Origin of the sequence: Jiella sp. M17.18 (genome assembly GCF_041027365.1) — a bacterium.
GTDB lineage: Bacteria > Pseudomonadota > Alphaproteobacteria > Rhizobiales > Rhizobiaceae > VKMB-3413.
In genome coordinates, this window is sequence record NZ_JBFTEH010000001.1 from 112,029 (window position 1) to 155,499 (window position 43,471).

The window sequence follows — 43,471 nt, forward strand, 5'->3', positions numbered from 1 at the left end:
CCGATCTCCTGCCGCTGGAGACGCTGGGTCGGCCGCGCATCGACGTCCTGGTGACGCTCTCCGGCATCTTCCGGGACCTGTTGCCGCTGCAGTCGAAGCTGCTGGCGGAAGCGGCCTTCCTCGCGGCCTCGGCCGAGGAGCCGGAGGACAGGAACTTCGTCAGGAAGCATGCCCGCGCCTATGCCGCCGAGACCGGCTGCGACCTGGAGACTGCGGCACTCCGCGTCTTCTCCAATGCCGACGGCGCCTACGGCTCCAACGTCAACATGCTGGTCGATTCCGGCGCCTGGGAGGTCGAGGGCGAACTCGCCGCGGCCTATACCCGCCGCAAGTGCTTCGCCGTCGACCGCAAGGGCCGGACCGCCGAGCAGGCGGCGCTGCTCAAGGCGAGCTTCGCCAAGGTCGAGATGACCTATCAGAACCTCGAATCCGTCGAACTCGGCGTCACCACGATCGACCACTATTTCGACACACTCGGCGGGATCAGCCGTGCCGCCTCCGAGGCGCGGGGCGAGAAAGTGCCGGTCTATATCGGCGACCAGACGAGAGGCGAGGGCAAGGTGCGCACCCTCGAAGAGCAGGTCGCGCTGGAAACCCGCACCCGCATGCTCAATCCGAAATGGATCGAGGCGATGCTCGCCCACGGCTACGAGGGCGTGCGCCAGATCGAGAGCCACGTGACCAACACGCTCGGCTGGTCGGCGACGACCGGCCAGGTCAGCCCCTGGGTCTACAAGCGCCTCGCCGAGACCTTCGTGCTCGACCCCGAAATGCGCGAACGCCTCGCCAGCCTCAATCCCACCGCCTCCGCCCGCATGGCCGACCGGCTGATCGAGGCCGAGGAGCGCCACTACTGGACATCCGACGAAGCCGACCGGGAGGCGCTGCGCGAGGCGGGCGCCGATCTCGAAGACCGGCTCGAAGGCATCAAACCCATGGAGGTTGCGGCCGCATGACCGGGCTCAAGACCACGCTCCCGCTGCCGGGCACCGTCTATCGCCGCGAGGACGGCGAAGGATCGGTGCAGGTGAAGATGAACACCGGGCCGAAGATCGACGGCGCCAAGGTCTTCGCGATCTACGGCAAGGGCGGCATCGGCAAGTCGACGACCTCGTCGAACCTGTCGGTCGCCTTCTCCAAGCTCGGCAAGCGTGTCCTGCAGATCGGCTGCGACCCGAAGCACGATTCGACCTTCACGCTGACCAAGCGGCTGCAGCCGACGGTGATCGACGTCCTGGAGACGGTCGACTTCCACGCCGAGGAGCTGCAGCCGGAGGACTTCGTCTTCGAGGGCTACAACGGCGTCATGTGCGTCGAGGCGGGTGGGCCGCCGGCGGGCACGGGGTGCGGCGGCTATGTCGTCGGCCAGACGGTGAAGCTCCTGAAGGAGCATCATCTGCTGGAGGACACCGACGTCGTCATCTTCGACGTCCTCGGCGACGTCGTCTGCGGCGGCTTCGCGGCGCCGCTCCAGCATGCCGACCGGGCGCTGGTCGTCACCGCCAACGACTTCGATTCGATCTTCGCCATGAACCGCATCGTCGCGGCGATCCAGGCCAAGGCGAAGAACTACGACGTGCGCCTCGGCGGCGTCATCGCCAACCGCTCGGCGGGCACCGACGAGATCGACCGCTTCAACGCTGCGACGGGCCTCGAGCGGGTCGCGCACTTCCCGGATCTCGACGCCATCCGCAAGAGCCGGCTGAAGAAGGCGACGCTGTTCGAGATGGGCGACGCGCCGGAGGTCAAGGCGGTGCAGGACGAGTATCTGCAGCTCGCCGCCAAGCTCTATGCCGGCGTCGCGCCGATGGACGGCAAGTCCATGAAGGACCGCGACATCTTCGATTTCCTCGGGTTCGAGTGAGGCAGGCGATGAGCGAGATTGCCACCTACGAGATCCGGCGCTCCGAGATCGAGACCTATTTCGACCGGACGGCTTCGGACGCCTGGAAGAAGCTCACCTCCGACGCGCCGCTCGGCCGCATCAGGGCGAGCGTCCGGGCGGGCCGCGATGCGATGCGCGCGAGCCTCCTCGCCATGCTGCCGGAGGACCTGTCCGGCCGCCGCGTGCTCGACGCCGGCTGCGGCACCGGGGCGCTGGCGGTGGCGCTCGCCAAGCGCGGCGCCGAGGTCGTCGCCGTCGACCTCTCGCCGACGCTGATCGTGCATGCCCGCGATCTCGCGGCGGGCGAGGGCCTGTCGGCTCCCATCCGCTTCGAGAGCGGCGACATGCTCGCCGCCGCCCACGGCCGCTTCGACCATGTCGTGCTGATGGATTCGCTGATCCATTACGAGCCGGACGACGCCGCCGCGGCGCTCGCGAGTCTCGCGGCGCGCACGAACGGCTCGATCGCCTTCACCCTGGCGCCGAAGACGCCGCTCCTCGCCCTCATGCATCGCGCGGGCCGCCTCTTCCCGCGCGGCGACCGGGCGCCGGCGATCGTGCCCGTCGCGATCGACTGCTTCCGCGATCGGCTGGAAGCCCATCCGAGCCTCTCGGGCTGGAGCCTCGGCGCCGAGCGCCGCGTCGCCAGCGGCTTCTACAAGTCGCACGGGATGGAGTTCGTCCGCTCATGAGCTCGATCGGCCGCAGGATCGTCAGCTTCGATCTCCTTGCACGCACCTTCGTGCCCTTCGCCGATGCCGGCACGACGGAGCTGCCGCTGGGGCGGCTGTTCCGGCTGTCGCTGTTCCAGATCTCGGTCGGCATCACCATGGTGCTGCTCGGCGGCACGCTGAACCGGGTGATGGCCGTGGAACTCGGCATCCCCGTCTCGGTCATCGCCGTCGCCCTGGCGCTGCCGCTGGTGGCGGCGCCGGCGCGCACGCTGATCGGCTTCAAGTCGGATACGCACCGCTCCTATCTCGGCTGGCGCCGGGTGCCCTTCATGTGGTTCGGCTCGCTGGTCCAGTTCGGCGGCCTCTCGGTCATGCCGTTCTCGCTGCTCCTCCTCTCCGACGGCCCGCCGGGTACGACGCTCTACGGCGAGGCCGGCATGACGCTCGCCTTCCTGATGGTCGGCTTCGGCCTGCACACGACCCAGACCGCGGGGCTGGCGCTGGCGACGGATCTCGCGCCCGAGGAAAAGCGGCCCCGCGTCGTCGCCATGCTCTACACCATGCTCCTCGTCGGCATGGTCGGCGGGGCGATCGTCATCGGCCGGTTGCTCCAGGACTTCTCGACGCTGCGGCTGATCCAGGTGCTGCAGGGCTCGGCGCTCGTCACCATCGCTCTCACCGGCATTGCCATGTGGAAGCAGGAGCCGCGCCGCCGCGACATCGCGCCTTCGGGCGAGGCGCGTCCACGCTTTCGCGAAGCCTTCGCCGCGTTTCGCCGGCAGCAGGACCTGACGCGGCTGCTTTCGGCGCTCGCCGTCGGCAGCGCCGCCTTCGGCATGCAGGACATCCTGCTCGAACCCTATGGCGGCTCGGTCCTTCACATGCGGGTCGGCTCGACGACGCTGCTGACCGCGCTGTTCTCGGCCGGCAGCCTGCTCGGCTACGTCTTCGCCGCGCGCGTCCTCGGCAAGGGCGGCAATCCCCGCGTCATTGCGGCGATCGGCCTGCTCGTCGGCATTCCCGGCTTCATGGCGGTGATCCTCTCCTCGCCCTTCCAGTCGGTCGCCGTCTTCTGCATCGGAACCGCGACGATCGGCATCGGCAGCGGGCTCTTCGCCGTCTCCATGCTGATCTCGGCGATGGGCCTCGTCACCGAAGGCAGCGGCGGCCTGGCGCTCGGCGCCTGGAGCGCGGTGCAGGCGATGGCGATCGGCCTCGCGGTCGCCATCGGCGGCTTCATCCGCGACGGTGTCGGCGGCCTCGTCCATTCCGGCTGGCTCGGCCCCGCCTTCGGCACGCCGGCGGCCGGCTACTGCGTCGTCTACGGGGTCGAGATCGCTCTGGTCTTTGCCGCGCTCGCCGTCCTCGGGCCGCTGATCCGGCCGCAGAAGATCCAGCCACGCCCGGCTCCGGCGCGCCATTTCGGCCTCGCCGACCTGCCGAACTAGTCCGATAGGGAAGGAACGAACCTCATGCCCGGCTATGGCTTCACGGAGCAGTTCGATATTCCGCTGCTGCTCGTCTACCTGTTCTTCTTCTTCTTCCTCGGGCTGGTCTTCCACCTGCGGCAGGAGGACAAGCGCGAGGGCTATCCGCTGGAGAGCGACCGGACTGACCGCACCGGCGGGCGGGTCCAGGTCGTCGGTTTCCCGCCGCTGCCCAAGCCCAAGGTGTTCAAGCTGATGCATGGCGGCGAGACGATCGTGCCGCGCCCGCATCGCGACCGCGAGCTGAACGCCTTTCCGGCCTACGAATTCCCCGGCGCGCCGATCATGCCGGCGGGCGACCCGCTGGTCGACGGCATCGGGCCGGCGTCCTATGCGCTGAAGGCTGACACGCCGGACCTCACCGTCGACGGGTCGCTGAAGCTCGTGCCGATGCGCAACCAGCCGCACTACTACATCGAGGAGACCGATCCGAACCCGATCGGCATGACCGTGGTCTCGCGCGACGGCCTCGTCGTCGGCACCGTCGCGGACCTGTGGCTCAACTCGCACGAATATCATGTGCGCTATCTCGAGGTTGAGCTGAACGCCGAGACCGGCGGCCGGCGCGCCATGGCGCCGCTCGCCTTCGCCGCGATCAAAGGCTGGCGCGGCGAGGTGCACTTCTCCTCGCTCACCCGCGCGCAGTTCTCCCGCATCCCGCCGCTCGCCAGCGAGAACCAGATCACCATGCGCGAGGAAGACCGCATCAACGGCTATTTCGCCGGCGGCGCCTTCTTCGACGGCGCGACGATCAAGGACGCCCTGTCATGACCGAAGAGCTCGACGAATTCGACCACTTCAAGCCCGTCGTGGCCGAGGGCGAACTGCCCGCCGGCGAGCGCATCCTCTGGCAGGCGCGCCCGGACTGGTGGCGCCTGGCGCTCGGGGCCTTCCGGCTCAGGGCGATCGTCGCCTACTTCCTGGTCTTCGCGCTCTGGCGCCTCGGCGTGACGCATCACGACACCGGCTCCTGGGCGACGGGGCTGGCGGATGCGGCGCCGATGCTGCCGACGCTCGGGGTGGCGATCGGCCTCGTCATGCTGCTCTCCTTCCTCATCGCGCGCGCGACCAGCTTCACCCTCACCGAGCGGCGCCTGGTGCTGCGCTTCGGCGTGGCGCTGCCGGCGCAGCTGAACATCCCGCTGAAGGACGTCGATCACGCCGCCGTCCGGCTCTATGCCGATGGCAGCGGCGACATCCCGCTGACGCTGCCGAAGAAGGGGCGCCCGTCGTACTTCCAGCTCTGGCCCTACGCCCGGCCGTGGCGGTTCTTTTCCGCCGAGCCGATGCTGCGCGCGGTCCCCGACTGCGCCGAGGCGGTGCGGCTGATCGCCGGCGCCCTGGCGGCGACGCAGGGCGGCCAGCGCGTCGCCGTGCCTGTGCCGCGGGAGCGGTCCGAGCGGCTGCCGAGCGGCCATCCGGCAGCAGTCTGAACGCAGGTCGCGAGACGGAGGCGAGACGATGAAAGCTCTAGCGGCGGCGATGCGCAGCGGCGCCTTCAAGATGTATCCGACGCCGGAGCGGCCGATCCCGCGCTGGATCCTCGCCGGCGCCGGGGCGCTCGCGGTGACCGCGCTCGTCTCCATCGGCTTCGGCCGGGTCACCGGGATCGGGCTCGCCGACACCCCGCAGCTGAAGTCGCTCGCGCATCGCGACATCGCGCTCAGCGAGCATCCGGACGGCAGCGTTGCCGTGATCGACGCCGACAGCCGTCAGGCGCTGATCAGCGTGCCGGCCGGCGGCGGCGCCTTTGCCGTCGAGGTGCTGCGCAACCTTCAGCGCAACCGCGCGCGCAAGGGCGCCCGGGAGGGAGATCCGTTCGTCCTCGCGCTGAAGTCGGACGGCCGGCTGGTGATCGAGGATCCGGACACCCCGCAGCAGGTGGATCTTCGCGCCTTCGGCGAGAACCAGGCGATGGCCTTCGCCAATCTTCTGAATCCCGAGCGGGAGGAGGGACAATGATCGATCGACTTTTCAGTGGCCGGCAGGAAGACGTTTCCTGCACGGTGGAAGTCTCGAATACCTTCGACAGCCTGCACGCCCATGTCCGCTTCGACGGGGGCGTGACCGTCGAGCCCGGCGACGAGGTGCTCGTCCACGGCGCGCCGGTCGCCGTGCCCTATGGCGAGACCGCCTCCTTCCGCCGCACCGCGACGATCCGCCGGGCCGGATGGCTGGAGCGGACATGGACGCGGCTGACCGGCGATCTCGAATTCATGGAACTGTGCGAATTCTCCTTTTCCGAAAGGGCAGCCCTATGAACGCGCATGCAAGAGTCGCCGGCGCCGCGCCGCTCGGCGGGACAGCGCCGAACGAGACCACCCGCAAGGCGCAGGAAGACACGCTGCTGACGCCGCGCTTCTACACCACCGACTTCGACAAGCTGGACAAGGTCGACGTCTCCGGCGTGCGGCGCGAATGGGACGCGCTGATCGCCGAGATGAAGTCCGACCCGAACCGCGGGCATTTCCGGCGCGACGAGAACTGGAACACGGTCTCGCTCGACGACCTGCCGGAGGGCCTGCGCAAGGAGTTCGTCGATTTCCTCGTCTCCTCTCTCACGGCGGAGTTCTCCGGCTGCGTGCTCTATAAGGAGATGAAGCGGCGCGGGACGAACCCCGACATCTGCGAGCTGTTCTCCTATATGAGCCGCGACGAGGCCCGCCATGCCGGCTTCATCAACGATGCGCTCAAGGAGTTCGGGATCGGCGTCAATCTCGGCTTCCTGACCAAGGCGAAGAAGTACACCTTCTTCCAGCCGAAGTTCATCTTCTACGCGACCTACCTGTCCGAGAAGATCGGCTACGCCCGCTACATCACCATCTTCCGGCATCTGGAGAAGCATCCGGAGAACCGGTTCCACCCGATCTTCAAGTGGTTCGAGAAGTGGTGCAACGACGAGTTCCGCCATGGCGAGGCCTTCTCGCTGCTGATGCGGGCGGAGAAGAAGACGCTGGAGGGGCGCAACAAGCTCTGGATCCGCTTCTTCCTGCTCGCCGTCTTCGCGACGATGTATGTGCGCGACCACGCCCGGCCGGAGTTCCACAAGGCGCTCGGCATCGACCCCTCGGACTACGGCTTCAAGGTCTTTCGGATCACCTCCGAGATCTCGCGCCAGGTCTTCCCGGTGATGCTCGACATCGACGATCCGCGCTTCCGGGCGGGCCTCGACCGGCTGCTGACGATCAACGACGACATCGCAGTGGCTGCGGCGCGCGGCGGCATCGCCGGCAGGATCGGCACCTGGACCGGCAAGGCGCGGGCGGCGGCGACCTTCGCGCGGCTCTTCATGCTGCCGGTGAAGCGCAATGCCATCCCACGGGACAGCAAGCTGGTCCCGGTCTGGTGAGCACTCTTCGGGCGCCGCCCTTCCGGCGCGCGCCCGTCTCTTCTCCCGCCGCGGGGCCGACATGGCCGCGCCTCGGCTCATCTGGAGACGCGACATGACCGCCTATCTCTATCCCGCTCTGTTCGCCCTGTTCGTCTGGTGGGCGTCGACTGTCCTGATCATCTATCTCGACGGGCTGAAGCGCTGGACCTTCAAGTATTCCATGGTCGGGGCGACCATCGTCTTCGCGGTCTCGCTAATCGGTCTCTACACCTCGGCGCGCGACGCCTCGGTCACCGGCGCCTACCTCGCCTTCACCTTCGGCCTTCTGGCCTGGGGCTGGCAGGAGATGAGCTTCTACATGGGCTACGTCACCGGGCCGCGCAAAGCGCCGTGCCCGGAGAACTGCCGCGGGCTGAAGCATTTCGGCCATGCCGTGCAGACCAGCCTCTACCATGAGCTGGCGATCATCGTCGCGGCCGGAGCGGTCGTCGGGCTGACCTGGGGGGCGCCGAACCATATCGGCCTGTGGACCTTCATGGTGCTGTGGTGGATGCACCAGAGCGCCAAGCTCAACGTGTTCTTCGGCGTGCGCAACCTCAACGAGGAGTTCCTGCCGGAGCATCTGGAGTTCCTGAAGGGCTTCCTCAACAAGCGCTCGATGAACCTGCTCTTCCCGTTCTCCGTCACCATCTCGACGGTGATCACGGCGCTGCTCGTCGTCGCGGCGACGTCGGCGGACGCCTCGATGTTCGAGCGGGCGGGCTACACCTTCCTCGCCGTCCTGATGGCGCTGGCGATCCTCGAGCACTGGATGCTGGTCCTGCCGATGCCGGCGGGCGCGATCTGGTCGCCGGCGCTGAAGTCGCGCGGCGAGCGCACACCCTTCGAGGCCGAGATCGTCGTCGGCTTCCTCGGCGCCGGCAAGACGACGACGCTGCGCCGGATGCTGGCCGAGGCCGATCCGGACGTGAAGACCGTCGTTCTCGTCAACGACTTCGGCGAGCTCGGCATCGACGGGTCGCTGCTCGAAGGGCAGGGCGCCGACGTCGTGGAACTGTCCAACGGCTGCATTTGCTGCTCGCTGCGCAAGGACCTCTCGGCGCAGCTGCGCGAGGTGGTCGCGAAGATGAAGCCGCAGCGCGTGCTGATCGAGCCGTCGGGCGTTGCCGACGTCGCCTCGCTGCTGCGCGTCCTGCACGAGCCGGAGATCCGCGCGCTGACCAGAGCGCTCCGGCTGTACACGGTCATCGACGCCGGCGCGTTCCTGCGCGATTTCGCCCGCATGCCGGACTATTTCCGCATCCAGGCCAAGCTCGCGCCGGTCTTCATCCTCAACAAGACGGACCTCGTCTCGGCCGGCGAGGTGGAGACGATCCGCGAGACGCTGACCGGACTGAATCCCGCCGCGACCATCCTCACCGCGCGCTACGGCGTCGTCGACGGCGCGCTCGATCCGGCGACGGCGCTCGCCCGGTGGAGCGAGGCCTCGGACGAGGAGGCGATGGACGCGCCGCGCCGGGCGGTTCGCCATGCCGAAGCGCAGCCGGCGGCGGCGCTCGCGCCCCGCGAGCCTGCAGGGACAAGAAATGGACATGCGCCGCACGCGGCCGATGCCGCCGGCCACGCCGAAGCGCACGATCATGATCATGCCCATTCCCCTGGCCATGGACCGGTGCACGGCGATCATCATCCGGCTGGCCATCATCATGGCGCCGCTGCGGCCGACCGGCACGATCACGCGATCCATTCGCACGATCATCACGACCACCATGACCATGATCACCACGATCACGACCATGCGCACCACGGCCACCACCACGACGAGCCCGGTATGGGAATGACGTCCTGGAGCCGGCACCTGTCGCAGGACCTCGACGGGGACCGCCTGCGCGCGACCTTGGCCGAGGTCGTGGCCGGCCGGGCCGGGACCGTCGACCGGATGAAGGGCATCGCCCGGACGGAAACCGGCTGGCTGCGCTTCGACGTCGCCGGCGGCCGCGCCTCGATCGCCGCGCATGTGCCGCAGCGGGACGAGAAGCCCCGGGCTCTGGCGATCGGCAGCGAACTCGACCTCGCCTGGCTCGACCGCGCCTTCGCGGTCTCCGATGGTGCGGCAGTCGGTGAGGACCTGGCCGAGCGGCTGCCGGTTCAGCCGACCATCGACACCCCGGCGGCGAACGTCCTGCCGGCGGAGTGACGCGGCCCGGCTGAGGGCGCCGCGCCGGCGCCCGGCGGTGCGCTGCAATCGGAATGACGGAGACGACGGACCGCCGGCCGTCGTCTTTTTCGTTGCAGACCTCTCAGAGCGCCATCTCGTTGTCGTCGTCTTCGAGGCCGTCGCGATGGCTGCCCGAGGCGGCGATGGCGAAGCTGAGGACGCCGACGCGGCCGGCAATCATCAGGACGACCATCGTCAGCTTGCCGAGCGTCGAGAGGTGATGCGTGAGGCCGAGGCTGGTGCCGACCGTGCTGAGGGCCGAGATCGCCTCGAACAGGACCGCGTCGAAGGGGGCGTCGGGCTCGGTCAGGAAAAGCACCAGCAGCCCGGCGAGGAGCAGCAGAAGGTAGGACGTCAGCGTGGCGGTCGCGATCTGCAGCTGCGCCGTCGGGATCGAGCGACCGAACAGCCGCGCGCTGGCCCGGCCCTTCTGCACCGAGCGCACCAGAGCGAGGAGGGCGGCGAAGGTCGTGGTCTTGATGCCGCCGCCGGTGCCGGCCGGCGAGGCGCCGACGACCATCAGGAACATCAGGACGAGCAGGCTCGCCTTCGACAGCGTCCCCAGCGGCACGGTGTCGAACCCGCCGGTGGTGGAGTTCACCACCACCTGAAAGAACGCCGTCATCAGCCGCTCGGCCGGCGGCAGGACGGCGAGGGCGGGATCGATGACGAAGAGCAGGAGGGTGCCGCCGGCGATCAGCGCCAGCGTCACCCGGACGATGACGGTGCTCGCGAGGCCCGGCTCCCGCTCGCGTCCGGCGAGGCGCTTCGTGGCGTCGACGACGACGATGAAGCCCATCGCGCCGAGGAGGCAGAGGACGGCGATGACGAGATTCACGCCGACAGCGCCGCGGAAGGCCTCGAGACTGTTCGCCTGCAGGCTGAGCCCCGCCGTGCAGAAGGCCGAGATCGCATGGAAGATCGCGCTCCAGGCCGGCGCTGAGACCTTGGCCGCGGCGAGGAAGGGATAGAGCGCGATCGCGCCCACCGCCTCGCAGGCGAGGGTGAACAGGATGACGGAGCGGATGAAGGCCTTCGGCTCGATCGAATCCGGCAGCGCGAAGGCCGTGCGCGCCGCGTCCTCGCGCGTGCGGCTCATGCGGTTGCGGATGGCGAGGAGCGTGAACGAGCCGGCCGTCATGTAGCCGATGCCGCCGAGCTGCATCATCAGCGCGATGACGATCTGGCCGAAGAGGGTGTAGCTGCCTGCGATGTCGATCGTGGACAGCCCCGCCGTCGAGACCGCCGAGACGGCGATGAAGAGATCGTCCGCGGCTCCGACGGGCGTTTTATGCGCGAAGGGCAGCGACAGGAGGATCCAGCCGGCCAGCATGTAGGCGAGGTAGCCGAAGAGCAGCCAGCGTGCCGGCTTCGAGGAGCGGCGCGGGATCTTCGCGGGGGCTGCCCGCCCGCCGCCGAAGAACCGCAGGCTCAAAAGCTTCCGGGCGAGCTTCGTCACGCGCCTTCGCGCCTCGCCGGAACCGGGCAGAACGCGGGGGCGAAGAGCGTCCCCGCTGCCACGACCGCGCCGCAGCCCATCTCGACCTCACCCAAGCTCGACCATCCCCGCCTGTCCCGCCGCCGGCTCCCGGGGCGTGCCGGCGGATATAGCGGCGAGGGATGCGCCGAGGAGGGACGGAGGACGGCCACCGTGCAGTCCGCTCGTCGCATAGAAAAGGCGGGCGCCCTGCGACGCCCGCCCTGGTCGTTCAACGTTTGCAGCGCCGCTACTGGTAGCGGGTGGTGGTGCCCTGGGCCGGGCCCTTGCCGGGAGCGCTGCCGCCGGCCGGTGCCTGGCCGTCCGGCTTGGGAACGGCGACGCCCGGAGCCGGCGCGGCGCTGTTTCCTTGCGAACCGCCTGTGCCGGCGCCGGTTGCCGACGGCGCTGTGCCGTTCGCCTGCGGCGCGGGATTGGCCCCGGCCGGCTCGACCCGCGTCTTCGCCAGGGGTTCCGCCGCCGGATTGTTCGCGCCGCTCGGCGCCTGCGGATGCAGCGGCGCGGCCTCGGGCGACTTCTCCTGTTCCTCCGGCGTCTTCTTGCCCTGCGTCTTGTCGGCCGGCAGCTGCGTGCTCGGCGGCAGGCCCGTATCCGGTGCGTTGGCCGTGCCCATCTCCTGCTTCGGCTCCATCGGCGTGCCGGGGGCGAGATATTGCGGTTTCGAGTTCATCGGGGCTTGTGTCCCGGTCGGCTCGGGTGCCGGCGGCGAGACGTTCTTCTCCTGCGGCACCGGGGTCACGGTGCCGCCGAGATTGGGACTGCCGATGGTCTGCGGCGGGTTCGCCTGCGACTTGTAGTCGGCGCCGCTCTGGCCGCTCTGGCCGCCGCCCGGAACGGCGACGCCCGGCGGTGTCTTGGCGCCCTGGCTGCTGCCGGCAGGCGCGACCGACTGCTCGATCGCCTTCTTCGAGACCGGAGCGGGCATCGGCGCCGGCTGGGGCTTCTGATCGCTGCCCGAGACGGCCACCGGGATCGCCTTGCCGAGCAGGATCGCCTGCTTCGGCGCGGGATCCGGCGCCTTGCCGTCCTCGGTGAGGCCGGCGAGGTAGTGGTCGAGCAGGCGGTAACCGCCGAGCGGCTTGTTGTTGCCCTCGTGGCAGGTGCCGCAGGCGATCTTGGCGGGGTCGCCGAGCGGGCCCTTGCGCTTGGCCGGGAAAACGGTCTTCAGCGGCTCGATGTAGTTGGTGTTGAGGTCGCGGGCCATGCGGATGCCCCAGAAGGCGATCCAGCGATAGGGCGTCGACTGCGACCAGTCGAAGAAGGCCCGCGAGCTGTGGCAAAAGGTGCAGTTCACGCCCATCGACTGGGCCATCTGCATCATCAGGAGGTAGAGGTCCTCGGCGTCCTGCTCCTTGGCGACCTCGGCCTTGCCGCGGAACGAGACCAGCGGATCTTCCGACTGGATCTGCGCGCTCTTGTGGTCCTCCATCAGATATTCGTTGTACGGCACGTCCGGGAAGAACTGCCGGATGGTCTTCGCCTCGAGATGCCAGGGCCGCGGCTTGCCGAGGAAATGGTCGCCGGACGGCTTCTTCTGCTCGTACCAGGTCCAGGGCGGCACGTTCTGGCCGCGATGGCAGGTGTAGCAGGTGACGCCGGAGGGGGCGACGTGCTGGGCCCAGTGCGAATTGATGTAGCGCACCATCTGCAGCATGCGACGCGCCACCTTCTTAGTGTAAAGGCTGTCGTCGGCGAAGCCCGCGTCCGAGTTGAGGTTGTGGCAGTATTCGCAGCCCTGCTTGGGCGCGACCCAGGAGGTCATCGCCAGCATCAGCCGGGTGAACTCGGCGTCGGTCAGATCGCCGAGCACCTGGACGTTCTGGTAGACGGTGCTCGCCTTCGGGCTGCCGGTGTTGTCGGCCGGCTCCAGCGGCTCCGGCTTCTCCGAATAGGGCAGCGGCCGGCTGTCCTTGAACTGCACCATTTCGAGCGCTGCCGGGCCGGTCTCGATCGACTGGATCGGCGGGATGACCCAGGGCGGCACCATCACGCCGACGCAGAACAGGGCGAGGGCGATGATGCCGACGACGATGGGGGCGGATCTCAGCCTGGCCGGTCTCATTGCACCACACTCCGCGTCACGTCATGCGGGATCGGGAAGGCCGGGTAGACCGACGGGTAGCTGGGCGCGATGCCGTGCTTGACGCCCCACAGATACCAGTTGTCGACGACCGTGCCGGTGAGCAGGACGCCGATCGCCCCGCAGAACGTCGTCAGCACCGCGAACCACCAGGCCCAGCGATGGATCGATTCAAACGTCGCGTTGAAGCCCATTGTCCAGCGCCAGAACAATGCGCCGCGCTCGGCCGCCGTGCCGCGGTCGACGATCTCCTCGGCCTCCCGCTCGCCGCCGAAGCGCGAGACTGCGAGGATCGTCGCGCCATGCATGGCGAACAGCATGGTCGAGCCGTAGAGGAAGACGATCGAGAGCATGTGGAACGGGTTGTAGTACCAGTTGCCGTAGAGCACCGAGACCGAGGCCGTCCAGTTGAGGTGGGTGATGATGCCGAAGGGCACCGCCTCCGACCATGACCCCATCAGGATCGGCCGGAAGAAGCCGAGCGAGAGGTAGAGGAAGATCGCGGAGGCGAACGCCCAGGAGGTGTGGGTGCCCATGCCGATCGCCCGGGCCCTGATGTAGCTGCGCGCCCACCAGAGCAGGATCGACATGGTCAGGAAGAAGCCGGCGAGCAGCCACCAGCCGCCGTCGCCGAGGGGGATCAGGATGTTGAGGCCGTACTTCGCCGGCGGGGGATCCAGCGACAGGAACGGCAGGTTGCGCACGAAGGCGTAGGGATCCCAGTCCACCGAGGCCCACATGTTGAGGCCGATGATCTCGATCGCCATGAAGCCGAAGGCGAGCGAGGCGATGCCGGTCCAGCCGAGATAGAGCGGCCCGAGCTGCGGATCGCCGATCTTGCCGAGCCAGTAGGAGAAGTTCTTCGCCTGGATCCGCGGCAGTTCGCCCGGCCGCATCGGCACGCCCGGGTCGAACGGCCCGCGGATCTGGATGCGGTTGTAGATGCTGGAATAGGAGCCCATCGCGCCGTCCCCCTCTAGTAGGCGATGTTGCCGATGGCGGCAGGGGTCTTCAGGAAGAAGTCGAAGAAGTAGGGCCAGCCGCCGTCCCAGAAGGGACCGGAAATGATGATGCAGACCGCGCTCCAGAAGCCGGCGTTCAGCGCGAAGAACAGGCCGAGCCGGTGGATGCCGTAAGGGCCGATCGAATAGAAGATGTAGTCGCGGAAATAGGCGTTCTCGTGCTCGCCGTATTTCACCACCTCGCCCTTGCCGGGATTGACGGCGGCGAGGATGACGCCGGCATGCAGGCCGAGGAACATGGTGGTGGTGAAGAAGAAGGTCACCGCCAGCATGTGCGCCGGGTTGTAGTGGAAGTGCAGGAACTGGTAGCCGACGCTCGACACCCAGTCGAGATGGCTCATGATGCCGTAGGGAAAGCCGTGACCCCAGGCGCCGAGCAGCAGCGGGCGGATCACCACCAGCGACAGATAGGCGAAGAACGCGACGGAGTAGGCGATCGGGACGTGCCAGCCGATGCCGAGCTTGCGGCAGATCTCGATCTCGCGCAGCGCCCAGGATGCGAAGGCGCCGCAGGCGCACATGGTGACGATCTGCCAGATGCCGCCCTCGTTGAACGGGGCGAGGCCGAGGCCGTACTTGATCGAGGGCGGGTTGACCGAGAAGGCGAAGATGTTGGTCTCGCCGCTCTGGCTGATGTCGTAGAAGATCAGGAGCGAGCCGAGGGCGGCGAAGAAGATCGCCGTGACGCCGAAGAACCCGACATAGAAGGGCCCGACCCAGAAGTCGAAGAGGTCGCCGCCGATCAGCGTGCCGCCGCGCACGCGGTATTTTCGCTCGAATGACAGCATCGCCATGGCGTGGCCCTTCCTGAAATGGACGAGATCAGTGCGGGACGGCGGCGAGAGGCCGCCGCCCCGATGCTTGGCGGACGTCGACGCTCAGGCGTCGGCGTTCGGGGTCATCAGCTGGCCGGTCTGCTGCGCGTTGCCCGGCGGGACCGGATTGGCCAGCCAGTTGAACCGCGCGGTCGACAGCAGGATGAAGTGGATCAGCAGCGCGAGCACCAGAAGGAAGGTGAACAGGCCGATCAGGGCCCGCCGCGGATCGAAAAGCAGCCACATGCGCCACATGGTTGCGCCTCCTTAGGAGATCATCGTGAGGAGGGGGTGCACCACGTCGAGAGCCGACACATGCACCGTGTCCGGGGTCTGCAGCCAGGGCCGCCAGAGCCAGACGAGGATGTGCGCTACGATCGCGATGCCGACGAAGACGGCGAAGGAGAGGAAGAAGAGCGAATTGAACTCCTGCGCCTCCCTTTCCGTCAGGCCGGAAAGCGTTCCCGCCTCCCGTCCGGCTACGAGGTTTTCTGCCATGTTCCTTTCTCCTTGGTTCGACTGCCTTCGTGTGGCGGCCGGGATGCCCCGGTCGCCGCGCTCGAAGCTTCAAATTCCCGCGCGCTATCGCATGAAGGCGTAGGGGAGGACCGAATGCGCGGCCGCCCGCGCGTCGCCGATCACCTGGAAGTAGCCGCCGCGCTCGATCGCGATCGGCCGCAGCCGCGAGGGGAGAATGCGGGAGATCAGCGCCACAGCCAGGAACAGCGGGAAGGAGAGCGCGTAGATGATCCGGTATTCCTGCCGCTCCGAGCGGAAGAGGGCGCTGCCGGCATGGTTGACGAGGCTCATCGGACGGTCTCCTGTTCGGCCTTGGTTGCTGGCTGTGTCGAAGGGCGGGTAAGGGCGCGGGGAAGCCGGCTCATGCGGGTTCCTCCGCGGCGAGACGGGCGGCCGGAAGGTGGCGGCGGTCGACGGTCGGGCGCCCCTCGGCGCGTGCGGCGGCCTCCGCCGCATCGCGCAGGCGCCTTGCCGCGGAAATCCTGACGAGAACCGGCTCGCGGGAGACGGCGGCCTCCAGCGCGGCGCTCGCATCGGCCGACCAGGCCAGCTCCGCATGACGCCTTGCCGGGGTGGGCGCCACGGCGTCCATCTCGGTGCCGAGCGGCAGGATGTGGAAGAGCGCGTCGAACAGCGCGTTGCAGACTTCCTGAACGAGGTAGGTCGCGCCGGAATAGCCCATGAAGGGCGTGCCGGTGTGCCGCCGGATCGCCGCGCCGGGGAAGGACGCCGGAATGAAGGTGCCGCGCCCGCCGGTCTCGGCGAGATACATGCGCTCGTTGTAGCTGCCGAAGAGGACGAGCGGCGGCGTCTCGCGGACCATGCGGCGGACGTCGTCGTTCAGCGTCTTCTGTCCGGCGAGCCTCGGAACGGCGAAGCGGCAGGGAAGGCCCATCTCGTCTTCGAGGAAGTGCCGGATCCCCCTGGCATAGGTCTCGTTGGCGACGACCGCGAAGCTCGCCGTGCCGAAGAAGTCCTGCGTCACCGACCGCCAGAGGTCCCAGAGCGGCTTGATCGTCGTGTGCTTCTCGCGGGCGATGAAGGGCTCCGGGTCGAGCCCCAGCATCTCGCCGAGCGTGCGCAGGAAGGCGGTGGTCGAATGCAGGCCGATCGGCGCCTGCAGATAGGGCCGCTCCAGCGCCTCGCAGAGCTGCCGGCCGTATTCGCGGTAGAGGCAGACATTGGCATCGGCCATCGTCAGCTTCGGGATGTCGGAGAGATGCGCGCCGAGCGGGAAGGCGAGGTTCACCTCGGCGCCGATCCCCTCGATCAACCGGCGGATTTCGGCGAGGTCCGAGGGCATGTTGAACATGCCATAGGCCGGGCCGATGATGTTGACCCTCGGCTTCTCGCCGTCCTTGCGTTCACGCGGCGCCGGGATCCTGCCCTTCTTCGGGCCGAACTCGGTCAGCAGCCACTTCAGCGCCCGGTCGGCGCACTGCCACTGGTCCTCGTCGATGGTGCGCGGCAGGAAGCGCTTGAGGTTGGTGCCTTCGGGCGTGACGCCGCCGCCGATCATCTCGGCGATCGAGCCGGTGACGACGACCGCCGGCTGCGCCGGGTCGAGCGTCGCATGTGCCCGCTTCATCGCGCCTTCCGTGCCGGTCTGGCCGAGGTTCTCCTCCGACAGGCCGGTGACGACGATCGGCAGCTCGTGCGGCGGCAGCGCGTCGGTGTAGTGCAGCACCGAGGTGACCGGCAGATTCTCGCAGCCGACCGGGCCGTCGACGACGACCTGCAGGCCCTTCACCGCGGTGAAGACGTAGACGGCCCCCCAGTAGCCGCCGGCACGATCGTGATCGAGGACGAGCATCTAGGCGTCCCCCATGCCGGCATCGTAGGAGGCGGTCTTCGACTTCACCCCGATCTTTACGTCGGCCCTGATCTTCGGCTTCTTCGGCGCCGGCGGGACGTCCTCCCAGATGCCGCTGGTGTGCCCCGACCCGACGCCGTCAAAGAAGGCGAGCATCCTGTCGAAGCGGGGCTTGGAGGCGATCGCGCCGTTGACGACCTCGGCGAGCGAACCGGCGCCGGCCGGTCCCATCAGCGGGCGGGCGGAAATGAGGTTGGTGAAGTAGAGCGCCGGCGTGCCGGACTGCTTGGCCTTCTGGACGACCGGCGTCGTGCCGATGGCAAGGTCGGGCGCAAATTCCGCGAAGGCCGCGAGGTCGTCTTCCAGCGAGGCGCGGAACTTGACGTGGACGCCCTTCGCCTCCAGCCACTCGCGATCGGGATCCGACCAGGCCGTGCGCGGGCAGGCGGTGCCGACATAGCGCAAATCCGCACCGCTCTCGACGAGCAGGCGCGCGACGAGAAGCTCCGAGCCCTCGTAGCCGGACAGGGTGATCCGGCCCTTGATCGGCGAGCCGGCGAGCGCGCCGCGGATCGCCGGGAGGATGGCATTCTGGGTGGCGGCGATCCTCTCGGCGGGAACCTCCGCGGCTTCGCCGACCGCCTTCAGCCAGGCCGCGGTGCCGTCGACGCCGACGGGCGCGGAACCGACGACCGTGCGGCCGGCCGCTTCGAACTCGCGGATCGAGGCGGTGTAGAAGGGGTGGATCGCGGCCGCGACGGTGCAGTCCAGCGCCGCGTAGAGCTCGCGCCATTCCCGCGTCGGCACGACCGGCCCGGCGGCAAGGCCCATCGGCTCGAGCAGCCGGCCGATCACCATCGGGTCGGCCGGGAACATCTCGCCGAGAAGCGCCACAGACGGCCTGTCGGTGCGCGGCTGGCGCGGTGCGGCGACCGGCCCCTGTTCGGCCTCGCCGCGGGCATAGGCGAGCATTGCCCCGGCGAGGATGTCCTTCGCTTCGGCATGGGTCGGCACGCCGAAGCCTGGCACGTCGATGCCGATGATCCGCACGCCGTCGATCGATTTCGGCAGGAGCCGCAGCGGCACGCCGGAAGCGGTCGGGACGCAGAGATTGGTGACGACGATGGCGTCGTAGAGCGCCGGGTCGGCGAGCTGGTGCACCGCCTCGCGGATGTCCTCGAACAGCTTGCCGGTGACGAGCGTCTCCGAGTTGAACGGGACATAGCCGACGGTGCGCCGGGCGCCGTAGAAATGCGAGGTGAAGGTCAGGCCGTAGACGCAGCAGGCCGAGCCGGAGAGGACCGTCGCGGTGCGGCGCATCCGAAGACCCACCCGCAGCGAGCCGAAGGCCGGGCACATCGACTGCGGCTGGTCGTGCGGGCCGACGGGATAGTCCCTGGCGTAGCGGTCCAGCGTCTCGCTCTGGCCGGCCTTCGCCGCCGCAGCGCGCATCTGGTCGCGGCCGGCATGGCAGGATGCGTCGCCCTCCGTCGCCGGCCGGGCAGAGGAAACGCTGGGCGCAGCGTCGGCGCGCGCCGGCTCGGCGGGCGCGTCCGCTAGGCGGTCGGTGTCGATGTCGCGGGAGCCGTAATCCATCGGAGCCGCCTCACGCGTTGTCGTAGACGACTTCGAGGGACGGGCGCTGCACCACCGGCCGGCCCATCATGTCGGAGAGGCTCGCCGGCTGCAGCTGCACGTCGCGGCCGGTCTCCTCGTCGCCGAACAGGCCGAGCAGCCCGTCCTGGTCGAGCGGAGTCGGATGCAGGGGTGGCGCCTCGGCGACGTTGGTCGCGAGCGTCTCGAACAGCGGCGCCCAGCGGCCGCCGGGCTTGCCGACGATCTGGTAGTTCGCGCTCTTCTTGCGGATGTCGTCGTCGGCGGGGATGGCCGACAGGATCGGAATGCCGACCGACTTGGCGAAGGCGGCGGCTTCGCCGGTGCCGTCGTCCTTGTTCACCACCATGCCGGCGACGCCGACATTGCCGCCGAGCTTGCGGAAATATTCCACCGCCGAGCAGACGTTGTTGGCGACGTAGAGCGACTGCAGGTCGTTGGAGCCGACGACGATGACCTTCTGGCACATGTCGCGGGCGATCGGCAGGCCGAAGCCGCCGCAGACGACGTCGCCGAGGAAGTCCAGGAGGACGTAGTCGAAGCCCCAGTCGTGGAAGCCGAGCTTCTCCAGGAGCTCGAAGCCGTGGATGATGCCGCGCCCGCCGCAGCCCCGGCCGACCTCGGGGCCGCCGAGTTCCATCGCGAAGACGCCGTCGCGCTTGAAGCAGACGTCGGAGATGTCGACCTCCTCGCCGGCCGCCTTCTTGGCCGAGGAGGTCTGGATGATGGTCGGGCAGGCCTTGCCGCCGAACAAGAGCGAAGTGGTGTCGGATTTCGGGTCGCAGCCAATGAGCAGGACGCGCTTGCCCTGGCTCGCCATCATGTAGCTGAGATTGGCGAGGGTGAACGACTTGCCGATGCCGCCCTTGCCGTAGATCGCGATGATCTGCGTCTCCTTGGTGACCGGGGCGGTGGACACCGCGTCCGGCCCCTGCGCCGCCTCGTCGCGCAGGCGGGCCACCATGTCGGCGGTCGAGCCGCTCGCGGTCTTGATGTTAGTCAGAGCGTTCATGCGTTCGCTCTCCAATCCAGGGTCATTTTCAGGCAGTCGGCGTCTTCGAACGCCGTGCGATAGGCCGCTTCGGCATCGGCCGGACGGCTGCGATGGGTCAGGATGCCGCCGAGCGACAGCCGGCCCTCGGTCAGGAGCGCAGTGACGGCGGCCATGTCGTCGGGCCGCCATTCCGCGGCGATCGTCAGGCGCGCCTCGCGCATGAAGGCCGGGGGGAAGGCGAAGGCGACGGGCTGCTTGTAGAAACCGGCCAGCACGATCTCGCCGCCGCGCGCCAGGTGCGGCATCAGCTTGTCGAGGATGCCGCTGTCGCCGGAGACGTCGAGGATCGTGCGGTAGTCGCGGCGGTCGTCGTCCGCGGGGTCGACGACGTCGTAGCCGGCAGAGCCGCCGCGCCGGGCAGAAGCCGTCTCCCAGACGGTCGCTCGGCCGCCGAGGGATCTGACGATCCGGGCGGCCAGCCGGCCGAGTGCGCCGTGGCCGACGATCAGTTCGGGGAGAGAAGCACCGGCGCGCACCGCATGGTGGGCCGTCGCGGCCAGCGCCAGGAGGACGGCCTCGTCGCCGAGGGCCTCGGGCACGGGAACGACCCGCTGCTCCGGCACCAGCAGATGCGAGGCGGAGGCGCCGAACAGGCCGCGGGCGCCGGAAAAGCCGTTGGAGCCGGGGACGAAGACCCGGGTGCCGAGGGGCAGGCCGCCCTCTTCGGCAGTCTCCGCCACCATCCCCACCGCCTCGTAGCCCGGCACCAGCGGGTAGCCGAGCCCGGGGAAGGGCGGCATCTCGCCGGTGAACAGCAGGCGCTCCGTTCCCGTGCTGACGCCGGAGGCGGCGACTTCCACCACGACGTCGCCGGCCTGGCGCGCGTTCAGCGCCAGGCGCCGGGCCGACAGGTGGCCGGGGCGGTCGAACAGGATGGCATGGGACTCGGTCGGCACGATGCGTGCTCCTCGCTAACGACTGTAAATCTACATTGACACTTGCGACTGTCAACTCAATCAGACGCTGCGGCGCGGCAATTCGCCGAGCAGGATGCGGGTCGCCACCGGCAGGGCGGTGGGGATTTCCCTGACGCGATAAAGGCCTGCGGCATTGAGGAGCCGTCCAAGCTCTTTCGGCGTGCGCGCCCGGCCGCGGCCCATGGCGAGCAGGTAGAAGCCGAAATACGCGTCCGCGACCGGCGCCGAATGGCGGCTGCCGGCCATCGGCTCGGCCACCATGACGATGCCGCCGGGCTTCAGGCCCTCGCGGATCTTGGTGAGGAGGCGGACGACGGCGTCGTCCTCGTGGTCGTGCAGGATGCGCACGAGGCTGACGAAGTCGTAGCCTCCGGGGAAGGGCGTTTCGAAGAAGTCGCCCTCATGGACGGTGATCCGGCCGCCGAGGCGCGCGTGCGACAGGCGTTGCCGGGCGATGGCGGCGACCGGCGGCAGGTCGAAGAGGTGGAGGTCGATCGCCGGATAGCGCTGGGCGACCTTCTGCAGGAAGCGCCCGTCGCCGCCGCCGATGTCCAGCATCGTCTTCGCCCAGGAGAAGTCGTAGGAGGACAGCACCTCGTCGGCGACGAGGTCCTGGCTCGCCGACATGAGATCGGTATAGGCCGCGGCGTCGAACTCCGGCGCTTCGCCGGCCGCTTCGCCCTCGTGCTCGGGCTGGCGGCCCGCGGCGTAAGGCCACAGCCGCGACAGCGCGGTCTCGGAGGTTTCGCCCTTCAGCAGCGCGACGGGGTCGCGCAGATCGTCGTAGAGCGCGCCGTGATGGCGGATCATCGCCTGCGCGCCCGGATTGGCGACCAGCGCGGCGCCGAGGGGCCCGAGGCCGTAGAGCGTCTCGTCGTCGGAATCGTCGATCTCGACGAGATCGAGCGCTGCCGAGGCGCGCAGCAGGCGCCGGGCGGCATCCTCGCCGAGCCCGGTCGAAGCGCAGACCTCGCCGAGCGTGCGCGGCCGCTCGGCCAGCCGGTCGTAGAGCCGGAGTTCCACGCCCGCCGAGAGGATCTGCGAATAGACGAAGCCGGCCGTCAGGTCGAACAGCCGCCGCGAGGCGCGCCGCGCGAAGGGCCGCGTCAGGAAGGACCGTGCCGCACGGATCTGGAAGCCGCGGTCGGACAGCTGCGCATTGCGGTAGCGCTGCCAGCCCTCGCGCCAGGGGCGCGTCAGCCGGCGCAGCTCGCGGATCGGGTCGGTCCAGTCGAAAGCCCGCTCGGGGGTGCTGCGGGGATCGGCATTCGCCGGTCGCTCGTCCGTCTGAGACATAGGCGTCAAACCTCTTGGACGGATCAAATTGTCAAATCAATTGGACATCCATGGCGCCGCTATGTCAATCTGCGCTGACGATGGCCCAGAGAAATTCGGTGCGCACGGTGATCGTCGGAGCCGGCGTCGCAGGCCTTGCCGCAGCGGTGCGGCTGGCGGCCGGCGGCGCCGCGGTGACGGTCCTGGAGAAGGAGGGCAGGCCCGGTGGCAAGCTGCGGACGGCGCTCGTCGAAGGGCGGGCGGTCGACGTCGGCCCGACCGTCTTCACCCTGCGCGACGTCTTCGACGACATCTTCGCCGCCGCCGGCGAGCGGCTCGACGACCACTTGACCCTCGAGCGCTCCGAGACGATCGCGCGGCATGTCTTTTCCGACGGCTCGCGGCTCGATCTCTTCGCCGATGCCGCCCGGTCGGAAGAGGCGATCGGCGACTTTGCCGGCGCGCGGAGCGTCGCCGAATACCGCGCCTTCTGCGCCCGGGCGCGGGACGTCTACGAGACGCTGGCGCCGATCTTCATGCGCGCCGAACGCCCCTCGGGCCCGCTCGGCCTCGTCGCGAGGGCCGGACCCACGGGACTGCCGGCGATCCTGAGGATCGGCGCCCAGACGACGCTCTGGAAGGCGCTGTCGGCAGAGTTTTCCGATCCGCGCCTGCGGCAGCTCTTCGCCCGCTACGCCACCTATAACGGCTCCTCGCCCTTCGCGGCGCCCGCAACGCTGATGCTGATCGCCCATGTCGAACAGGAGGGCGTCTGGCTGATCGAGGGCGGCATGCACAGGCTGGCGGAGGCGCTGGCGGCGCTTGCGGAACGTTGCGGCGCGACGATCCGCTGCGGTGCGGATGTCGAGGCGATGGAGACCCGAGCCGGACGCGCAACCGGTGTGCGGCTTGCCGGCGGCGAGGTCGTCCCCGCCGACGTCGTGCTGGCAAACTGCGATGCCGGCGCTCTGTCGGACGGGCTTTTCGGCGAGGCCGCGCGACGCGCCGTCGACCCGCCGATCCAGCGCTCGGAACGCTCGCTCTCGGCCTTCACGATTGCCCTTGCCGCGCGCACGGAGGGCCCCGACCTCCTGCGCCACAACGTCTTTTTTTCTCGCGATTACCGCCGGGAGTTCGACCGCATCCTGTCCGGCCGCGCGCTGCCGGACGATCCGACCGTCTATGTCTGCGCGTCCGACCGCGACGGCGAGGGCGCCTTGTCGGCGGAGGCTGCGCAAGCCGGGACCGAGCGGCTCTTCCTGATCATCAACGCGCCGGCCGACGGCGATTTCCGGCCATTTTCGGCAGAGGAGGTGGAGCGATGCGCGAGCGCGGCGTTCTCCAGACTGGCGGAATCGGGTTTGCGGGTGGCGCCGCCGCCCGGCTCGATGCACCGTTCGACGCCCTCAGACTTCGCGAGGCTGTTTCCGGGGACGGGCGGAGCGCTCTACGGGCGGGCCTCGCATGGGTCGACGGCTTCGTTCCGGCGCCCGGGCGCCCGCACCCGGCTGAAAGGCCTCTATCTGTGCGGCGGCAGCGCCCATCCGGGGGCGGGCCTGCCGATGGCGGCGCTGTCGGGGAAGATCGCGTCGGACGCTATTCTTGCGGACCACGCTTCGACCAGAGCGTCCCGCCCGGCGGCTATGCCTGGTGGTATGTGGACGCGCTTTCGGCCGACGGAGCCTTCGGGCTGACGCTGATCGGCTTCGTCGGCAGCGTCTTCTCGCCCTATTACCGCCTCGCCGGGCGGCGCGACCCGGAGGACCACGTCGCGCTCAACGTCGCCTTCTACGGCCCCCGCGCCAAGCGCTGGACGATGACCGAGCGCCGGCGCCCGGCGCTGTCGCGCGACCCGCGCACGCTCTCCATCGGCCCGAGCACGATGCACTGGGACGGCGCCGGCCTGACCGTCGACATCGACGAGGTGAGCCCGCTGGTGCCCTACCGCGTGAAGGGCCGGGTCCGGCTCTATCCGGAAGCGGTGGTGAACCATCCGGTCGTGCTCGACGGGGAGGGGCGTCACTGCTGGTGGCCGATCGCCCCCTGCGCCCGCGTCGAGGTCGATCTGGAAAAGCCGGATCTCTCCTGGTCCGGCAGCGGCTATTTCGACTTCAACACCGGCGAGGTGCCGCTGGAGCAGAGCTTCCGCCGCTGGAACTGGTGCCGGGCGAGCGTCGCTGACGGCACCGCCGTCCTCTACGACCTCGTCGACCGCGAGGGGCAGGACTGCTCGCTGGCGATCCGCTTCGACCCCGCAACCGGCGTCGCCGACTTCGCGCCGCCGCCGCCCGCCGCCCTGAAGCGCAGCTTCTGGCACATGCATCGCTCGACGCGCTCGGAGGCGGCTGCGGGCGCCCGCGTGGTCGAGACGCTGGAGGACTCGCCCTTCTACGCGCGCTCGGTGGTCGCGACGCGGCTGCTCGGGCGCGACGTCACCGCCATGCACGAAAGCCTCGACCTCGACCGCTTCGCCCGGCCGCTCGTGCAGGCCATGCTGCCCTTCCGCATGCCGCGGCGGTTCGTCTGAGGAGGCGGGATCGCCGACGGGAGGCCCGCGTGCGGCCGCGATCCGGCGCAGCGGAGCCGGCTCCCGCTCGTTCGCCCGGTAAGATGGCGATCGACCGGGCGACGTAACGCCGCGGCCCGCTCCGGCGAACAGCTGCGTGAGGCCCTTGACCGGCGCCGCATCCCCGCGATGTCCCCGCCTGACGATCGCCGGGCGGTGCGCCGCCGGCAGGCCGAATGCAGGAGACATCGCTTGAGCCGCACCAGCGACACCCGCCACATCGCCGTCGACGAGCCGGCGAAGACGCCGCCGATCAGCATCTTCTTCGCCTATGTCGCCATGCTGCCGCTGGTGCTCGGCGCCCTCGCGCTGTGGTTCGCGCCGGACGCCCAGTCCTTCCTGGCGATGAACCTGACGCTGTTCTGGGGCGCCTCGATCCTGATGTTCCTGTCGGGCGTGCGGCGCGGCGTCAGCTTCCGTACGCCGGCCGGGCCGACCCTGTCGCAGCTCGCCATGATGCTGTGGCTGTATGTCCTCGGCTTCGCCTGCCTGTGCGCGACGGTCTGGGGCTTTCCGCTCGGAGCGACCATCGCGGAGATCGTCGGCTATGCCTCGCTCGCCGTGCTCGATCCGATTGCGGCGCGCCGCGAGGAGGCGCCGCTGTTCTTTGCCCGGCTGCGCCCGGTGCAGATGGCGATCCCGATCCTGTCGCTCATCGCCGTCGCCGTGGCGATCTGGCAGAGCCCCTATCTCTGACGCACCGGCCGCTCCGGCAGACGGATCGTCCTCGGATCAGGCGTCCTGCCAGGCGGCGAAGGCCTCGATGACGGCCGGAAAGTCCATGAGCCGGCTGATCACCGTCTCGGCGCCGGCCTCGGTGAGCGAGTCCGCATGGCCGGGATAGCTGTGGCGTCCGCCGGTGAAGCCGACGACGCGGCAGCCGGCAGCGGCGGCCGCGGTCACGCCGTGCACGGAGTCCTCGATGACGATCGCCCGGTTCGGCTCGACGCCGAGCTCCGAACAGGCGTGCAGGAAGACGTCCGGCGCCGGCTTGCCCTTCTTCGTGCCGACCTCGGGCGCGCTGTAGATGTAGGGCGTGAAGACGTGCCAGAGGCCGACATGGTCGAGCTCCAGCTCCAGCCGGTGCATCGACGAGTTGGAGCAGATGCAGCGCGGCAGCGCCAGCCGGTCGAGCACTTCATGGGCGCCCGCGATCTCCTCGACGTCCTCGGCCAGCCGCCGGTCGATCTCGGCATCGACCTTCTCGGCAAAGCTCGCCGGCAGCCGCACGCCGGTCTCCTCGATCAGCCGCTGCAGGATCACCGGCCAGGTGAGGCCGGCAAAGCGCGCCGCGAAGTCGCCCGGCTCGACGTCGATGCCTTCCTCCTTCAGGAGCTTCGCCTCGACCTCGGCGGCGAGGATCTCCGAATCGACGAGCACGCCGTCGCAGTCGAAGATCACGAGCAGAGGCTGGGGCATGAGGAAGGCTCCGGTTGTTCAGCTGGACGCGGCGGCATCGGAGGAGGACGAACCGCCGCGGCTGCGGTATCACGCGGCCGCCCGTAGCTCAAATGGCGGCATTTCATCGATTGTTTACGCCGTTCGGTAACCATGACGCCGGTTCTTGTTTCCAGCGTACCGGTGTCGATCCATGGCTCATCTCTCTTCCGCAGCCCGCAATCTCCGAAGCGACGAAGCGGCCGAGGACCGCAGCCTCTGGCTCGACACGATCCTGAAGGGCCATTGCGTCTCGCAGATGGAGGCGCTGCCGGAGAAGTCGGTCGACGTCATCTTCGCCGACCCTCCCTACAATCTGCAGCTGGCGGGCGACCTGCATCGGCCGGACCAGTCGAAGGTCGACGCAGTCGACGACGCCTGGGACCAGTTCGAGAGCTTCGCCGCCTACGACGCCTTCACGCGGGCCTGGCTGCTGGCGGCGCGGCGCGTCCTGAAGCCGAACGGCACGATCTGGGTGATCGGCTCCTACCACAACATCTTCCGGGTCGGCGCGGCGATGCAGGACCTCGGATTCTGGATCCTCAACGACGTCGTCTGGCGCAAGACCAATCCGATGCCGAACTTTCGCGGCCGGAGATTCCAGAACGCGCACGAGACGATGATCTGGGCCTCGCGCGACCAGAACGCCAAGGGCTACACCTTCAACTATGAGGCGATGAAGGCGGCCAACGAGGACGTGCAGATGCGCTCCGACTGGCTGTTCCCGATCTGCTCGGGGAGCGAGCGGCTGAAGGATGCGGACGGGCAGAAGGCGCATCCGACGCAGAAGCCGGAGGCGCTGCTCGCCCGCGTGCTCCTCTCCTCCACCAACCCGGGCGACGTGGTCCTCGACCCGTTCTTCGGCACCGGCACGACAGGCGCCGTCGCCAAGCGCCTCGGCCGGCACTTCGTCGGCATCGAGCGCGAAGACGACTACATCGCCGCGGCGCATGAACGCATCGCCGCCGTCGAGCCGCTGGACGAAGCGGCGCTCGCCCATTCCGGCGGCAAGCGCGCCGAGCCGCGCGTCCCCTTCGCCAGCCTGATCGAGGCGGGGCTCCTCCAGCCGGGCACCGAACTCACCGACGCGAAGCAGCGCTGGACCGCCAAGGTGCGCGCCGACGGCACGGTCGCCGCCGGCGGCGAGATCGCCTCGATCCACCGGATCGGCGCCAAGGTGCAGGGCCTGCCGGCCTGCAACGGCTGGACCTTCTGGCACGTCGCGTCCGGCGACGCGCTGACGCCCATCGACGCGCTGAGGGCCGAGATCCGCCAGCGCATGCGGGCGGTCGGGGCGTGACGCCGGGCGTTTGACGCGCCGACGAGGCTGCGGCCAGGGCTTCGCGTCCGGTAGCGCTCATCTCGGCTTCGTCATCCCGGCCTTGAGCCGGGACCCATTCCAGACCCTATCCATACTCCTAGCGACCACCCACTGGTTCAGCGGGATTTCTGCACCGGAGTGCAGCGTCGCCGTCGAGGCATGGGTCCCGGCTCAAGGCCGGGATGACGACCTGGGGAAGCGTCGGCGCGACCCTCGAAGACCGACAGGGCGCGCCGGAGCTTGCGTCCGCAGCGGCAGGTCCGTGCCCTACGCCGCCACCGGCAGGCCCAGGGCCTTCAGGTCGGCGCGCAGCTGATGCGGCGCGACGAACTGGATCGCTTGCCAGCCTGCCGCCCGCGCGCCTTCGACATTGGCGGCGCTGTCGTCGATGAAGAGCGTGTTGCCGGGCGTCAGGCCGAAGCTCTCGACGTGGTGATCGTAGATCGCGCGGTCGGGCTTGATCAGCCTTATGTCGCCGGAGACGGTCACGCCGCGGCTCTCCGTCAGGAACGGGTAGATGCCCTGCGCCTCGCGGAAGGTGTCCGAGGCGAAGTTGGTCAGCATGGTCACGTCGACGCCGGCGGCGAGCAGCTCGCGCAGGATCGCGACGGTATCGTCATAGGCGTAGGGCACCATCTTCGCCCAGTTCGTGCGGAAGGCGCGGATCTCGTCTGCCCGGTCCGGATGCCGCGCGATCGCCTCGGCCTCGGCCTCTTCCCAGCTGCGGCCGCGATCCTGTTCGAGGTTCCATTCGTGCGAGCAGACCTCGGCGAGGAAGGCGGCGCGCTCGGCGGCGTCGGGGAGGATTTCGAAAAAGGCGAGGTGCGGATCGTAGTGGATCAGCACCTTGCCGATGTCGAAGACGACGTGGGCGATGGCCATGGTTCGGGGCTCCGGGGTCAGGGTTTAGAGGGCGCGGCGGCGGAGAGGGCGCTCTTCAGCACCTTGCGCATGAGCGTCGGCAGCGCTTCGCCGGTCTGCTCGCCGGGCGGCGACCACCAGCCCTCGATCGGCGGATCACCGTCGATTTCGGCGTGCCAGACCTCGAGGTCGAGCTTGAAATGGGTAAAGCCGTGGGCGACGTCGCCGCAATAGCGCCAGTTGGCGGGAAACGGTGCGGCAGCGGCGCCGGTCGCGCCGTCGCCGCGGGCGTTCCACCCGGTGGAGGGCGGCTCGCTCATGCCGGACAGCATGCCCTTTTCCGTGCGCCGGCGCAGCCAGACGGCGCCGTCGCTGCGGCGCACCGCGACGAAGGCGGCGCCCTTGCGGCTCGGCACGGCGGCCTTCGGCGGCTTGACGGGGTAGCGCTCCTGCGTTCCCGCGGCCGCTGCGCGGCAGCCGCCGCGGATCGGGCAGATCACGCAGGCGGGCTTCGTCGGCGTGCAGACCGTCGCGCCGAGATCCATCATGGCCTGAGCGAAATCGCCCGGCCGCGCGTTCGGCGTCAGCGTCGCCACTTCCGCCCGGATCGCCGTCTTGGCGGCCGGCAGCGGCGTGTCGATCGCGAACAGCCGCGTGACGACGCGCTCGACATTGCCGTCGACGACGGCGGCCGGCTCGTCGAAGGCGATCGCGGCGATCGCCGCCGAGGTGTAGTCGCCGATCCCCGGCAGCTCCTTCAGCTCGGCGGCCGTCCGCGGAAAGCGGCCGCCGAACCTCTCCGACACGATCTTGGCGCAGGCGTGGAGGTTGCGCGCCCGGGCATAATAGCCGAGCCCCGCCCACTCCCCGAGTACGGTTTCTTCCGGGGCGACGGCGAGATGGGCGACGTCTGGCCAGCGATTGACGAAGCGTTCGAAGTAGGATTTCACCGCCGCGACAGTCGTCTGCTGGAGCATGATCTCAGACAGCCAGACTCGATAAGGGTCAGGCCGCACGCCGGCCGCGCGTTCGGCGGGCCGTACGCGCCAAGGCAGGGTGCGCGCATGATGATCGTACCAGTGAAGAAGCTCTCGGCTGAAAGGATCCTGATCGATGGACATGAGCGAGGCAGAAATCGTCGACGGGGGCAGGCGGCCTGACAGCGCGCCGACCAAATCCGCGCGGCTCGCAGCTCTCCTCTATCCGTCGCCGGACGCGATTGCGAGCCGCAATCGCATAAGCTGGGTACTGCTCTTCGCCGCGGTGCCGCTCGCCGGGTCCGCCCTGTCGGTGGCGATTGCGCTTCTGGCGATCTGGGCCGGCTTGTCGCTCGTTCTCGGGCGCTTTCGCTTTCGCTTCGCAGCACCCGACCGGCCGATAGTGCTCTCGAACCTAGCCTTGGTCGCAGTGCTAGTCGTGACCGACTTTGCGCATCAGCCGCCGCTCGGAGCAGCGCTCAAGGCCGTCAGCCTGTTTTTCTTCGTCACACCCGCCGTGCTGGTCAGCCGGATGCGCGTCGGCCCTGCCGAACCCATCTTGCCCGCGGTCTTCCGTGGCGCCGCGATAGGGGGATGCTTGCTTTTGCCGATCGTCCTCACCCAGCGCTTCATCTTCGAGATCGTGCGTGTCTACGGCTTTGAAGGCAATGCCGGGCCGCTCTCGGTCGTCGCGCTCTTGACCTGCGGTCTGGCACTGCTCGACCTTTCCCCGAAACGGTCAGCCGGCCGCAAAGCTCTGGCGCTAACCGGGGCTTTGGGCGCAATCGTGGCGGTGTTTCTCACCGGTATGCGGGGCTCGCTTCCCGCGCTGCCTCTAATTCTTTTGGTAGCCGTTGCGGCGCGCCGACAAACACTCCTCGGCTACTGGCGCCAAGCAACTGCCCGGCGCCGACTGCTGGCGGTCATTTTCGGCGCTCTGGCGGTGGCCGCCGTTGGTCTCGTCGTCGTGCCGTCGCTCATCATGCGTCTCGCCGAGACGAAGGCCAATCTCGGCCTCCTGTCGACAAAGCCTGAAGAGGCGACATCGATCGCCCTGAGGCTCGACCTCTACGCCGCGTCCTGGCAGGCTCTTTGGGAGCGGCCGATCTTCGGTTGGGGGGAGAGCGGCATGTGGCAGGCGGTCCAGCCGCACCTCGATCCCAGGCTCTACAACGGCTTTTCCTTCAATCATCTGCACAACATCTTCCTGACCGTGGGTGTCGATGCCGGCCTCCTGGGAATACTGGCGGTGATCTTTGTGGTGGCGGCGCCACTATGGACGGCATGGAAGTGGCGTGGCGCGCCGGCTGGCCGGGATCGGCTGGCCTTCGCGGCGATTCTCGTCTGCGCCTATCTTATCCCCGGGCTGACGAACATCATGTTCTTCCATGACATTCTTGACAGTGTCTGGGCGCTGTCGGTGTCGACGCTCTGCGCGTCGATACCTGTGGTAGCGGTGCGAGAGGGCAGGATTTCAGGAGAACGAACCGGGTGACGAAATGAGCGAAAGCGCATCGCCTGCGCGGCCGAAACGGCGGCCCGGTGTGCGGCCATTGGCCGACGTGGTCGGGGACCTGATGGACCCGATCCTGCGGCGCAAGGCCGGCATGACGACCGGGCTGATCGCCGCCTGGGCCGACCTCGCCGGGCCGAAGCTCGCCGACGCGACGCGGCCGGAGAAGCTGGTCTGGCCGCAGCAGCGCGGCGACGACGTCGACGCCTTCGAGCCCGCGACGCTGGTCGTTGCCTGCGAGGCTTTCGCGGCGCTCAGGATGCAGCACCAGACGAGCGAGCTTCTCGGCCGGATCAACGCCTTCTTCGGCTATCCGGCGGTCTCGCGGATCAAGCTCGTGCAAAAGCCCGTGACGCAAGCGCGCCGGGATCGCCGCCCCAAGATGCGGGACCTGACGCCGGTGGACCGTGCGCGAATCGACGCCATGGTCGCCGGGATCGAGGATCCGAAGCTGAAGGACGCCCTGCGGGCCTTCGCCGAAGCGTCGCTGCGGCGGCAGGCACGGCAGGGTGGAGCGCCGATTCCGAACGATCGTTAAGGTTCGCGGCGGTTGGAAAATCCGCCGTTTCCGCCTACACCCGCAGGACACTGCCGTTATTCCTTCGAAGGATCGACCTGATGACGCATTCCGTTCGCCGTTCCTTGAGCCGCAGCCTGGCCATGCTCCTCGCTGGGGCGGCTGCCGTGACCTTCGTCGCCTGCGGCGGGGCAACCGCCGCCGACGGATCGGCCGCGACCGCCGCTCCGGTCCAGGTGGCGCAGGCGGACACTTCCGCCGCCCCGAAGGTCAAGGCGCCGGAACCCTCCGGTTCGGTCGACGTGAAGAAGCTGATGGCGGCCGAGGCGCTGCCGGACGTGGTGATCGGCAAGGCCGACGCGCCGGTGACGATCGTCGAATACGCCTCGATGACCTGCCCGCACTGCGCCGACTTCCACAGCGAGACCTATCCGGTCATCAAGAAGGAGTTCATCGACACCGGGAAGGCGAAGCTGATCCTGCGCGAGTTCCCCTTCGATCCGCGCGCGCTGGCAGCCTTCATGCTGGCCCGCTGCACCGGCAGCGATCAGCGCCGCACGGCGATGGTCGACGTCTTGTTCGACCAGCAGAACGAGTGGGCGCATTCCGACAACGCCTCTGCGGCGCTGTTGAAGATCGCCCGTCTCGCCGGGATGAGCGAAGCCGACTTCAAGGCCTGCCTCAACAACAAGAAGCTGCAGCAGCAGGTCGTCGACGTGCAGCAGCGCGGCGAAAAGGTCTTCGGCGTCGACGCGACGCCCACCTTCTTCGTCAACGGCGACAAATATGCTGGGGCGCTGAGCCCTGAAGAGATGTCGGCGGTGATCCAGAAGCACCTGTAGTCCGACCGCGACCCGGCCTTGCCCGGCCTCCCCGCGATGAGCGGGTAGCCGGCCGGGCGAGGCGGTACTTCGGCATTGCAGCAATTGGCGTCGCTGATAATTTCCCGTAGACATGACGTCCGCCGCGCGGACGGCGGCATGTCTCGGAACGAGCGTCGGCGACACCCACAATGCCCAAGCGGATCTTCCCTTTCAGGCGCGGCGAGGCGGACCGCACGGCCGACGCCGCCGAGGCGCTGGGGCTGAAGGGCGCCAATCTGGCGCTGCTCGCTTCGCTCGATCTGCCGGTGCCGCCGGGCTTCACCATCGCGACCTTCGCCTGGCGGGAAGCGAAAGGCGCCGGCAGCGAACTGCCGCAGGCGCTGCGCGCCGAGCTTCGCTCGGCCATCGACTGGCTGGAAGGCGTCACCGGCCGTCGCTTCAACGGCGACGCGAAGCCGCTTCTCCTCGCAGTGCGTACCAGCGCCAGGGTGCAGATGCCGGGCCTTGCCGAAAGCGTCCTCGACGTCGGCCTCAACGACCGGACCGTCGACGTCGTGGCGGCGGAACTGAACGACGCCGCCTTCGCCTATCGCAGCTATCGCCGCTTCATCGAGAGCTATGCCGCCCTGGTCCTCGGGGCCGATCCCGCCGAATTCGAGGAGATCGCCGATCTCGACCGGGAGCGCGCAGGCTACGACCACGAGCCCGAGACGGTCGCGGGCTGGCGCGCCCTGATCGCCCGCTACCACGAGCACATCGAAGCCGAACTCGGTGCGATCCTGCCGCAGACGCCGCTGGAGCAGCTCACCGCCGTCGTCGCGGCGAGCTTTGCCAGCTGGCGCAACCCGGTCGCGGTGGCGCACCGCCACCTGCAGGGCGTGCCGGAGAACGCGGGGCTGGCCGTCACCGTCCATGCGATGATCTTCAACGAGCGGAACCAGAAGTCCGGGCGCGGGCGGGCCGTCTCGCGCGATCTCGCTTCCGGCCAGTCGCGCCTGTCCGGCGAGTTCACCCTCGGCGCCCGCGGTGCGAACGAGATCGGCCACGGCGCGCCGGTGCACGACCTCAGCGAACTCGCGGCCGGCGGGCAGGACGGCTTTCCCGCCGACCTCGCCGAGCTGACGCGGCATGTGCGACGGCTCGAGGCGCATGTCGGCGATGCGGTCGAGGTCGACTTCATGATCGGCGACGGCGCGCTGTTCCTGATGCAGTCGCGCCCGGCCCGGCGGACCGCGGGCGAGGCGATCCGCGTGGCGGTCGAACTCGTCGCCGAAGGCCTGATCGACGAAGGCGAGGCGATCCTGCGGATCGACCCGGCCTCGCTCGACCTCGTGCTGCACCCGACCATCGCGCGCTCGGCGGATCTCGTCGTGCTCGGCCGCGGGATGCCCGCCTCGCCGGGCGCGGCGACCGGCGAGATCGCCTTCTCCGTCGATCGTGTCCAGGCCCGCGCGAACGAGGGCCGGCCGGTCATACTGGTGCGCAACGAGACCTCGCCGGAGGACATCCACGGCATGCATCTCGCCGACGGCGTCCTGACGATCCGCGGCGGCACAACGAGCCATGCCGCCGTCGTCGCAAGGGGCATTGGCAAGCCCTGCGTCACCGGCGTCGGCTCGCTCCGCATCAATGCCGAGGCGGGCACGCTCAATGCCGGAGTGCGGGTTCTGAAGGAAGGCGACCGGATCACCATCGACGGCTCGTCCGGCGAGGTGATCGAGGGCGCGGCGGCGTTGCGCCGGCCGGCGCTGACCGGCGACTTCGCCCGGCTGATGCAATTCGCCGACCGGGCCCGGCGCATGGGCGTGCGCACTAATGCCGAGACGCCGGCGGAAGCCCGCGCCGCCCGCGCCTTCGGGGCCGAGGGCATCGGCCTCTGCCGCACCGAGCACATGTTCTTCGAGGGCGATCGCATCCAGGCGATGCGGGAGATGATCCTCGCCACGGACGAGAACGGCCGTCGCGCCGCGCTGGACAAGCTCCTGCCGATCCAGCGCTCCGACTTCACCGAGCTGTTCGAGATCATGGCCGGCCTGCCGGTGACGATCCGGCTGCTCGATCCGCCGCTGCACGAGTTCCTGCCCAACAGCGAGAGCGAGATCGCCGAGACCGCGGCCATGCTGTCGGTCGACGAGGCGGCGGTGCGCCAGCGCATCGCCGGGCTGCAGGAGTTCAACCCGATGCTCGGCCATCGCGGCTGCCGCCTCGCCATCTCCTATCCGGAGATCGTCGAGATGCAGGCGCGCGCCATCGTCGAGGCGGCGATCGATGCGGGCCAGAAGACCGGCAGCACCGTCGTACCGGAAATCATGGTGCCGCTGGTCAGCCTTCGGCGCGAGCTCGACTTCGTCAAGGAGCGGGTCGACGAGGTCGCGCGCCTGGTCATGGCGGAGCGGGGTCGGCGCATCGGCTACCATGTCGGCACGATGATCGAACTGCCGCGCGCGATCGTGCGGGCGGACACGATCGCCGAGGCGGCCGACTTCTTCTCCTTCGGCACCAACGACCTGACCCAGACCGTCTACGGCATCTCGCGCGACGACGCGGCGAACTTCCTGTCGACCTATGTCCGGCAGGGCATCCTAGAGCGCGATCCGTTCCAGACGGTCGATGTCGACGGGGTGGGGGAGCTGATCGCCATGGCGGTCGAGAAAGCGCGGCGGACCCGGCCGGACATCATGCTCGGCGTCTGCGGCGAGCAGGGCGGCGACCCCGCCTCGATCGCCTTCTTCGAGGAGACCGGTCTCGACTACGTCTCCTGCTCGCCCTTCCGCGTGCCGATCGCACGGCTCGCGGCGGCGCAATCGGCGATCCGCTTCAGCCGCGCGTCAGGGCGTCCCCGCGCGCGCCGCCACGACGCCTGACGCGGCGCGGGCCAGGGCTCACCGCATTCGCTCGCGCCGCCGTCACGCGACGTAGAGGAAGTGGATCGCGGCCGTCGTCGTCAGGCCGACGATGATGTTCATCGGCGCTCCCACCTTCACGAAGTCGAGGAAGCGGTAGTTGCCGGCGGTGTAGACCAGCGTGTTGGTCTGGTAGCCGATCGGCGTCGCGAAGGAGGCGGAGGCGCCGAACATCACCGTGACCACCGCCGCGCGCGGGTCGATGCCGAGCGCGGTCGCTAGGCTGATCGCGACCGGCGTGACGACCACGGCGACGGCGTTGTTGGTGACGATCTCGGTGAGGATCGAGGAGATCGCGTAGAGCACGATCAGGACGACGAAGGGCGGTGCGCCGGCGAGCAGCGGCTGGACGAAGCCCACGACGAGCTGGATCGTCCCGGCCTTCTCCATCGCCATGCCGATCGCCAGCATCGCGAAGATCAGGATCAGGAGGTCGCCGCGGATCGAGCGCCAGGCCTCGTCGGCATCGATCACCCGCACCAGCAGGAGCGCAGCGATCGCCACGAAGGCGCAGTTCTGGATGCTGGCGAAGCCGAGCGCCGAGACGACGATGACCGCAAGGAGGGCGCCGACCGCGAGCGGCGCCTTGGCCCGCCGGAACGGCCGGGCGCTGGTGATGTCGACGCCGACGAGGTCGTTCATGTCGGCGATCCGCGCGATCGCGTCCGGCCGCCCCTCCAGCAGCAGCTGGTCGGCGGGCCTGAGCTTGGTGTCGTGGAGGGTCGGGCCGGGCGTGTGCAGGTGCCGCCGCACTCCGAGGACCGCGATGCCGGAGCCGGAGACGCCGATCAGTTCGGACACCTTGCGCCCGATGCCGCGTCTGTGCGGGGCCACCGTCGCCTCGACGACGATCCTCTCCTCGTCGTGGGAGGCGGCGTTGGAAACCCGGGCGACGCGGAAGCCGTCGCTGGCGTGCAGGGTCAGCAGCTCCTCGGGGCTGGCGAAGAGCACGATGCGGTCGGCACGCTGGATCTCGATCTCGCCGACGTCGCGCCGGAACGTCTCCGTCCCGCGCTGCACCGCCACCGCCCGGATGCCGCGCGAGGCGAGGGCGGTGACCTCCTTCAGCGGCTTGCCGATGGCGATCGAGCCTTCCCGCACGACGATCTCGCTGAAGTAGAACTCGCGTGCGCCATTGCCGATCGCTTCCTTTGCGCCGCTGCGGTCGGGCAGGAGAAACCGGCCGACGACGACGAGGTAGATCAGGCCGGTCGCCGCAGTGACGAGGCCGATCGGCGTGATCTCGAAGATCGAGAAGGCCTTCAGGCCCTGGCCTCTCGCGACGCCGTCGACGAGGAGATTGGTCGAGGTGCCGATCAGCGAACAGGTGCCGCCGAGGATGGTGATGAAGGAAAGCGGGATCAGGAGGCGCGTCTCTGCGACCTTCAGAGTCCGCGCGATCTCCATGACGATCGGGATCATGACGATCACCACCGGCGTGTTGTTCATGAAGGCCGAGGCGAGGAGCATGCCGGCGGTCAGCGCCGCCAGCGTCATGATCGGGCGCGTCTCGGCCCGGCTGACCAGCCAGTCGGCGGCGGCATCGAGCGTGCCGGTGCGCACCAGCGCGCCTGACAGCACAAACATCGCCGCGATGGTGATCGGCGCCGGATTGGAGAACACCGAGGCGAATTCGCCGCCATTGACGAAGCCGAGCACGAAGAAGGTGACGGCGCCGCAGACGGCGATCACTTCCGGCGGGTAGCGTTCGAGGGCGAAGCCGATGAAGACGAGGACGACGATGCCGAGCCCGATCAGGGCGGAGTGGTCCGAGAGGATCGCGTCCATGGATGTCCGTATGTAATTGACCGGACAGCGAAACTGCGAGGACGGCGACATTCGGCAAGAGGGATGCCGAGAAAATGGTAGCGGGCAGGATCAAGCCCCGCCGCGTCTTGCAGAAGCGGGCGCGGCGCGATCGTCGACGGGGAGGGGGACCATCTGCGAAACGGCCCCGCAAGGGGTATCCCTGGCGAGGCCCATCGGATCTGGCGGACGCGCTGCGGAAGGGCCGCAGCGCCCTAGAAGAACTCTTCGCCGCCGCCCACGCTGCCGAAGCCCTCGAACAGGCGCTCGAGGTCCAGGAAGCAGATCATGCCGTCGCTGGCGGCGATGACGCCCGTCAGGAAGCTGCGGGAATAGCCGCCGGTCATCTCCGGCGGCGGCTGGATCGTGCCGGAATCGATCGTCAGGATGTCGGCGACCCGGTCGACCAGCAGCCCGACGACGGAGCCGTGCACCTCGGCGACGACGACCGCGCTGCGGGCATCCGGCTGGCTCGCCATCATGCCGAGCTTGGCGGCCATGTTGACGATCGGGATGATCGTACCGCGCAGGTTCATCATGCCCATCATCTCGGGCGAGGACTGCGGCAGGGGCGTCGACTGCGTCCAGCCGCGGATCTCGCGCACCGCGGTGGTGCGGACGCAGAACTGCTGTCCGCCGATTTCGAAGGCGATGATCTCGGTTGCCGACCCGGCGACGTTGGCCGGGCCGCGATCGGCCTGCAAGGCTTGAGCCTGCATCAGAATTCCTCCCAGCTGTCCTGCTTGACAGCAGCGTTGCCGTCGGTGGCGAAGGCCTTGCGTATACCACCCTGAAGCTTACGCGCGGGTGAAGACGCTGGCCGGGTATTGCCGTGATCGGCGGATTTGCCGACGCCCATCGGCCGCTGCGCCGTCCTCTTCGCCGATCCGGCCGCCGAGGACAGGTCGAACTTGCCGAGGAGGTTGTTCAGTTCATCCGTCTGCTGCGACAGGTTGTGGCAGGCGGCCGTCGCCTCTTCGACCATGGTGGCGTTCTGCTGCGTGCCCTCGTCGATCGAGCCGACAGCCTTGTTGATCTCGGCCAGTCCGACCGACTGCCCGCACGCCGCCTCGACGATCGCCCGGACGTTCTCGTCGATCGCCTGAACCTCGGCGACGATCGCCTGCAGCGCCTTGCCGGTCTCGCCGACCAGCGAGACGCCTTCCTGCACCTGCGACGTCGAGCGCTGGATCAGTCCCTTGATCTCCTTGGCGGCTTCCGCCGAGCGCTGGGCGAGCGCGCGCACTTCCTGCGCGACGACGGCGAAGCCCTTGCCGGCCTCACCCGCTCGCGCCGCCTCGACCCCGGCGTTGAGCGCGAGGAGATTCGTCTGGAAGGCGATCTCGTCGATGACGCCGATGATCTGCGAAATCTGGTTGGAGGAGGCTTCGATATTGCCCATGGCCGCAACGGCGCGGGTGACCACTTCGCCGGATTTTTCGGCCCCGGCCTTGGTGCGGGCAACCAGCGCGCCGGCATCTTCCGCACGGGCGGCCGAGCTGCGGACGGTGTCGGTCATCTCGCCGAGCGCGGCCGAGGTCTCCTCGACGGAGGCCGCCTGCTGCTCGGTGCGGCGCGCGAGGTCGTCCGAGGCGACGCGGATTTCCTCGGTCGCCATCTTGACCGTCTGCGCGGTCTCGCCGACCTGGCCCAGCGTCTCCTGCAACACCTCCAGCGAGGCGTTGAAGTCGAGCCGGAGCCGGTCGAGATCGGGGCGGAACGACTGGGTGATCCGCTGTTTCAGGTCGCCGTCGGCGAGCCGCCGCAGGCCTTCGCCGATCGCGTTGACGGCATTGACGCGGCCGGTGACGTCGTTGGCGAACTTCACCACCTTCATCACCCGCCCATCGGCGTCGAAGATCGGATTGTAGGACGCCTGGATGAAGACCTCCCGGCCGCCCTTGCCGATGCGCTTGAACTCGTCGGCAACGAATTCGCCGCGGCCGAGCTTCGCCCAGAACTCCTGGTAGTCGGGGCTCTGCGCATAGGCCGGCTCAACGAACATGGCGTGCTTGCGGCCCTTGATCTCGTCGAGCGTGTAGCCGAGCGCCTTGCAGAAATTCTCGTTGGCGGTGAGGACCGTGCCGTCGAGGGAGAACTCGATGATCCCCTGCGCGCGGCAGATCGCCTCCAGCTTGCCGGCGTTTTCCGCCGCGGCCAGCCGGGCGGCGGTGATGTCCGTCGCGACCTTGACGATCTTGACGACCTTGCCGCCCTTGAAGACGGGGCTGTAGGACGCCTCGATCCAGATTTCCCGGCCGCCCTTGGCGATCCGCTTGTACTTCGCCGCGTCATACTCGCCGCGGCCGAGCTTCTGCCAGAACTCGCGATACTCGGCGCTCTGCGCGCAGGCCGGCGCGACGAACATGGAGTGGTGCCGACCGGCGATCTCCTTGAGCTCATAGCCCATCGCGCGGCAGAAGTTCTCGTTCGCCGTCAGGATGGTGCCGTCCGGCTTGAACTCGATGATCGCGAGCGATCGGGACAGGGCGGCGAGCACCGCGTCCGAGTTGGAGCCGGATCCAAATTTCATCGATGCCATCTTCAACCCCATGGGATAAACACGTCGCTTCTCAGTCTCGAATACCGGCTCGAGCGGATGTGGCCGCGCCCCCGGATTGTCAGTCTTCCTGACACTCGAGGGGCGATGCGCCGCCAAAATCACTTCCGGTGATTTATCGGAGCGGCCTCTTCCATACGGCGGTTCTGCTACGAAAGGCTCTGAGAATTCGTTAAAATCCGAAAAGCATCAAATGTTTAATCTGCACAGCCGGCTAGAATTCGCCGGCGGACATCATCGGGATCGGGGGTCTAACCGTGTGGATTGCTGATCATCAGAAGGTTTGAGCGTCCGAGTAGGGCAGGGCCGGCAATGAGGCCGGCCGGCGAGGGCTCGGTTGCTGCGCACTTCTGGCGACGTTGCTTTCCCGGCTCGCCGTGGCGGGTACGGGAGGTGCCCTGCCGACTGTCCAACAAATTGGACGACATCCGCTCGACGATCATAAGACCGGCTTTCGAAGTCGGCATGACTTGGCGCTTGCGCGTCGCGGGGGGGCGAACAGGCTCATCCGGCCGCCGCATCCGAATGCGCCGGAACGCACGCCCGGACGGCGAAGGCCGAAACCACAGGACGAATCTCGCAGAAGCGCCGCGGTCCGACCGGGGTTCGCTCCCCCGCCACCGCCGAACACTTGAGAATTTTTGTGCGATTTCCGTCGCCGTCCGGTCGGGACGGCGGTCAGTTCACCGTCGCGGGAACGGACTCGGCCGTCAGTCCGAGCCGTTTGCGCATGAAGCCGCTGTCGGCGACGAGGTCGGCGATGGAATACCGGCCGAGCGCATTCAGGAAGGCGTTGAGCGCGTCGCGCAGGGCGGCGTTGAGGCCGCAATTGTCGATCAGCGGACAGTCGGTCGCGCCGGTCTCGAAGCATTCGGCGAGGGCGAAGCTCTCCTCCGTGGCCTGCACCACGTCCTTCAGCGTGATCGCATCGGCGGGCTTGGCCAGCCGGATGCCGCCATTGCGTCCCCGCACCGTCTCCACCATGCCGCTCTCGACGAGCGGCTGCAGGATCTTGAACAGAAACAGTTCCGAGGCGGCGTAGGCGGCGGCGATCTCCCGGATCCGGCTGAGGCGCTCCTCGTTGGCGGCGCAGTACATCAGGATTCGGATCGCGTAATTGGTCTGGCGGGTGAGCCGCATAAGGACGTCCTCCGGCTCGAAGCGAGCCGCAAATTCCACTCTGCCGCTCCACTTAGAACAATTCTAGCCCGGATTCAAAGCCTGCAGATTGCCGTCCTCCGGCGCGGCGGGTCCTACGGTTGCGTATACGGTCCGATCGCACGTTCGAAGCTCGCCGGCGGGCCGTCGCGGGGCCCGGCGAGGCAGTTGGCGGCGCATGACAAAGGGCGGTTGCGCCGCGCGCCGTTCCCGGCCAGTATGCGCGCAACGAATACATAATAAGGCGGGGGAACAGATGGCACCAGTGGCGTTCCGCGACGTCCGCAAGGCGTTCGGATCGGTGGAGGTTCTGCACGGAGTCTCGATCGACATCGAGGAGGGACAGTTCGTCGTCCTCGTCGGGCCCTCCGGCTGCGGAAAGTCGACGCTGCTGCGGATGCTCGCGGGCCTCGAACACGTCACCGGCGGCGAGATCGTCATCGGCGACCGGGTGGTGAACGCGCTGCCGCCGAAGGAGCGCGACATCGCCATGGTGTTCCAGAACTACGCGCTCTACCCGCACATCACCGTCGCCGAGAACATGGGCTTCTCGCTGAAGCTGAAGGGCGTCTCCAAGCGGGAGATCGCCGAGCGGGTGAAGCCGGCGGCCGAGATCCTCGGCCTGGCGCATCTCCTCGACCGCTATCCCCGCCAGCTCTCCGGCGGCCAGCGCCAGCGCGTCGCGATGGGCCGGGCGATCGTGCGCGAGCCGCAGGTGTTCCTGTTCGACGAGCCCTTGTCGAACCTCGATGCCAAGCTGCGCGTCTCCATGCGCACCGAGATGAAGAACCTGCACCAGCGGCTTCGCACCACCACGGTCTACGTCACGCACGACCAGATCGAGGCGATGACCATGGCCGACAAGATCGTCGTCATGCATGACGGCATCGTCGAGCAGGTCGGCTCGCCGCTCGAACTCTACGACCGGCCGAACAACCTCTTCGTCGCCGGCTTCATCGGCTCGCCGGCGATGAACATGCTGACCGGCCGGGTCGACGCGACCGATCGCACCAAGTTCAAGACCGGCGACGGCCGGGTGCTGCCGGTCGGCGCGCCGGGGCGGGCGGAGCCGGGGCGCGAGCTCGTCTACGGCGTCCGCCCGGAGGCGATCCGGCTCGGCGGCGACATTCCGCTGACGGTCGAGGTGGTCGAGCCGACCGGCTCGGAGACGCATGTCGTGGCAAGGCTCGGCGCCAGCGAGATGACCTGCGTCTTCCGCGAGCGGATTTCGGCGGGGCCGGGGGAGGAGCTGCGCGTCTCCTTCGACCCTTCGGCCGTCCACATCTTCGATGCCAAGGGCGGCGAGCGCCTTTCGGCCTGAGACGGCGTCCGCGGCTTTGGGAGAGGCCGCGGCGGGAATGGCTCGAAACCGGTGGGCCGATGGGCGGCGCCGGATCGGGTGAAGGGTCGGCGACGACGGCAGCGTAGGCGGGAGCCGCTGCCCGAGCCGGCTCGCCGGAGGATCCCGCGTCACAGGGAGGAGAGACTTCATGACCATCGATCGCAGAACGCTTCTGCAGGGAACGGCGGGCATCGCGGCAGGGGCCGCGCTCGGCGGCCTCTTGGGCGGCCGCCCGGCCTTCGCGCAGGGCGCCGCGCCGAGCTTCAAGCCGGAAGAGGGCGCCTCGCTGCGCCTCCTGCGCTGGGTGCCCTTCGTCAAGGCCGAGGGCGAGACCTGGAACGCGCTCACCAAGGACTTCACCGACAAGACCGGCGTGAAGGTCCAGATCGACGAGGAGAGCTGGGAGGACGTGCGCCCGAAGGCCGCCGTCGCCGCCTCGATCGGCTCCGGCCCGGACATGGTGATGAGCTGGTTCGACGACCCGTTCCAGTATCCGGACAAGCTCGTCGACGTCACCGACCTCGGCACCTATCTCGGCAACAAGGACGGCGGCTGGTACGAAGGCCTGCTCGGCTATGCCAAGCAGGGCGACAAGTTCATCGACCTGCCGCTCTGCGTCATCGGCAACGCGATCTGCTACCGCAAGAGCCACATGGAGAAGGCCGGGTTCAAGGAGTTCCCGAACGACAAGGCGGGCTTCCTGGAGCTGATGCAGGCGATGCAGAAGCAGGGCACGCCGGCCGGCTTCGCGCATGGCCACGCCGTCGGCGACGCCAACAACTGGGCGCATTGGCTGCTCTGGTCGGAAGGCGCCAAGATGGTCGACGAGAACGGCAAGGTCGTCCTCGACAGCCCGGAGACCAAGAACGCCGTCGAATGGGCGAAGAAGGCCTACAAGACCTTCATCCCCGGCACCGAGAGCTGGAACGACATCAACAACAACCGCGCCTTCCTGGCCGGCCAGGTGTCGCTGACGGCGAACGGCGTCTCGCTCTACTACGCGGCGATCAAGGACCCGGCGCTGAAGGACATCGCCGAGGACATCGGCACGGTGAACTTCCCGGTCGGCCCCGTCGGCCGGCCGATGGAGCTCGCCCAGACGACGACGCTGTCGATCTTCAAGCACACGAAGTATCCGAACGCCGCCAAGGCCTACCTGATGCACATGTATCAGGCCGACAACATGAACAAGTGGATCACCGCCGCCAGCGCCTATTGCTGCCAGGCGCTGAAGGCCTTCGCCGACAATCCGGTCTGGACCTCCAACCCGATCCACAAGCCCTATGCCAACGCCTCGGCGAGCCTGACCCCGAACGGCTATTCCGGCCCGCTCGGCCCGGCATCGGCCAAGGTGATGGCCGACTACGTGCTGGTCGACATGTTCGCCTCGGCGGTCACCGGCCAGCGCTCGACCGAGGACGCGATCGCCAACGCGGCGCGCCAGGCCAAGCGCGCCTATCGCAGCTAGTCCCCGAGCAGCGGGG

General features: G+C 68.7%; 39 protein-coding genes (1 of these 39 running past the window's edge). 20 read left to right on the forward strand and 19 right to left on the reverse strand.

Annotated elements, in window-relative coordinates:
• The 10 genes from AB5S17_RS00530 to puhE form a co-directional block, all read left to right on the forward strand.
• On the forward strand, positions 1–956 hold the final stretch of the coding sequence (locus AB5S17_RS00530) for a magnesium chelatase subunit H (RefSeq protein WP_369235043.1). 2,797 nt of this gene lie to the left of the window's left edge; 956 of the gene's 3,753 nt are visible here — the last part of the coding sequence; its start codon lies beyond the left edge, outside the window; its stop codon occupies positions 954–956.
• Positions 953–1,864 carry a ferredoxin:protochlorophyllide reductase (ATP-dependent) iron-sulfur ATP-binding protein gene (bchL, locus tag AB5S17_RS00535; RefSeq protein WP_369235045.1) on the forward strand — a complete coding sequence of 304 codons (912 nt, stop codon included), beginning with the start codon at positions 953–955 and terminating at the stop codon, positions 1,862–1,864. Before AB5S17_RS00530 ends, bchL begins: the two co-directional genes overlap by 4 nt.
• A gap of 8 nt (positions 1,865–1,872) precedes the next feature.
• Positions 1,873–2,577, forward strand: coding sequence for a magnesium protoporphyrin IX methyltransferase (gene bchM, locus AB5S17_RS00540; protein WP_369235047.1), 705 nt, complete (start codon positions 1,873–1,875; stop codon positions 2,575–2,577).
• On the forward strand, positions 2,574–4,007 hold the full coding sequence (locus tag AB5S17_RS00545; RefSeq protein ID WP_369235049.1) for a BCD family MFS transporter: 1,434 nt from the start codon (positions 2,574–2,576) through the stop codon (positions 4,005–4,007). The genes bchM and AB5S17_RS00545 overlap by 4 nt, the downstream gene beginning before the upstream one ends.
• Positions 4,008–4,031: 24 nt before the next feature.
• Positions 4,032–4,817, forward strand: a complete 786-nt coding sequence (gene puhA, locus AB5S17_RS00550) for a photosynthetic reaction center subunit H (protein ID WP_369235051.1) — start codon at positions 4,032–4,034, stop codon at positions 4,815–4,817.
• A complete protein-coding gene (gene puhB, locus AB5S17_RS00555; protein ID WP_369235053.1) occupies positions 4,814–5,479 on the forward strand; it encodes a photosynthetic complex putative assembly protein PuhB in 666 nt (221 codons plus the stop codon). Before puhA ends, puhB begins: the two co-directional genes overlap by 4 nt.
• A gap of 28 nt (positions 5,480–5,507) precedes the next feature.
• Positions 5,508–6,008 carry a photosynthetic complex assembly protein PuhC gene (gene puhC, locus AB5S17_RS00560; RefSeq protein WP_369235055.1) on the forward strand — a complete coding sequence of 167 codons (501 nt, stop codon included), beginning with the start codon at positions 5,508–5,510 and terminating at the stop codon, positions 6,006–6,008.
• On the forward strand, positions 6,005–6,307 hold the full coding sequence (locus AB5S17_RS00565; protein WP_369235057.1) for a hypothetical protein: 303 nt from the start codon (positions 6,005–6,007) through the stop codon (positions 6,305–6,307). The genes puhC and AB5S17_RS00565 overlap by 4 nt, the downstream gene beginning before the upstream one ends.
• Positions 6,304–7,395 (forward strand): magnesium-protoporphyrin IX monomethyl ester (oxidative) cyclase, encoded by a 1,092-nt coding sequence (gene acsF, locus AB5S17_RS00570; RefSeq protein WP_369235059.1) that lies wholly within the window; start codon positions 6,304–6,306, stop codon positions 7,393–7,395. The genes AB5S17_RS00565 and acsF overlap by 4 nt, the downstream gene beginning before the upstream one ends.
• A 94-nt stretch (positions 7,396–7,489) precedes the next feature.
• Positions 7,490–9,574 (forward strand): putative photosynthetic complex assembly protein PuhE, encoded by a 2,085-nt coding sequence (gene puhE, locus AB5S17_RS00575; RefSeq protein WP_369235061.1) that lies wholly within the window; start codon positions 7,490–7,492, stop codon positions 9,572–9,574.
• A gap of 103 nt (positions 9,575–9,677) precedes the next feature.
• Here puhE and AB5S17_RS00580 read toward each other — a convergent pair whose 3' ends face one another.
• From AB5S17_RS00580 to AB5S17_RS00635, 12 genes are all read right to left on the reverse strand, one after another.
• Positions 9,678–11,054 carry a TrkH family potassium uptake protein gene (locus tag AB5S17_RS00580; protein WP_369235063.1) on the reverse strand — a complete coding sequence of 459 codons (1,377 nt, stop codon included), beginning with the start codon at positions 11,052–11,054 and terminating at the stop codon, positions 9,678–9,680.
• 268 nt (positions 11,055–11,322) lie between these two features.
• Positions 11,323–13,155 (reverse strand): photosynthetic reaction center cytochrome PufC, encoded by a 1,833-nt coding sequence (pufC, locus tag AB5S17_RS00585; RefSeq protein ID WP_369235065.1) that lies wholly within the window; start codon positions 13,153–13,155, stop codon positions 11,323–11,325.
• Complete coding sequence (gene pufM / locus AB5S17_RS00590) at positions 13,152–14,135, reverse strand: photosynthetic reaction center subunit M (RefSeq protein WP_369235067.1); 984 nt, start codon at positions 14,133–14,135, stop codon at positions 13,152–13,154. The genes pufC and pufM overlap by 4 nt, the downstream gene beginning before the upstream one ends.
• Before the next feature lie 14 nt (positions 14,136–14,149).
• Positions 14,150–14,989, reverse strand: a complete 840-nt coding sequence (pufL, locus tag AB5S17_RS00595; RefSeq protein ID WP_369235069.1) for a photosynthetic reaction center subunit L — start codon at positions 14,987–14,989, stop codon at positions 14,150–14,152.
• Positions 14,990–15,073: 84 nt separating this feature from the next.
• Entirely contained in the window at positions 15,074–15,265 is a 192-nt protein-coding gene (gene pufA / locus AB5S17_RS00600) for a light-harvesting antenna LH1, alpha subunit (protein WP_369235071.1), read from the reverse strand.
• A 12-nt stretch (positions 15,266–15,277) separates the two neighbouring features.
• Positions 15,278–15,508 carry a light-harvesting antenna LH1, beta subunit gene (gene pufB, locus AB5S17_RS00605; protein ID WP_369235073.1) on the reverse strand — a complete coding sequence of 77 codons (231 nt, stop codon included), beginning with the start codon at positions 15,506–15,508 and terminating at the stop codon, positions 15,278–15,280.
• A gap of 84 nt (positions 15,509–15,592) precedes the next feature.
• Complete coding sequence (locus tag AB5S17_RS00610) at positions 15,593–15,820, reverse strand: hypothetical protein (RefSeq protein WP_369235075.1); 228 nt, start codon at positions 15,818–15,820, stop codon at positions 15,593–15,595.
• Between the two features lie 70 nt (positions 15,821–15,890).
• Positions 15,891–17,342 (reverse strand): chlorophyllide a reductase subunit Z, encoded by a 1,452-nt coding sequence (bchZ, locus tag AB5S17_RS00615; RefSeq protein ID WP_369235077.1) that lies wholly within the window; start codon positions 17,340–17,342, stop codon positions 15,891–15,893.
• Entirely contained in the window at positions 17,343–18,938 is a 1,596-nt protein-coding gene (gene bchY, locus AB5S17_RS00620; RefSeq protein WP_369235079.1) for a chlorophyllide a reductase subunit Y, read from the reverse strand.
• Between the two features lie 10 nt (positions 18,939–18,948).
• Complete coding sequence (locus AB5S17_RS00625) at positions 18,949–19,968, reverse strand: chlorophyllide a reductase iron protein subunit X (RefSeq protein ID WP_369235081.1); 1,020 nt, start codon at positions 19,966–19,968, stop codon at positions 18,949–18,951.
• Positions 19,965–20,906: a chlorophyll synthesis pathway protein BchC gene (gene bchC / locus AB5S17_RS00630; RefSeq protein ID WP_369235083.1), complete on the reverse strand. Its 942-nt coding sequence runs from the start codon at positions 20,904–20,906 to the stop codon at positions 19,965–19,967. The genes AB5S17_RS00625 and bchC overlap by 4 nt, the downstream gene beginning before the upstream one ends.
• A 60-nt stretch (positions 20,907–20,966) precedes the next feature.
• A complete protein-coding gene (locus tag AB5S17_RS00635; protein ID WP_369235085.1) occupies positions 20,967–22,223 on the reverse strand; it encodes a methyltransferase in 1,257 nt (418 codons plus the stop codon).
• A gap of 80 nt (positions 22,224–22,303) precedes the next feature.
• On the opposite strand from AB5S17_RS00635, the gene crtD reads away from it, so the two are divergent.
• From crtD to AB5S17_RS00650, 3 genes are all read left to right on the forward strand, one after another.
• Positions 22,304–23,896, forward strand: a complete 1,593-nt coding sequence (gene crtD, locus AB5S17_RS00640) for a 1-hydroxycarotenoid 3,4-desaturase CrtD (RefSeq protein WP_369235087.1) — start codon at positions 22,304–22,306, stop codon at positions 23,894–23,896.
• Positions 23,860–24,729 (forward strand): carotenoid 1,2-hydratase, encoded by an 870-nt coding sequence (locus tag AB5S17_RS00645; protein ID WP_369235089.1) that lies wholly within the window; start codon positions 23,860–23,862, stop codon positions 24,727–24,729. The genes crtD and AB5S17_RS00645 overlap by 37 nt, the downstream gene beginning before the upstream one ends.
• A 231-nt stretch (positions 24,730–24,960) precedes the next feature.
• Positions 24,961–25,464 (forward strand): DUF3429 domain-containing protein, encoded by a 504-nt coding sequence (locus AB5S17_RS00650; protein WP_369235091.1) that lies wholly within the window; start codon positions 24,961–24,963, stop codon positions 25,462–25,464.
• Between the two features lie 36 nt (positions 25,465–25,500).
• Here AB5S17_RS00650 and AB5S17_RS00655 read toward each other — a convergent pair whose 3' ends face one another.
• Positions 25,501–26,187 (reverse strand): HAD family hydrolase, encoded by a 687-nt coding sequence (locus AB5S17_RS00655; RefSeq protein ID WP_369235093.1) that lies wholly within the window; start codon positions 26,185–26,187, stop codon positions 25,501–25,503.
• Positions 26,188–26,359: 172 nt separating this feature from the next.
• Here AB5S17_RS00655 and AB5S17_RS00660 point away from each other — a divergent pair, with 172 nt between their 5' ends.
• Positions 26,360–27,505, forward strand: a complete 1,146-nt coding sequence (locus tag AB5S17_RS00660; RefSeq protein WP_369235095.1) for a site-specific DNA-methyltransferase — start codon at positions 26,360–26,362, stop codon at positions 27,503–27,505.
• 288 nt (positions 27,506–27,793) lie between these two features.
• On the opposite strand, the gene AB5S17_RS00665 is transcribed toward AB5S17_RS00660, so the two are convergent.
• Both AB5S17_RS00665 and mutY read right to left on the reverse strand, forming a co-directional pair.
• Positions 27,794–28,408: an HAD family hydrolase gene (locus AB5S17_RS00665; RefSeq protein WP_369235097.1), complete on the reverse strand. Its 615-nt coding sequence runs from the start codon at positions 28,406–28,408 to the stop codon at positions 27,794–27,796.
• 17 nt (positions 28,409–28,425) lie between these two features.
• Positions 28,426–29,508, reverse strand: a complete 1,083-nt coding sequence (gene mutY, locus AB5S17_RS00670) for an A/G-specific adenine glycosylase (RefSeq protein ID WP_369235099.1) — start codon at positions 29,506–29,508, stop codon at positions 28,426–28,428.
• Between mutY and AB5S17_RS00675 the strand changes: the two genes are divergently transcribed.
• From AB5S17_RS00675 to ppdK, 4 genes are all read left to right on the forward strand, one after another.
• Positions 29,501–30,859, forward strand: a complete 1,359-nt coding sequence (locus AB5S17_RS00675) for an O-antigen ligase family protein (protein ID WP_369235101.1) — start codon at positions 29,501–29,503, stop codon at positions 30,857–30,859. The genes mutY and AB5S17_RS00675 overlap by 8 nt on opposite strands.
• A gap of 67 nt (positions 30,860–30,926) precedes the next feature.
• On the forward strand, positions 30,927–31,415 hold the full coding sequence (locus AB5S17_RS00680) for a DUF721 domain-containing protein (protein WP_369236092.1): 489 nt from the start codon (positions 30,927–30,929) through the stop codon (positions 31,413–31,415).
• Between the two features lie 80 nt (positions 31,416–31,495).
• Entirely contained in the window at positions 31,496–32,236 is a 741-nt protein-coding gene (locus tag AB5S17_RS00685) for a DsbA family protein (protein WP_369235103.1), read from the forward strand.
• A gap of 170 nt (positions 32,237–32,406) precedes the next feature.
• Complete coding sequence (gene ppdK / locus AB5S17_RS00690; protein WP_369235105.1) at positions 32,407–35,082, forward strand: pyruvate, phosphate dikinase; 2,676 nt, start codon at positions 32,407–32,409, stop codon at positions 35,080–35,082.
• Positions 35,083–35,124: 42 nt separating this feature from the next.
• On the opposite strand, the gene AB5S17_RS00695 is transcribed toward ppdK, so the two are convergent.
• The 4 genes from AB5S17_RS00695 to rirA all read right to left on the reverse strand — a co-directional run bounded on the left by AB5S17_RS00695 (position 35,125) and on the right by rirA (position 40,627).
• Positions 35,125–36,909 (reverse strand): SLC13 family permease, encoded by a 1,785-nt coding sequence (locus tag AB5S17_RS00695; RefSeq protein WP_369235107.1) that lies wholly within the window; start codon positions 36,907–36,909, stop codon positions 35,125–35,127.
• Between the two features lie 233 nt (positions 36,910–37,142).
• Entirely contained in the window at positions 37,143–37,646 is a 504-nt protein-coding gene (locus AB5S17_RS00700; RefSeq protein WP_369235109.1) for a chemotaxis protein CheW, read from the reverse strand.
• On the reverse strand, positions 37,646–39,469 hold the full coding sequence (locus AB5S17_RS00705) for a methyl-accepting chemotaxis protein (protein ID WP_369235111.1): 1,824 nt from the start codon (positions 39,467–39,469) through the stop codon (positions 37,646–37,648). Before AB5S17_RS00705 ends, AB5S17_RS00700 begins: the two co-directional genes overlap by 1 nt.
• A gap of 696 nt (positions 39,470–40,165) precedes the next feature.
• Positions 40,166–40,627, reverse strand: a complete 462-nt coding sequence (gene rirA / locus AB5S17_RS00710) for an iron-responsive transcriptional regulator RirA (RefSeq protein ID WP_369236094.1) — start codon at positions 40,625–40,627, stop codon at positions 40,166–40,168.
• A gap of 274 nt (positions 40,628–40,901) precedes the next feature.
• On the opposite strand from rirA, the gene AB5S17_RS00715 reads away from it, so the two are divergent.
• Complete coding sequence (locus tag AB5S17_RS00715) at positions 40,902–41,966, forward strand: ABC transporter ATP-binding protein (RefSeq protein WP_369235113.1); 1,065 nt, start codon at positions 40,902–40,904, stop codon at positions 41,964–41,966.
• Between the two features lie 169 nt (positions 41,967–42,135).
• Complete coding sequence (locus tag AB5S17_RS00720; protein ID WP_369235115.1) at positions 42,136–43,455, forward strand: ABC transporter substrate-binding protein; 1,320 nt, start codon at positions 42,136–42,138, stop codon at positions 43,453–43,455.
• Positions 43,456–43,471: the final 16 nt, after the last annotated feature.

Excerpts from the sequence above, each read along its gene's own strand:
- AB5S17_RS00610 (WP_369235075.1), bottom strand. The coding sequence starts at position 15,820 with ATGAGCCTCGTCAACCATGCCGGCAGCGCCCTCTTCCGCTCGGAGCGG.
- AB5S17_RS00705 (WP_369235111.1), bottom strand. The coding sequence starts at position 39,469 with ATGGCATCGATGAAATTTGGATCCGGCTCCAACTCGGACGCGGTGCTC.
- AB5S17_RS00625 (WP_369235081.1), bottom strand. The coding sequence starts at position 19,968 with ATGAACGCTCTGACTAACATCAAGACCGCGAGCGGCTCGACCGCCGAC.
- puhB (WP_369235053.1), top strand. The coding sequence starts at position 4,814 with ATGACCGAAGAGCTCGACGAATTCGACCACTTCAAGCCCGTCGTGGCC.
- pufL (WP_369235069.1), bottom strand. The coding sequence starts at position 14,989 with ATGGCGATGCTGTCATTCGAGCGAAAATACCGCGTGCGCGGCGGCACG.
- AB5S17_RS00655 (WP_369235093.1), bottom strand. The coding sequence starts at position 26,187 with ATGCCCCAGCCTCTGCTCGTGATCTTCGACTGCGACGGCGTGCTCGTC.
- pufA (WP_369235071.1), bottom strand. The coding sequence starts at position 15,265 with ATGTGGCGCATGTGGCTGCTTTTCGATCCGCGGCGGGCCCTGATCGGC.
- AB5S17_RS00685 (WP_369235103.1), top strand. The coding sequence starts at position 31,496 with ATGACGCATTCCGTTCGCCGTTCCTTGAGCCGCAGCCTGGCCATGCTC.
- AB5S17_RS00695 (WP_369235107.1), bottom strand. The coding sequence starts at position 36,909 with ATGGACGCGATCCTCTCGGACCACTCCGCCCTGATCGGGCTCGGCATC.
- bchM (WP_369235047.1), top strand. The coding sequence starts at position 1,873 with ATGAGCGAGATTGCCACCTACGAGATCCGGCGCTCCGAGATCGAGACC.
- puhA (WP_369235051.1), top strand. The coding sequence starts at position 4,032 with ATGCCCGGCTATGGCTTCACGGAGCAGTTCGATATTCCGCTGCTGCTC.
- AB5S17_RS00665 (WP_369235097.1), bottom strand. The coding sequence starts at position 28,408 with ATGGCCATCGCCCACGTCGTCTTCGACATCGGCAAGGTGCTGATCCAC.
- rirA (WP_369236094.1), bottom strand. The coding sequence starts at position 40,627 with ATGCGGCTCACCCGCCAGACCAATTACGCGATCCGAATCCTGATGTAC.
- AB5S17_RS00635 (WP_369235085.1), bottom strand. The coding sequence starts at position 22,223 with ATGTCTCAGACGGACGAGCGACCGGCGAATGCCGATCCCCGCAGCACC.
- crtD (WP_369235087.1), top strand. The coding sequence starts at position 22,304 with ATGGCCCAGAGAAATTCGGTGCGCACGGTGATCGTCGGAGCCGGCGTC.
- AB5S17_RS00700 (WP_369235109.1), bottom strand. The coding sequence starts at position 37,646 with ATGCAGGCTCAAGCCTTGCAGGCCGATCGCGGCCCGGCCAACGTCGCC.
- bchZ (WP_369235077.1), bottom strand. The coding sequence starts at position 17,342 with ATGCTCGTCCTCGATCACGATCGTGCCGGCGGCTACTGGGGGGCCGTC.
- puhC (WP_369235055.1), top strand. The coding sequence starts at position 5,508 with ATGAAAGCTCTAGCGGCGGCGATGCGCAGCGGCGCCTTCAAGATGTAT.
- AB5S17_RS00660 (WP_369235095.1), top strand. The coding sequence starts at position 26,360 with ATGGCTCATCTCTCTTCCGCAGCCCGCAATCTCCGAAGCGACGAAGCG.
- bchY (WP_369235079.1), bottom strand. The coding sequence starts at position 18,938 with ATGGATTACGGCTCCCGCGACATCGACACCGACCGCCTAGCGGACGCG.
- bchL (WP_369235045.1), top strand. The coding sequence starts at position 953 with ATGACCGGGCTCAAGACCACGCTCCCGCTGCCGGGCACCGTCTATCGC.
- AB5S17_RS00675 (WP_369235101.1), top strand. The coding sequence starts at position 29,501 with ATGGACATGAGCGAGGCAGAAATCGTCGACGGGGGCAGGCGGCCTGAC.
- AB5S17_RS00565 (WP_369235057.1), top strand. The coding sequence starts at position 6,005 with ATGATCGATCGACTTTTCAGTGGCCGGCAGGAAGACGTTTCCTGCACG.
- AB5S17_RS00720 (WP_369235115.1), top strand. The coding sequence starts at position 42,136 with ATGACCATCGATCGCAGAACGCTTCTGCAGGGAACGGCGGGCATCGCG.
- ppdK (WP_369235105.1), top strand. The coding sequence starts at position 32,407 with ATGCCCAAGCGGATCTTCCCTTTCAGGCGCGGCGAGGCGGACCGCACG.
- pufM (WP_369235067.1), bottom strand. The coding sequence starts at position 14,135 with ATGGGCTCCTATTCCAGCATCTACAACCGCATCCAGATCCGCGGGCCG.
- pufB (WP_369235073.1), bottom strand. The coding sequence starts at position 15,508 with ATGGCAGAAAACCTCGTAGCCGGACGGGAGGCGGGAACGCTTTCCGGC.
- AB5S17_RS00545 (WP_369235049.1), top strand. The coding sequence starts at position 2,574 with ATGAGCTCGATCGGCCGCAGGATCGTCAGCTTCGATCTCCTTGCACGC.
- pufC (WP_369235065.1), bottom strand. The coding sequence starts at position 13,155 with ATGAGACCGGCCAGGCTGAGATCCGCCCCCATCGTCGTCGGCATCATC.
- acsF (WP_369235059.1), top strand. The coding sequence starts at position 6,304 with ATGAACGCGCATGCAAGAGTCGCCGGCGCCGCGCCGCTCGGCGGGACA.
- AB5S17_RS00715 (WP_369235113.1), top strand. The coding sequence starts at position 40,902 with ATGGCACCAGTGGCGTTCCGCGACGTCCGCAAGGCGTTCGGATCGGTG.
- mutY (WP_369235099.1), bottom strand. The coding sequence starts at position 29,508 with ATGTCCATCGATCAGGATCCTTTCAGCCGAGAGCTTCTTCACTGGTAC.
- puhE (WP_369235061.1), top strand. The coding sequence starts at position 7,490 with ATGACCGCCTATCTCTATCCCGCTCTGTTCGCCCTGTTCGTCTGGTGG.